Consider the following 56572-nt stretch of genomic DNA (forward strand, 5'->3'; position numbering starts at 1 on the left):
AAGAACCGAACTATACGCTTGAAGACGTATACGGTCAATACTTCATCTTATCTTTTTTTAATTATTTTCTCCATCTCGCTGTCTGATAAGGTTTTTTATTTCGCTACAAACCTCCTCCGGTTCGGAACTCACCCACCTCTCTCTTAATCTGCTTCCCTTTTTCTGTCATGTGGCTTGAAAATAACCAAAAGACAAATTTAGTCAGCAAACTGTTTTTTCATTCTCTCCCGACGCTCTTGCGCCTCTACGGATAAAGTGGCCGTCGGTCGCGCCATCAGCCGTTTCAGACCGATAGGCTCTCCTGTATCAGCACAGAACCCATAATCACCCTCATCTATATTGCGGATGGTTGCCTGTATTTTACTAAGGAGTTTACGCTCCCTATCCCGTGTACGAAGTTCCAATGCATACTCTTCCTCCTGCGTAGCACGGTCGGCAGGATCGGGGGCTGATTCATGTTCCTGGAGGTGTCCTGTCGTAACAGATGCATTCTCTATGAGTTCATCTTGCATTTTAACCAGCAATTCGCGAAAAAAAGCCAAATGATCGTCATTCATGTAATCATCTTCAGGCCCGTTCCAATTTAAAATATCTTGTTCTGTCAACTTTGCCATAATGTATCTCTTCTCGATCCATAGCAAAACAAAGCATAAAATAGCTTTATTTTATTGATTTTTATAAAAGTTATTGCATAATGTGTTTTTAAAGAACGCGCATGATAACATGTTTTGAATTTAAGTTTTTATTTTCTTTCCATTATTGATATTGCTGTTCCATTTCCTGTGAACGGCGCACACAGGCACAAACGCCTTCTTCTATCGCTTCGACAACGTGATGGAGGTTGAATGTTTCTATTGCTTCGTGCGTTGTTCCGCCTTTCGAGGTTACCTTTTGGCGGAGTTGCCCAAACTCTTCCCCCGTCTGTTCCGCAAGAGAAACTGCGCCTTTGAATGTTGCCAAACTGAGTGCGCGAGCCTCTTCTGCATTAAAACCCTGACCGATGGCGGCATTCTGCAAAGCATCCAGCAAATAAAACACATAAGCCGGCCCGCTGCCGCTGATGCCGGTAATGCTGTGCATTTGCGCTTCCTCTTCCAACCAAACGGTCAAACCGACTGATTTCATCATTTGATCGGCAATTTTGCGGTCTATTTCGGATACCTCCGTACCGGCATACATACCGGATACGCCCAGTCCTATTTTCCCTGGCGTATTCGGCATAACCCGGACAATGCGGCGTGTTCCCCCGAGGTAACGGCTGAGCGTATCAACCGACAATCCGGCTGCAACAGAAAGCACCAATACACCATTGGTGCGGATATTTTTGCACGCGGCTTCCATATCCTGCGGCTTGACGGCAAGAATCAAAACATCCCCCGAATGCAATTCCGGCAAGGTTGCCGAAGTTTCGACCCCCAACTCTTTTTCCAAACGTTTGCGTTTTTCCGCACCCCGATTGGCTATATGGATGCGGTATCCCCCTTGTTTAACCAATCCGCCTGCGATGGCCGCCGCCATATTGCCGCCGCCGAGAAAATAAACATTCATTATTTCTACCCTATTCAAAATTACCTTACTAAATTCATTCCCAATTTTTTTACCATCGGACGCGCTCGGACAGGCTGTTTCGCCGCAACCCCTGCTTTTCCAAACAGTCGAATCCTTCTTGCCTGAAGGTTTCGATTAAAGGCTGTTTGTCGCGTGTACGCCAATCCAACCCGCAGGCTTCAAACTTCCCTATTTTCCTGTAAAAGTAAGATCGTCGTGCGGATTCATATTCGTTTGCCCTGACAGAACGATTGCCGTCTGAAAGCGGTATCTCGTAGTCCTCTAAAGACGGCGGACTCTCGCCGCCAATATCCCAAAAATCGATGGCGGCAGGTTTTCTCGGCTTACACCAGCCGGACAGGGATGAACACTTATACCAACCCGCCAACTGACAGCCGGCTACCGTAAACATAAGCAATAACGCCATTGCCGTATATTTTATTGCCCGAATTTCCATCATCCCCTTTTCCCGAAAATCGCGCTGCCGATACGGACGTGTGTCGCACCGCACTCAATGGCGGCAGGCATATCGTCCGACATCCCCATAGATAGCACGTCCGCCTTAACGCCAGCCGTATTGAGATCAGAAAGCAGTTTCCGCATCGTTTGAAATTGCGCCTTCAATTCCGCTTCGCTGCCGCCGGCTTTGGCGACGCACATCAAGCCGCGTACGACGATATTCGGCAACTTCGCCACTTCGACCGCAAGCGCGACCGCTTCTTCAGGCGCAACACCGTGCTTTGCCGCCTCGCCCGCAATATTCACCTCGATACACACCTGCAAAGGTGGCATTGAGGAAGGGCGCTGTTCGCTCAAACGGCAGGCGGTTTTCAGACGGCATACGGTATGCACCCAATGCGCGCGTTCGGCGACAAATTTAGTTTTATTGGACTGCACATCGCCGATAACATGCCACACAATGTCAGGCAAATCCGCCAATTCTTCCGTTTTACCGTACCACTCCTGAATATAGTTCTCGCCGAAATCACGCTGTCCGGCAGCGTAAACTTCGCGGATGCCGTCTGAAGGGAAAGTCTTACTGACGGCAATCAGGCTGACAGAATGCGGCTTCCTGCCCGCCTGCAGAACCAATTTCCCGATACGGTCGGACACCTCCCGATAACGCTGTTGCAACACCGTCATAGATTATCCCCTATTAAAAATGATTAAACGGTTGAAACCCCTCCATTCAGGACGGTAGAATCAGGGTTGTTAGAACCATTCCAACCAATCGAAACATTATACTAAACAGAGCCGCATTATGCAGATTACCGACTTACTCGCCTTCGGCGTTAAAAACAAAGCATCCGACCTCCACCTGAGTGCGGATATGTCCCCCATGATCCGTGTCCACGGCGACATCCGCCGCATCAACCTTCCCGAAATGAGCGCAGAAGAAGTCGGCAACATGATCACCTCCGTCATGAACGATTACCAGCGCAAAGTTTACCAGCAAGATTTAGAGGTCGACTTTTCATTCGAACTGCCCAATGTCGCCCGTTTCCGCGTCAACGCCTTCAACACCGGACGCGGGCCTGCCGCCGTATTCCGCACCATTCCCAGCACCGTCCTTTCTCTGGAAGAACTAAGGGCTCCGCGCATTTTCCAAAAAATTGCCGAATCTCCGCGCGGCATCGTTTTAGTAACCGGTCCGACCGGTTCGGGCAAATCGACCACGCTTGCCGCGATGATTAACTACATCAACGAAACCCAACCGGCACACATCCTGACCATCGAAGATCCGATTGAATTCGTCCACCAAAGCAAAAGATCACTGATTAACCAGCGCGAACTGCACCAACACACCCACAGCTTTGCGAATGCCTTGCGTTCCGCACTGCGTGAAGACCCCGACGTTATCCTTGTCGGCGAGATGCGCGACCCCGAAACTATCGGTCTGGCACTGACCGCCGCCGAAACAGGGCACTTGGTTTTCGGTACGCTGCATACAACCGGTGCGGCAAAAACCGTCGACCGTATCGTAGACGTATTCCCCGCCGGAGAGAAAGAAATGGTGCGCTCCATGCTGTCAGAATCGCTGACCGCGGTCATCTCCCAAACCCTGCTGAAAACGCGCGACGGCAACGGCCGTGTCGCCGCACACGAAATCCTCATTTCCAATCCCGCCGTCCGCAACCTCATCCGCGAAAACAAAATCGCGCAAATCAATTCCGTCCTGCAGACTGGACAGGCAATCGGTATGCAGACCCTGGACCAATCGCTGCAATCACTCGTCCGCCAAGGCATGATTACCCCCGAAGTTGCGCGCAAACGCGCTCAAAACAGCGAAAGCCTGGGCATCTGACAAACACTGCCTTCAGACGGCAACATACCCTAAAACACCTTCCACGAGGGAAAACACAATGAGCGAAAACCAACTGCACGACATCTTAAGCGAAATGGTGCAGGTTTATTCACAAAAAAACCAAACCTGCATCGAAACCCCTGCAAAAATCGGCACGCACCTCCATCCCCTGCTCGACCGTATGTGTGAAGAAGCCGAAGCGCGCGGCGCATCCGACATCATTATCAGCAAAGGCTTTCCCCCATCCTTAAAAATCAACGGCACCCTGACCATACACCCCCACAAGGCGCTGACTGAGGAAGAGACTGCCGCTATTGCAGAATCGACCATGAATGCCGACCAACTGGAGACCTTTATCCGCGAACGCGAAATCAACTACTCCGTCCAATCGCGCAGCAACACGCGTTACCGCGTCAACGCACACTACCACCAAGGCTGCGTAGGCATCGTATTGCGCCGCATCAACCAACGCATTCCCGAAATGCAGGCACTGGGCTTGCCGGAAAAACTTAAAGAACTCTCTTTAGCCCCGCGGGGGTTGCTGATTATTGCCGGCCCGACCGGTTCGGGCAAATCGACCACCATGGCAACCATGCTCGAACACCGCAACCAGCAAACGCCCGGCCACATCATTACCATCGAAGACCCGATAGAGTTTATCTACAAACCGCGCCGTTGCATTTTCACACAACGCGAAATCGGCATCGATACTACCAACTGGCAGACCGCCGTACAAAACTCCATGCGCCAGTCGCCCGACGTCATCTGTATCGGCGAAGTCCGCAACAGGGAAAGCATGGAATATGCCATGCAGCTTGCCCAAACCGGCCACCTGTGCGTCTTCACCCTGCATGCCAACACCGCATCGCAGGCATTTGAGCGCATCCTCAACTTTTATCCCGAAGAGGCCCACAAACAAGTATTGACCGACCTCTCGCTCAACCTGACCGGCATCATCTGCCAACGCCTTGCAATCAAGAAAAACAAAGACGGGCGCACAGCCGTCGTCGACCTCTTGATCAACACGCCGGCAGTACAGGACCTTATCCTCAAAGGAGACATCATAGGTCTGCGCTCCCTCATGGAAAGCGCCCAAACCGACGGCATGCAGACCATGGACCAAAACCTCTTCAAACTCTACAACCAAAACATTATCGACTACGAAGAAGCACTGCGGCAGTCGGTATCCGCCAACGACCTGAGGCTGCGCATCCAGCTTTACGAAGAAGGCAGACACCCCGACCGCCTTTACGACAGGATTAACGACCTCAACCTCGTTTCCTGATTGGCGAAACACCCGATGCCGTCTGAAAACCCCTGCCGTTTTCAGACGGCATCGCTTCATCATCCGCATCCGTGTGCTACACTTCATTTACCTCATAACAATAAATCCGACAAACCCATGAAAGCCCTTCCGATCAAATCACTCCTCATCACCTCGCTGCCCGTTTTCGCCAGCGTCTTTACCGCCGCCGCCACCGTCCTGAAGATAGGCGAACCCAAGCTCGCCATGCCCTTCGTACTCGGCATTATTGCGGGCGGCCTTGTCGATTTGGACAACCGCCTGACCGGACGGCTGAAAAACATCATTGCCTCCGTCGCCCTGTTCACCCTCTCCTCGCTCACGGCGCAAAGCACCCTCGGCACAGGGCTGCCCTTCATCCTCGCCATGACCCTCATGACCTTCGGCTTCACCATTTTAGGCGCGGTCGGGCTCAAATACCGCACCTTCGCATTCGGCGCACTCGCCGTCGCCACCTACACCACCCTCACCTACACCCCCGATACCTACTGGCTGACCAACCCCTTTATGATTCTGTGCGGCACCGTACTGTACAGCACTGCCATCATCCTGTTCCAAATCATCCTGCCCCACCGCCCCGTTCAAGAAAACGTCGCCAACGCCTACGAAGCACTCGGCAACTACCTCGAAGCCAAAGCCGACTTTTTCGATCCCGACGAAGCCGAATGGATAGGCAACCGCCACATCGACCTCGCCATGAGCAACACCGGCGTCATCACCGCCTTCAACCAATGCCGTTCCGCCCTGTTTTACCGCCTTCGCGGCAAACACCGCCACCCGCGCACCGCCAAAATGCTGCGTTACTACTTTGCCGCCCAAGACATACACGAACGCATCAGCTCCGCCCACGTCGATTATCAGGAAATGTCCGAAAAATTCAAAAACACCGACATCATCTTCCGCATCCACCGCCTGCTCGAAATGCAGGGGCAGGCATGCCGCAATGCCGCCCAAGCACTCAGGGCGGGCAAAGACTACACATACAGCAAACGCCTCGGCCGCGCCATCGAAGGCTGCCGCCAGTCGCTGCGCCTCCTTTCAGACGGCAACGACAATCCCGACATCCGCCACCTCGGCCGCCTGCTCGACAACCTCGGCAGCGTCGACCAACAATTCCGCCAACTCCAGCACAACAGCCTGCAGGCGGAAAACGACCGCATGGGCGACACCCGCATCGCCGCCATAGAGACCGGCAGCCTCAAAAACACCTGGCAGGCAATCCGTCCGCAGCTGAACCTCGAATCAGGCGTATTCCGCCATGCCGTCCGCCTGTCCCTCGTCGTTGCCGCCGCCTGCACCATAGTCGAAGCCCTCAACCTCAACCTCGGCTACTGGATACTGCTGACCGCCCTTTTCGTCTGCCAGCCAAACTACACCGCCACCAAAAGCCGCGTCCGCCAGCGCATCGCCGGTACCGTACTCGGCGTAATCGTCGGCTCGCTCGTCCCCTACTTCACCCCGTCTGTCGAAACCAAGCTTTGGATCGTCATCGTCAGCACCACCCTATTCTTCATGACCCGCACCTACAAATACAGCTTCTCGACATTTTTCATCACCATTCAGGCACTGACCAGCCTGTCGCTTGCAGGGTTGGACGTATATGCCGCCATGCCCGTGCGCATCATCGACACCATTATCGGCGCATCCCTTGCCTGGGCGGCGGTCAGCTACCTGTGGCCCGACTGGAAATACCTCACGCTCGAACGCACCGCCGCCCTTGCCGTACGCAGCAACGGCGCCTATCTCGAAAAAATCACCGAACGCCTCAAAAGCGGTGAAACAGGCGACGACGTCGAATACCGCGCCACCCGCCGCCGCGCCCACGAACACACCGCCGCCCTCAGCAGCACCCTCTCCGACATGAGCAGCGAACCCGAAAAATTCGCCGGCAGCCTGCAACCCGGATTCACTCTTCTCAAAACCGGCTACGCCCTGACCGGCTATATTTCCGCCCTCGGCGCATACCGCAGCGAAATGCACGAAGGATGCAGCCCCGACTTTACAGGCAGGTTTTACCGTGCCGCGGAACATGCCGCACACATCTTCCAAAACCTGCCCGACATGGAACCCGACCGCTTCGACGCCGAATTAGACAGCCTGCGCGGAGAGCTTGACAGCCTGCGCGCACAAAGCGTCGGCGCGCAAAGCCACATTTTCCTCCAACAGCTCCAGCTCATCGCCCGACAGCTCGAACCCTACTACCGCGCCTACCGCCAAATTCCGCACAGGCAGCCCCAAAACGCCGCCTGAAGGGAAAATCAGCCGCCTGATGCGCCACCCATGCCGCATCAGGGCGGTTTTCCGCCCGTTCGGAACGAAAAAATGCCGTCTGAAACAGGTTCAGACGGCATTTTGCCGCAGGAGGCAGACCGTGGATTACGGACGGGCTTAACGGCGGCAGACGGCAGGCAGCGACCTCGGCTCTATCGTCCCGCCGCACACCCAGGTAATGATGCCGCTTTCGCTATCGCGCGTGGGCGACAGCGTCAGCATTTTGCCCTTGTGATACCCTTTATCGAAGGGTACGGAAATTTTCGCAGTATCCGCCTCGACGGTAACGCCGCCATGCCGGATATACGTCCCGCCCATCCTGGCGGCCGCGCTGCCGATGCCGCCCGACGGGGAAACTTCCGCCGCGTCGGGCAGATGGTTGTAAATAGAGGCATAAATTCCGATTTCGGTTTTCAGCTCATCCAACAGATAGTAGGTTTCGGCAACCTGCGCCCTAGCCGCATAGTCTTGATAGGCAGGCAGGGCGAGCATGGTCAGTATCCCCAAGATTGCCGTTACGATCATCAGCTCGATCAGCGTAAACCCGTAAGGTTTGTTCTTCATATTTATATTTTTTATGGTTAGTTTATCCGCATGATTATAATCGATATTCCCGCCGCCCCCCAACTTTTCCGCCATCATTCGGCAATAGGCGGCCATACGGGGAAGGCGAACGGAAACCCAAAACGCGCTCCAAAATAAAAAATGCCGTCTGAAACAGCCTCAGACGGCATCTTTTATTTCTGACAAGGTATTACCCCTGCCTTATCCAATCGCCAATCCTATTATTTAGGGTTTAGGCTCAGGTCGGCAGTTTGCAGGAACGTGTTTTTGATCACCGGCAGTAGCCAAACAAGTCCAGTTGATAGGAGCCTCTAAGTCAGCTTGTGCAGGGGTCAAAGTAAATACAGGTTGTACTTTAGCACCGGTATCTTTAGTGGTTACAGTGATTACACCATTATTACCAACAGCGATAGATGCTACATATTTAGTACCGTTTGCAGGGAAAGTATAACCGCTATTAGCAGCTTTAACTTTTGCCAAACCACCCAAAGAAGCGGCAGTTTCCGCTACTGCCAATTTAGCAGGCGCAGCCAGGTTCAGGCCTTCGGATACTTTGGCGCGGATGGTGTAGTCTTGGTATGCAGGGAATGCGATAATGGCCAGAATACCCAGGATGGCGATAACGATCATCAGCTCGATCAGGGTGAAACCTTTTTGGATTGCTTTCATGGGATAACTCCTAAGTTTAAAGTTTAAGTGAAAAATAAAATGTTTTTCGGCATCTGCCAAAAAATTGTCAAACCCGTAATGTATTTGACCCGAGGTCTTTTTTACTTTGCCTTTCGGCTTGTCTTTCTTCCAGCAAACGGCGTGCCAAAATCTTACCAAACGCTGCATTTTTTAAATTTTTTTATTATTTTATTGTTTTTAAAATATATTTTTATTATTTTGATTTTCTTTTCGCAATTTTTTGAAAGGGCGTGTACGGCGGAGGACTGACGTTTTTGGTCACTTCTGACATTTTTAGTCAGTTTTAGGCTGACGTTTTTTGTCATGTGCCGTTTTTTGTCAGTTTGGGATGACGTTTTTTGTTATGTGCCGTTTTTTTGTCGGTTGGGCGCGGCGTTTCGGTCGGGCTGTTTCCCTGATGCAAAAAAATCCGCCGTTTCCGATGGGGCGGAAAGGGTGGCGGTTTGCCCCGTTACCGTTGCGGCCGCCGTGTTCGGCAGGCAGGTGTAAGGCGGGCACAGGCGGGAAAAGGGGAATCAGGCGGTTTTGTTTTTAAGGGGGAGCTTGATGTGGGGTTTAGCGGGTTTCGGGGCTTCTTTCAAGCCCAGCTCGATTTGCTGCTCCTCGCTCAAAAGGTTGCTCCAGTCGCCTTTTTTATACCAGTCGCGCCCGTCCAGCTCGATGGGGTGTTGAATGCGCTCGCAGCCGTTGCCGCACTGCAAATCGTCTTCGCGGCAATATTTGTCGCACCCCCAGCAGATGCGCTCGGGGTTTTTAGGGAATATGGGGAATTTTTTCGCCATGATATGTGCCTCGTTTTTTTTATTGGATGAAATTATAGGGGATGCGGCGGCAACGGTTTCAGGTTTATACGTTTTTTACGCGCAGGGGTTAAGGTTTGTGAAATACTGTATGAGGCGGTTTCGGTATTTTATACGGTAAATGTGTCAGGCACGGGGGAGTTTTTGGGGATAAGGTGGGGGAGTTGGTATGGATTGGTATGAATTGGTGGGCTAAAGCCCACCGACTCCGCCAATTTTCACCAATTTCCACTACCGATTCCGCCACCTCCCTCAAACACCAACCTGCCGTTTTCAGACGGCATTTAGGCTCAATCCAGCAGTGCGTCGATAAACGCGCGCGCGTCAAACGGACGCAAATCGTCTATGCCTTCGCCCACGCCGATGTAGCGGACAGGAACTGGGCGGTCGGAGGCAAGCGCGGCGAGGATACCGCCTTTTGCCGTGCCGTCTAGCTTGGTAACGATTAAACCAGTCAGCCCCAATGCGTCGTCAAAGGCTTTGACTTGGTTGACGGCGTTTTGCCCGATGTTGGCATCAAGCACGACGATGATCTCGTGCGGCGCATCAGGCATGGCTTTTTGCAGCACGCGTTTCACTTTTTTGATTTCTTCCATCAAGTGAAGCTGCGTGGGCAGGCGGCCGGCGGTGTCGGCAAGCACGATGTCGATGCCGCGCGCTTTCGCGGCTTGGACGGCATCGAAACAAACTGCAGCGGAATCGCCTGTGGTTTGCGAAATCACGGTTACGTTGTTGCGCTCGCCCCAAGCTTGAAGCTGCTCGCGCGCGGCGGCACGGAAAGTATCGCCTGCCGCCAGCAATACGGATTTACCCTGCGCTTGGAAATATTTGGCGAGTTTGCCGATGGAGGTAGTTTTGCCCGCGCCGTTGATGCCCGCAAGCATGATGACGAACGGCTCTTTGGTTTCGGGCAAGACCAGCGGTTTTTCCAGAGGCTTAATCAGGTCGTACAAGGCTTCTTTCAACGCGCCGCGCAATTCGTTGCCGTCTTTGAGCCCTTTGAGGCTGACGCGGTCGCGCACGTCTTTCATCAGGTATTCGGTGGCTTCCATACCCATATCGCTGGTAATCAGCACGGTTTCCAGCTCTTCGTACAAATCTTCGTCGATTTGCCCGCCGCCGAACACGCCGGCCAGCGATTTCGCCATTTTGTCGCGCGATTTGGTCAGGCCTTGTTTCAAACGTGCAGCCCAACTGAGCTTGTGTTCTTCAGTTGTCGCAACAGCTTCCGCAACGGCTTCTTGAACTTGCTCGACAGCTTCGCTGACGGTTTCGGTCACAGCTTCTTTCGCCGCTTCGACTTGTTCCGCTGCTTTTTCCGCAACCTCAGCCGCTTCAGATGGCATCTCGGCAACGACTTCCTTTACTTGTTCAACCGCACCGCTGACGGTTTCGGCAACGGCTTCTTTTACCGCCTCTGCCTGTTCTGCCACTTCTTCAGCAACCTCAGCCGCTTCAGACGGCATCTCGGCAACGGCTTTCTTTACTTGTTCAACCGCACCGCTGACGGTTTCAACAGCCGATTCGACCTGCCCTTTGACGCTTACTGTTAAAGATTTAGCATCTTCTTTAATATTTTCAACTATTTGAGCAACTTCGGATTCTACTTTTGCTGCGATTTCCTGAATTTGAGCCTCCTCAGGAGCCGGAGTTTCCTGTTTTTTCTTGCGACGGAAGAAGCTGAACATTGAATTTTCCTTTTAATTTTAGAAACTTGAAATAGGGAGTATTGTAGCGTATTTTACGCGGCAAGGTTGTCTGAAAATCCGGGCTGTAAGGTTTCGGCATCTCAAACGTCTAATCATACAAACCGTCCACACAGGAAACATCAAAATGAAACCCCGTACTTTCTTTTCCCTTTGCGCCAAGTTCGGCTGCCTGTTTGCGCTGGGTGCTTGTTCGCCCAAAATCGCCGATGCCGAAGCCGCGACCGTGCCGCACACTTTATCCACTTTGAAAACCGCGGACAACCGCCCCGCCGATGTTTATTTGAAAAAAGACAAACCGACGCTGATTAAATTTTGGGCAAGTTGGTGTCCTTTGTGTTTGTCCGAATTGGGACAAACCGAAAAATGGGCGCAAGATACAAAATTCGGCTCTGCCAACCTGATTACCGTTGCCTCGCCCGGCTTTCTGCACGAGAAAAAAGACGGCGACTTCCAGAAATGGTATGCCGGTTTGAACTATCCCAAGCTGCCCGTCGTCACCGACAACGGCGGCACCATCGCCCAAAGCCTGAACATCAGCGTTTATCCTTCTTGGGCGTTAATCGGTAAAGACGGCGACGTACAGCGCATCGTCAAAGGCAGCATCAACGAAGCGCAGGCATTGGCGTTAATCCGCGACCCGAATGCCGATTTAGGTCGTCTGAAAAACGCGTTCTACAAACCCGACACACAGAAAAAGGATTCAAAAATCATGAACACGCGCACCATCTATCTCGCCGGCGGCTGCTTCTGGGGCTTGGAAGCCTATTTCCAACGCATAGACGGCGTGGTTGACGCAGTATCAGGCTACGCCAACGGCAAAACGAAAAATCCGAGCTACGAAGACGTGTCCTACCGCGACACGGGCCATGCCGAGACAGTCAAAGTCACCTACGATGCTGACAAACTCAGCCTCGACGACATCCTGCAATATTTCTTCCGCGTCGTTGACCCGACCAGCCTTAACAAACAAGGCAACGACACCGGCACGCAATACCGCAGCGGCGTGTACTACACCGACCCCGCCGAAAAAGCCGTCATCGCCGCCGCCCTCAAACGCGAGCAGCAAAAATACCAACAGCCCCTCGTCGTCGAAAACGAGCCGCTGAAAAACTTCTACGACGCCGAGGAATACCATCAGGACTACCTGATTAAAAACCCCAACGGCTATTGCCACATCGACATCCGCAAAGCCGACGAACCGCTGCCGGGCAAAACCAAAACCGCTCCGCAAGGCAAAGGCTTCGACGCGGCGACGTATAAAAAACCCAATGATGCCGAACTCAAACGCATCCTGACCGAAGAGCAATACCAAGTTACCCAACACAGCGCAACTGAATACGCTTTCAGCCACGAATACGACCATCTGTTCAAACCCGGCATTTATGTGGACGTTGTCAGCGGCGAACCCCTGTTCAGCTCCGCCGACAAATTCAATTCCGGCTGCGGCTGGCCGAGCTTCACCCGCCCGATTAACGCCGCCGCCGTTACCGAACACGACGATTTCAGCTACAACATGCGCCGCACCGAAGTGCGCAGCCATGCTGCCGATTCGCACTTGGGACACGTCTTCGCCGACGGCCCGCAAGACAAAGGCGGACTGCGCTACTGCATCAACGGCGCGAGCCTGAAATTCATCCCACTGGAACAAATGGACGCGGCAGGCTACGGCGCATTGAAAGGCAAAGTGAAATAAGCCTCATCGCCGCCTAACCCGACAAAATGCCGTCTGAAACCCGAAACGTTTCAGACGGCATTTTTTATCCGATGGGGATTTTGTTCAGACGGCATCGCCGCCGTTTTCAATCAGCCCAGCCAACCTTTCCAAAGCAAAGGCGACAGCCTGCGCGCGGACGGATTCGCGATTGCCGTCAAAACAGCGTATTTCTTCACAACTTCCGCTCGGAAAGACAAACCCGAACCAAACCGTACCGACTGGTTTGCTTTCACTGCCGCCGCCCGGGCCGGCAATGCCGGAAATACTGACGGCGTAATCCGCCTGCGCCACGGCTTTCGCGCCGCGCGCCATCTCATAGACGGTTTGGCGGCTGACCGCTCCGTGTTCGAGCAGGGTTTCGGGCAACACGCCCAAGCGGTCTTCTTTGGCTCGGTTGCTGTATGTTACAAAACTTTGTTCAAACCATTGCGAACTGCCTGCCACACTGGTAAATGCGGCGGCAAGCAGCCCTCCCGTGCAGGATTCGGCACAGGTTACGGTTTCGCGCTTTATGGTCAGGTTTCGGGCGATGGTGTTTAACGCTTCCATTCCTACTGCTCCTTTTTCAGACGGCATTTTTTACTTCAATACCGTTTTAATCCAGCGTCCGACCCAGCCTCGCTGTTTGGCGTTGATGTCGGCACGGGAAGGGGAATCCGTGTGCGTCGGAGCTTGTGCAAAACGGAATACTTCGGGCAGCGGCGTGTTTTTGACGGCCGGGTAAACCCACATCTCGGACGAAACGGCACGTTGCACTTCACCGCTTTGCAGCCACTGAACGAGTTTTGCCGCCAATTCCGGCTGCTTCGCCCCCTTCAATACCGCCGCGCCTTCAACCTGACGGAATACGCCGCCTTTTAAAAACAGGTTGCCCGTCGGCGGCTCGCTGTATTTACCTTTGGAAAAATACACTTCCGCCGCAGGGCTGGCTGCATAACCGACTACCAGCGGATAAGCTCCGCCGTTGTGCGAAAAGTCGGTGTAATACGCCTCGCTCCAGCCTTTAGCGACCTTCACGCCGTTCTGACGCATCTGCGCCCACCATTTGAACGCACCCGCCTCGCCCATGCTGCCAATGTTCGCCATCAGGAAGGACAATCCGGGCGACGAGGTAGCGGGCGACGGCGTAACCAGCAGGTTTTTATATTCAGGACGGGTTAAGTCCTGCAAGGTTTTGGGCAGCGGCAGCTTTTTCTCGGCAAACCATTTTTTGTCGTAATTGAGTGTTACATAACCGTAATCAACCGCCAAAACCGAAGGCAGGCCGACCGAAACCGGCAGGGATTTTGGCTGCTCATCCGCCAAAACGCCCATTTCCCGCGCCTTACCGATATTGGCATTGTCCAAACCGTACACCGCGTCGGCAATCGGATTGGCGCGGCTTAAAATCAGTTTGTTGAGCATTTCGTTTGCATTGCCAGCCTGAATAACGGACACTTTCGCATTGTTTTCCCGTTCGAAACGCGCAATCACCCCTTTGGGCAGGCTGAACGACTTGTGCGCCGCAAGCCTGACCTCCGTCTGAGCCTGCATATATGCCGAAACCGACAGCAGCGGCAGCAGCCAGATTTTCCGTTTCATCCTTCATCCTCCTTAATTCGCTGTAAAATGCCATCATAACAAATTTTCACGGTTCAACATGCAAGAAAATCCGACCGTGTGGCTGTTCGACCTCGACAACACGCTGCACGATGCCGACGCAGGCATCTTCACACTCATCAACCGCGCCATGACCGGCTACATCGCGCAACGCCTCCGACTCTCCGACCAGGCCGCGTCCGACCTGCGTCAGGAATATTGGCACCGTTACGGCGCAACGCTTGCCGGCCTGCAAATCCACCACCCCGAAATCGACATTGCGGAGTTTTTACGCGAAAGTCATCCGATTGACGAGATCTTGCCCCGGCTGCACGGTATGCCGGAAACACAAAACACCCTGAGCCGCCTAAAAGGGCGTAAGGCGGTTTTTTCCAACGGGCCTTCTTTTTATGTCCGCGCCGTTTCAGACGCACTCGGTTTGACGGAAAGCTTCAACGCACTTTTCGGCACAGACGATTTCGGGCTGCTCTACAAACCCAATCCGCAAGCCTACCTCAACGTCTGCCGCCTGCTGGACGTACCGCCCGAACGCTGCGTGATGGTGGACGACAGCGCCGACAACCTGCATCAGGCAAAGGCGCTGGGCATGAAAACCGTCTGGTTCGGTGCAAAATCACACGCGCTGCCCTTTATCGACGCCTCCGTAAGCGATATGGCGCAACTGGCACAGTATGCAGAAACTTTGTCAGAACACCGCCAAACTCATTACAATACCCCCTAAACCCCGAAAATACGAAAGAAAAGCCATGCGTAAAACCTTCCTTATCCTGATGACTGCCGCCTCCGTACTGTCGGGCTGCTCATGGGAAACCTACCGGAACGAAAACGGCAAAACCGCCGTCCGTCAAAAATATCCTGCCGGTACACCCGTTTATTACCAAGACGGCAGCTACTCGAAAAATATGAACTACAACCAATACCGCCCCGAACGCCATGCCGTGTTGCCCAACCAAACTGACGGTTCCGAACAAGGCGTACGCGGACAGAACTGGCAAAAGCCCAAATTTCAAAACCGATAAATCCCCTCCATGCCGTCTGAAGCCGCTTCAGACGGCATGGCACAGGAAACCGTCATGCCGCAAAACACTTTAAACATCGTCATCCTCGCCGCCGGCAAAGGCACGCGCATGTATTCCAAAATGCCCAAAGTGCTGCACCGCATCGGCGGCAAGCCCATGGTCGGGCGCGTTATCGACACCGCCGCCGCGCTGAATCCGCAAAACATCTGCGTCGTCATCGGCCACGGCAAAGACCAAGTTTTAGACACCGTCAAACGCGACGTCGTCTGGGTCGAACAAACCGAACAGCTCGGCACCGGCCACGCCGTCAAAACCGCCCTGCCGCACCTGTCTGCCGAAGGCCGCACGCTGGTGCTGTACGGCGACGTCCCCCTGATTGACGTTGAAACCCTCGAAACCCTGCTCGAAGCCGCAGGCAACGAAGTCGGCCTGTTGACCGACGTGCCCGCCGACCCAACAGGATTGGGCCGCATCATCCGCAACAGCAACGGCAGTGTAACCGCCATCGTCGAAGAAAAAGACGCCGACGCCGCCCAAAAAGCCGTGAAAGAAATCAATACCGGCATTTTGGTTCTGCCCAACGCCAAACTGGAAAACTGGCTGAACAGCCTCTCCAGCAACAATGCCCAAGGCGAATACTATCTGACCGACCTCATCGCCAAAGCCGTTGCCGACGGCATCAAAGTTCATCCCGTCCAAGTCCGCTCCTCCTACCTCGCCGCCGGAGTGAACAACAAACTCCAGCTCGCCGAACTCGAACGCATCTTCCAAACCGAACAGGCTCAAGAATTGCTCAAAGCAGGCGTTACCCTGCGCGACCCGGCGCGTTTCGATTTACGAGGCCGTCTGAAACACGGGCAAGATGTCGTGATTGATGTGAACTGTATCTTTGAAGGCGAAGTCGAACTCGGCGACAACGTCGAAATCGGTGCTAACTGCGTCATCAAAAACGCCAAAATCGGTGCCAACAGCAAAATCGCTCCCTTCTCCCACCTCGAAGACTGCGAAGTCGGCGAAAACAACCAAATCGGCCCCTATGCCCGCCTGCGTCCGCAAGCCCGCCTTTCAGACGACGTACACATCGGCAACTTCGTCGAAATCAAAAACGCCGCCATCGGCAAAGGCACCAAAGCCAACCACCTCACCTACATAGGCGATGCCGAAGTCGGCAGCAAAACCAACTTCGGCGCAGGTACGATTATTGCCAACTACGACGGCGTGCACAAACACAAAACCGTCATCGGCGACGAAGTACGCATCGGTTCAAACTGCGTACTGGTTGCCCCTGTCACACTGGGCAACAAAGTAACCACAGGCGCAGGCAGCGCGATTACCCGCAATGTCGAAGACAACAAACTCGCCCTCGCCCGCGCCCGCCAAACCGTCATCGAAGGCTGGGTGAGGCCGGAAAAAGACAAACAATAAAGCCATGCCGTCTGAAGCCGGTTTCAGGTTTCAGACGGCATCACCCCCCTCCGATATCAGATAAGGACTGCAAACCATGTCATTACCCCCATGCCCGCAATGCGCCTCCGAATACACCTATGAAGACGGCGGACAATACATCTGCCCCGAATGCGCCTACGAATGGAATGAAACCGAATCCGCCGCCGACCTTGCGGCGGAAGTGCTCGATGCCAACGGCGCGGCGCTGCAAAACGGCGATACCGTCATCCTCATCAAAGACCTCAAGGTAAAAGGCAGCTCGATGGTGATCAAACAAGGTACAAAGGTCAAAGGCATACGCCTGCAGGAAGGCGATCACAACATCGGCTGCAAAATCGACGGCAGCGCGATGAATTTAAAATCCGAATTCGTCAAAAAAGCCTGACCGTCCAAAACAAGAAACGCCGTCCGAACCCGTTTGGCAAGGTTCGGACGGCGTTTTTTATATGGCGGATTTATACGCCCAGCAGCCCTTGTCCCAAGAATCCGCCTTTTTCCACGCCGGGCAGCACGAAGAAATAGCCGCCGCCGAAGGGGCTGATGTATTCTTCCAGCGGTTCGCCGTTGAGGAGGTTTTGCACGAAGATGAATCCGTCGGCAAGGTTTGCCTGATAGCAGACGAACACCAGCCCGACATCAAGCTGTCCGCTTGAGGCGAGTCCGCGCGAATAGTTGTAGGCGCGGCGGAAGAGGCGGTGTTTTTTGAGGAATTCGGGATCGCGCGGATTCGCTAGGCGTATATGGCTGTCTTTGGGCGTGATATCACCCTCGGGGTCTTTGGCAAAATCCGGTTGGTCGGCTTCTTTTTTGCCGTCCATCGGCGTGCCGCTGTATTTTCGCCGCCCGAAAATGTCGGTTTGCTCTTGAAGCGGAGTCCTGTCCCAAAACTCGACAAAGTGGCGGATAAGGCGGACTGCCTGATAGCTGCCGTTTTTCGCCCACTCCGGTTCGTCTAGGCTGTTGGCGGCCACACCCGTCCACAAAACCTCGTCGGCAGTTTTGGGGTCGGAAACTTTGGGGTTGCCCGTACCGTCACGGAAGCCCAACAGGTTGCGCGCCGCCATCGCGCCGGGTTCGGATTTGGGCTGCCACCCGTCGATACTCCAGCGGATAACGGCGGTTTGGGCGGTGTGTTTGATGATGTCGCGCAGGGCGGCTTGGCAGGTTTCAGGGGTAAAGGCGCATATTTGCAGGCTCAAATCGCCGTCACACCAGCTTTTTTGCAGCTTATCGTTGGGGAAGTCGCGCATTTCCTGCAAATGAACCGGTTTTTTGTCTTTGAGTCCGAATCGTCCGTCAAACAGGCTGCTGCCCACCCCCACGGTAACGGTCAATCCGTCGGGGTTGAAGGCTTTGCCCAAAATGCCGCTGCCGGCGGGCGGAAGTTTGTCGTCGCCGTCTTGGTATTCGCCGCCTTGGGTAAGAAACTCGATACGGGCGGTCAGCGTGCGGAACAGGTTTTCCAGCTGCTTGGCGTTTTGCGCGGTAACGTCGAAGGCGCACATGATGGAAAATGCCTGCTGCGGCGTAACAATGCCTGCCTGGTGTTCTCCGTAGCAGGGATAGGCTTGGGGCGAGTGTTGAATTTCGGCGGTGCGTTCGGCGGTTTCGCCCTGTTTTTTGCCGCCGAGATAACCTCCGATTGCGCCGACTGCTCCGGCGGCAAGGGCGGTTTTAAAGAGGGTGCGCCTGGTCGGTTGTGTCGGGTTGTTCGTACTCATGTTTTATCCTTTGTTTAAACTCTGTATCCGATACGGCGGAACGCAGGGAACGGAAACCTCCGCCTTTTTCAATACCTTTCCGCTTTTACAGATAAAATTTCAGACGGCATCTGTCGCCAAATGCCGTCTGAACGCTTAAGGCTTATTTCAAACCAAGTATGCCGCGAAGTTGGGCAAGGTCTTCGGCAAGCGCGTTAACGGGGGCTTGCAGCGCTTTGCGGTCGGCTTCGCTCAGCTTGTCGTAGGTTTCAAAACCGTCTTTGGTCCGGTATTTCGCCAGAATTTCGTTGACCTGTTTGAAGTTGGTATCGGTTTTTTCCAACAAGGCTTTGTTTTTGGCCTCAATCAGCGGACGGAACAAATCGACGATTTTTTTCGAACCGTCCACATTGGCTTGGAAGTCGCTCAAATCGGTATGGCTGTACCGGTCTTCTTCGCCGCTGATTTTACTGCCCGCCACTTCTTCAATCAGTTCGGATGCACCGCCGACCACATTGCCCGGAGGAAACGCTAATGCGTCGATTTCTTTTTGCAAGGCTTCGACATCAGCCATCAGTTTCGCTGCAATTTCCTTCACGCCGGATACGTCTTTTTCTACCCAAAGGGCGTGTTCGATACGGTGGAAGCCGGTAAACCCGGCATCTTTCGCGCCGTCTTTGAAGTCGTCTTCACGCGCATCGATGACGGGGTCGAGTTCGCTGAAAAGCTCGGCAATCGGTTCGATGCGTTCGTAATGGACGCGGGTGGCGGCAAACAGGGATTTCGCCTTTTCAATGTCGCCTGCTTTGACGGCTTCGGTAAAGGTTTTGGTTTTCGCCACCAGCTCTTTAACTTCGCCTTGAACGTAGGCTTTATAGTCGGCGAGCGGTTGGGACAGTTTTTCCAAATCCGCTTCGTTGGCAGTGCCTTTAAAGCCGCTGTCGGTTACCACCAGCTTGCCGCGCGGATTGGTCAAAAGGCCACAAGTCATTTCGTATTCGCCCGGCAGCAGGGTGACGGTCATTTTGTCGGAAAGTCCGGGGGCGATATTTTCGCGCTCGTCCACCACCATCACGCCCTTCAGGATTTCCCATTCGAGCTTGCGTCCGCTGTTGTTTTTAATATTGAACACAACCTGTCCGCTCGGTACGGTCAGCTCCATCGGTTCGCAAGCGTTGTCGTTTACGGCGATACTGACCGAACCGCCCTCGTTGGCGGCTTGCGCCTCACCGGACGCTGCCGGCGCAGCTTTCTCCGCCTCCGGCGGCTGGCACGCGGTCAAACCTAAGGCAAGCATAACGGACAATGCAGTCAAATTGAATTTTCTCATTTCAGTTCCTCTTTACGGGTTAAAGTTTCAGACGGCCTGCTGCCGCGCAAAAACCAAGTCATGACAGGAATAAGGTACAGCAGCCAAACCAAGGCCTCGCCCTGCGTCGGATGGTCGGTATAGCCGAAAAATCCGCCGAGCAGCACACCTAACGGACTGTCTTCGTGTAAATATTTTGATGAGTCGAACACAATGTCCTGAAGCGAGTTCCAAACGCCCGCCTCATGCAGCGCGCGCAGCGAACCGGCAAGCAGTCCGGCGGCAACAACAATCAGAAACGCCCCCGTCCAACGGAAAAACTTCGCCAGATTCAGGCGCATCCCGCCCTGATAAATCAACGCGCCGATAACGGCGGCAGCCAAAACCCCCGCTACCGCACCAGCCGGCATCTGCCACGTCGGGCTCTGTTTGAATACGGCAAGCAGGAAAAAAACGCTCTCCAGACCTTCGCGCGCCACGGCAAGAAACGCCATACCGACCAAGGCCCATCCTTGGCCGCTGCCACGGTTCAAAGCCGCCTGCACAGAATCCTGAAGCTGCTGCTTCATCGAACGCGCCGCCTTTTTCATCCATAAAATCATATAAGTCAGCATGGCAACGGCAACCAAACCGATGATGCCGACGACAAACTCCTGCTGCTTCTGGGGAATCTCGCCCGTTGCCGAATGGATTCCGTACCCCAGCCCCAAACACATCAAAGAAGCAAGAACAACCCCGAACCAGACCTTAGGCATCAGTTTCGAATGACCGGACTGCTTCAGAAAACCTGCAACGATACCGACGATGAGCGCAGCTTCGATACCCTCGCGCAACATAATTAAAAAAGCAACCAGCATAAGTATCAGTTTATAAGTAAATGGACGGCATATTATCAGAACATTTATATGACTTGTAAATAAGAATACAAACTATTTTCCTTTATTTTTAGACCACCCCGAACCGGAAAACTTCAGGGCTGTGTTAAAATCCCCTTTTTTTAAACCTTTAAGAAATCAGTCTCTTGAAAATCCGACTCAAGGGTTTCAACGGCATTGCTCCATTATGAAAAAATACCTGTTTCAAACGGCGCTGTTCGGCATGGTTGCCGCCATTCTTGCCGCCTGTCAAAGCAAAAGCATCCAAACCCTCCCGATTCCCGATACATCCGTTATTCAAGGCCCCGACCGCCCTGCGGGTACCCCTTTTCCCGCCGGTACGGCAATTTCGGGCGGAGGGGCGGTTTACACGGCGGTTCCTCACGACAGCCTGCCGCACTGGAGCGCGCAAAACTTTACCCAGAGCCTGCAGTCTTTCAGGCTCGGCTGCTCAAGTTTGAAAAATCGCCAAGGCTGGCAGGATGTGTGTGCCCAAGCCTTTCAAACCCCCGTGCAACATTTGCCGGCAAAATACTTTTTTGAACGCTATTTCACCCCTTGGCAGGTTGCAGGCAACGGAAGCCTTGCCGGCACGGTTACCGGCTATTACGAACCGGTACTGCAAGGGGATGACAGACGGACAGCCCAAGCCCGCTTCCCTATTTACGGCATTCCCAATGATTTTATTTCCGTCCCGCTGCCTGCAGGTTTGAGGAGCGGAAAAAACCTTGTCCGCATCAGGCAGACGGGAAAAAACAGCGGCACAATCGACAATGCCGGCGGCACACATACCGCCGACCTCTCCCAATTCCCCATCACCGCGCGCACAACGGCAATCAAAGGCAGGTTTGAAGGAAGCCGCTTCCTCCCTTACCACACGCGAAACCAAATCAACGGCGGTGCACTTGACGGCAAAGCCCCCATCCTCGGCTATGCCGAAGACCCCGTCGAACTTTTTTTCATGCACATACAAGGCTCGGGCCGTCTGAAAACTCCGTCCGGCAAATACATCCGCATCGGCTATGCCGACAAAAACGAGCATCCGTATGTTTCCATCGGAAAATACATGGCGGATAAGGGCTACCTCAAACTCGGACAAACCTCCATGCAGGGCATTAAGTCTTATATGCAGCAAAATCCGCAACGCCTCGCCGAAGTTTTGGGGCAAAACCCTAGCTATGTCTTTTTCCGCGAGCTTGCCGGAAGCAGTAATGACGGTCCCGTCGGCGCACTGGGCACTCCGCTGATGGGGGAATATGCCGGCGCAGTCGACCGGCACTACATTACCTTGGGCGCACCCTTATTTGTCGCCACCGCCCACCCGGTTACCCACAAAGCACTCAACCGCCTGATTATGGCGCAGGATACCGGCAGCGCGATTAAAGGCGCGGTGCGCGTGGATTATTTCTGGGGTTACGGCGACGAAGCAGGGGAAACGGCAGGTAAAATGAAAGAACCGGGTTACGTCTGGCAGCTTCTGCCCAACGGCATGAAACCCGAATACCGGCCGTAAACCGGCAAAACAATGCCGTCTGAAACCTTCAGACGGCATTTTGCTGTTTTCCGACACGGAAGGCGGTTTATAATCCGAAGCGGAAGGTGCGGCACGGGAGCCGTCCGCGCCTGTTTTTTCAACCTGATACTAAGGAACAGTCATGTGCGGTATCGTCGGCGCCATCCGCGCCCATCACAACGTCGTCGATTTTCTGACCGACGGCCTCAAACGCCTCGAATACCGGGGGTATGATTCATCAGGCATTGCCGTCAATACCGACGGCAACATCAAGCGCGTGCGCCGTGTCGGCCGGGTTCAGTTGATGGAAGACGCGGCCCGTGAAAAAGGAATAGCGGGCAGCATCGGCATCGGACATACGCGCTGGGCGACACACGGCGGCGTTACCGAGCCGAACGCCCACCCGCACATCAGCGGCGGTATGATTGCCGTCGTACACAACGGCATTATCGAAAACTTTGAAAGCGAACGCGAACGTTTGGAAGGTTTAGGATACCGTTTTGAATCTCAAACAGATACCGAGGTCATCGCACACAGCATCAATCACGAATACGCGCAAAACGGCGGCAGGCTGTTTGAAGCCGTGCAATCCGCATCCGCCCGTTTCCACGGCGCATATGCGATTGCCGTCATGGCTCAGGACAACCCGGACGAGATGGTCGTGGCGCGTATGGGCTGCCCGCTTTTAGTCGCTTTGGGCGACGATGAAACCTTTATCGCTTCGGACGTGTCCGCCGTCATCGCCTTTACGCGCCGCGTGGCGTACCTCGAAGATGGCGACATCGCACTGCTGGCTTCAGACGGCATCAAAAGGCTGACCGATAAAAGCGGCCTGCCCGCCGAACGCAAAGTCAAGGTATCCGAACTCTCACTTGCCTCTTTGGAGCTGGGGCCGTACAGCCACTTTATGCAAAAGGAAATCCACGAGCAACCGCGCGCGATTGCGGACACGGCGGAAGTTTTCCTCGACGGCGGCTTCATCCCCGAAAACTTCGGTAAAGACGCCAAAAGCGTATTTGAAAGCATCCGCAGCGTCAAAATCCTTGCCTGCGGCACTTCCTATTATGCCGCGCTGACCGCCAAATACTGGCTCGAATCCATCGCCAAAATTCCGACCGATGTCGAAATTGCCAGCGAATACCGATACCGCAGCGTGATTGCCGATCCGGACCAACTGGTCATTACCATTTCCCAATCCGGTGAAACGCTGGATACGATGGAGGCTTTGAAATACGCCAAATCCTTGGGACACCGCCACAGCCTCTCCATCTGCAACGTGATGGAATCCGCCCTGCCGCGCGAAAGCAGCCTCGTGCTTTATACCCGTGCCGGTGCGGAAATCGGCGTCGCCTCGACCAAAGCATTTACCACGCAGCTGGTCGCGCTGTTCGGTTTGGCGGTAACGCTGGCGAAAGTGCGCGGTTTGGTTTCCGAAGAAGACGAAGCGCGTTACACCGAAGAACTCCGCCAACTTCCCGGCAGCGTGCAGCACGCTTTGAACCTCGAACCTCAAATTGCCGCTTGGGCGCAACAGTTTGCCAAGAAAACCAGCGCGCTGTTTTTGGGGCGCGGCATCCATTACCCGATTGCCCTCGAAGGCGCGTTGAAGCTGAAGGAAATCACCTACATTCACGCCGAAGCCTATCCTGCCGGCGAGCTGAAACACGGGCCGCTCGCCTTAGTAGACGAAAACATGCCCGTCGTCGTCATCGCGCCCAACGACAGCCTGTTGGACAAAGTCAAAGCCAATATGCAGGAAGTCGGCGCGCGCGGCGGCGAACTTTTCGTCTTTGCCGACCTCGACAGCAATTTTAATGCCACCGAAGGCGTGCACGTTATCCGCGCACCGCGCCACGTCGGCGAATTATCCCCCGTCGTGCATACCGTCCCCGTGCAGCTCCTCGCCTACCACACCGCCCTCGCACGCGGCACGGATGTGGACAAACCGCGTAACCTAGCGAAATCCGTAACCGTCGAATAACTCCCGCCGTTTTGCAAAAATGCCGTCTGAAGCCCGATTTTTCAGGCTTCAGACGGCATTTCCCAGTTTGATTTGCGGTATAATCCGCCTTTACCCATTGTTTGCAAAGCACAATATGACACGCAAAATCCTCGTTACCTCTGCCCTGCCCTATGCCAACGGCAGCATCCACCTCGGCCACATGGTCGAACACATCCAAACCGACGTTTGGGTACGCTTCCAAAAACTGTGCGGCCACGAATGCTACTACTGCTGCGCCGACGACACCCACGGCACGCCCGTGATGCTTGCCGCGCAAAAACAAGGCATCGCGCCTGAGGACATGATTGCCAAAGTGCGCGAAGAGCACCTCGCCGACTTTACTGGTTTCGGCATCGGCTACGACAATTATTACAGCACCCATTCCCCTGAAAACAAACAGTTTTCCCAAGACATTTACCGCGCACTGAAAGCCAACGGCAAGATTGAGAGCCGCGTCATCGAGCAGCTTTTCGACCCTGAAAAACAAATGTTCCTGCCCGACCGTTTCGTCAAAGGTGAATGCCCCAAATGCCACGCCCACGACCAATACGGCGACAACTGCGAAGTCTGCGGCACGACCTATTCCCCAACCGAACTGATCAACCCGTATTCCGCTGTTTCCGGTGCCAAACCCGAATTGCGCGAATCCGAACACTTCTTCTTCAAACTGGGCGAATGCGCCGACTTCCTCAAAGCATGGACTTCCGGCAACAATCCGCACGACGGCAAGCCCCATCTGCAACCCGAAGCCCTCAACAAAATGAAAGAATGGCTGGGCGAAGGCGAAGAAACCACCCTGTCCGACTGGGACATTTCCCGCGACGCGCCGTATTTCGGTTTTGAAATCCCCGACGCGCCGGGCAAATACTTCTACGTCTGGCTGGACGCACCCGTCGGCTACATGGCGTCGTTTAAAAACCTGTGCGACCGCATCGGCATCGATTTTGACGAATACTTCAAAGCCGACAGCCAAACCGAGATGTACCACTTCATCGGCAAAGATATTCTCTATTTCCACGCCCTGTTCTGGCCCGCCATGCTGCATTTCTCCGGCCACCGCGCCCCGACCGGCGTGTACGCACACGGCTTTTTGACCGTGGACGGACAAAAAATGTCCAAATCGCGCGGCACCTTCATCACCGCCAAATCCTATCTGGAACAAGGCCTGAACCCCGAGTGGATGCGCTACTACATCGCCGCCAAGCTCAACAGCAAAATCGAAGACATCGATTTGAACCTGCAAGACTTTATCAGCCGCGTCAACAGCGACCTCGTCGGCAAATACGTCAACATCGCCGCCCGCGCGTCAGGTTTCATCGCCAAACGCTTTGAAGGCCGTCTGAAAGACGTTGCCGACAGCGCATTGCTGGCAAAACTGACTGCGCAAAGCGAAGCCATTGCCGAATGCTACGAAAGCCGCGAATACGCCAAAGCCCTGCGCGACATCATGGCCTTGGCAGACATTGTCAACGAATACGTTGATGCCAACAAACCTTGGGAACTGGCGAAACAAGAAGGTCAAGACGCACGCCTGCACGAAGTATGCAGCGAGCTCATCAACGCCTTTACCATGTTAACCGCCTACCTCGCCCCTGTATTGCCGAAAGTGGCCGAAAATGCCGCCAAATTCCTGAATTTGGAAGCCATCACTTGGGCAAATACACGCGAAACCTTAGGCGAACACGCCATCAACAAATACGAACATTTAATGCAACGAGTGGAGCAAAAACAAGTGAACGATTTGATCGAAGCCAACAAACAAAGCATCGCCGCCGCAGCCGCGCCTGCCGCCGAAGAGAGCAAATATGAAAAAGTCGCCGAACAGGCGAGCTTCGACGACTTTATGAAAATCGACATGCGCGTCGCCAAAGTATTGAACTGCGAAGCCGTCGAAGGCAGCACCAAACTCCTAAAATTCGACCTCGATTTCGGTTTTGAAAAACGCATCATCTTCTCCGGCATCGCCGCGTCTTATCCCAACCCAGCCGAATTAAACGGCCGCATGGTTATCGCCGTCGCCAACTTCGCCCCGCGCAAAATGGCAAAATTCGGCGTATCCGAAGGCATGATCCTCTCCGCCGCCACCGACGAGGGCAAACTGAGACTCTTGGATGTGGATGCAGGCGCGCAACCGGGCGACAAAGTCGGTTAAGTAGAAATATCAAAAACAATGCCGTCTGAACCCTTGAGGCCTTCAGACGGCATTGTTTTTCGTCATCTCGACAAGCTCAAACCACCCGGTTTTGCGCCTCGCCTTTCACAAAGGCGTTAATGTTCGCCAACAATATATCGAACAGCCTGTCCAACGCTTCACGGCTTGCCCACGCGGTATGCGGCGTAACAATCAGATTGGGAAGGCGGGTCTTCAACAGGGGATTGCCGCTCCTCGGCGGTTCCTCCGTCAAAACATCGACACCTGCCCCGCCAATCTGCCCGTATTTGAGTGCGGCAAGCAGCGCGTTTTCATCCACAAGCCCGCCGCGCCCGCAATTGATTAAAACCGCGCCGGGCTTCATCTGCCGCAATTCGTTTTCGCCTATCATATTTTCAGTTTGGGCGTTCAGCGGACAGTGCAGCGACAACACATCAGCAGCCTGTACCGCATCTTCAAAGGAAACATAGCCTTCACGCACAGCGGGCGCGTGTTTGTGTTCGGCAAACACCACCCTCATACCGAACGCCTGCGCGTATCCGGCAAGCGTCTGTCCTATATTGCCGCGTCCGAAAACCGCCAGCGTTTTACCGTTCAAATCCCGAATAGGCGCGCCGTAATGACAAAAAACCGGCGACTTCTCCCATAATCCGGCCGCAACATCACGCTGATAGGCAGGCAAATTCCGCATTAACGCAACCATTAGCATAAAGGCATGTTCCGCAACCGATTCGTTTCCGTAGGCGCGGACATTGCATACGGCAATACCAGCCGCCTTCGCAGCCTCAATATCGACATTGTTCACACCGGTCGCACTGACGGCAATCAGCTCAAGCTGAGGATTATCCGCAATAATATCGGCAGAAATGACAACCTTATTGGTGATGACGATGTGCGCACCGCATACGCGTACCGCCGTTTCCGAGGCATCTGTCGTACCGTAAACCGCAAGCTCGTGCGGAAAATCAAAATGAAAAACCCGACCGGGCAAAGTATCCGCATCCAAAACAACAATCTTTTTATGATTCATAATTTCTATCCATATTTGGAAAATGATTTATTTACACTAACGTTAAATAGCAAATTTAAACCACGCAGCCTTATGCTAATCTTTATCATCCCTCCGTAAATTTTCAATTAATTTTTCAATCAAGGAGATGATGATGCTTAAAACCTTGACTTTTGCCGCACTGCATTTCAGCGTCGCCTTCAGTGTAACCTATGTACTGACGGGCAGTATAGGCGTATCGGGGGCGGTCGCGCTGGTCGAACCCCTAATCAACGCCGTCGTTTTCTATTTCCATGAAAAAGCATGGAACCTTTACGAAAAAAATAAAACAGTCCAACAAACACAGCCGTTTCAGCTGCCCCGGTGTAGCTGACGTTTGAGTGGCATTTGACTTCGACGGACGGTATGTTACCCTTGCCGTTTTGACAAACAAGCAACGAAAGGACAGATATGGGCAGCCTGATTATTGAAGATTTGCAAGAAGGCTTCGGCAAAGAGGCGGTAAAGGGTAAAGAAATCACCGTCCACTACACCGGCTGGCTGGAAAACGGAACCAAATTCGACTCCAGCCTCGACCGACGCCAACCGCTGACCATCACGCTCGGCGTCGGACAAGTTATCAAAGGTTGGGACGAAGGCTTCGGCGGCATGAAGGAAGGCGGCAAACGCAAGCTGACCATCCCTTCGGAAATGGGTTACGGCGCACACGGTGCCGGCGGTGTGATTCCCCCGCACGCCACTTTGATATTTGAAGTCGAGCTGTTGAAAGTGTACGAATAAAGCTGCCTGACCCATGCCGTCTGAAACACAAACAAATCGTTTCAGACGGCATTTTGTTTTAAATAAAACATCCGTATTGGCAAATACTATTGAAAAACATAGCCTGTTTTTCCGGTTTTATCGTATCATTCCCCAACTTACCCCATTGATAAGGAAGCGGTTTATGCTGCAAAGAACTTTGGCGAAATCCATCAGCGTTACCGGAGTCGGCCTGCATTCCGGCGAACGGGTCGCTCTGACCCTGCACCCCGCGCCTGAAAACAGCGGGATTTCCTTCCGCCGCACCGATTTGGACGGCGAGATGGGCGAACAAATCAAACTGACCCCTTATTTGATCAACGATACCCGCCTTTCATCCACCATCGTTACCGACAAAGGCGTGCGCGTCGGCACCATCGAACACATCATGTCCGCACTGTCCGCCTACGGTATCGACAATGCGCTGATTGAGTTGAACGCGCCCGAAATCCCGATTATGGACGGCTCCAGCCTGCCGTTTATTTACCTCCTGCAAGATGCGGGCGTTGTCGACCAAAAGGCGCAAAAGCGTTTTTTAAAAATCCTCAAACCCGTCGAAGTCAAAGAAGCGGGAAAATGGGTGCGCTTTACACCGTATGACGGATTTAAAGTTACCCTGACCATCGAATTCGACCATCCGGTTTTCAACCGCAGTTCGCCCACTTTTGAAATCGATTTCGCTGGCAAATCCTACATCGATGAAATCGCACGCGCGCGCACTTTCGGCTTTATGCACGAAGTTGAAATGATGCGTGCCCACAATCTCGGCTTAGGCGGCAATTTGAACAACGCCATCGTGATTGACGACACGGATGTCCTGAATCCTGAAGGCTTGCGCTATCCCGACGAGTTTGTGCGCCATAAAATCCTTGATGCCATCGGCGATTTGTATATCGTCGGGCATCCGCTCATCGGCGCATTCGAAGGCTACAAATCAGGACATGCCATTAACAATGCGCTCTTACGCGCAGTTCTGGCGGACGAGACCGCCTATAAATGGGTCGAATTTTCCAACAGCGAAGACTTGCCGCCTGCATTTCACGACTTAAACCTCAAGAAGTGTGGATAACTTCCAACTTACCTCCCAATGCCGTCTGAACAAGGAAAACCAATGTTTCAGACGGCATTTTATACATCATCATACTTCTATTTTTTATTTATGCACACTAAAATTAAAAATAACACCTTGATTTAATTAAATAACCTCATTTCTCCATAAATTTTCCACCACTTATACACAAGATGGATTTTTTGTTATTTCCGTTTTGAACGTCCTGCATAAATCACCCCGCCACATCCTTTACGAAAGATACAAACACCAGCCAGAGGAACAAAACCGAAAATATCGCTGCATAACAGTAAAGTTATTCACAGGCCTTAAATTCCAAGCAAATCTATCCACAGAAATGCACAAAACCCCTGCTAACTTGCCGACACACAAAATAAAACAACATCCTCTTGAAAATAAATACAAAAAAAAGTTATTCACAGAATGTTTTCAGACTCAATATCATCAGCTTTTTATTATTTAAATTTATATTTAAATTAAATTCCGCAACGCAAGTCTGGCAAAAGCGTAAAGAACCTTTTTCAAAACTTTAAACGTTAAATATTGTTAAATGGATGTAAATCAGGTAGAGTTGAAGTTGATAAATTAAATCAATGATGGAGCTTCCAGGAATGAAAGGCAATCTGGGTTTAATCGGTTTGGCCGTTATGGGACAAAACTTGATTCTGAATATGAACGATCATGGTTTTAAGGTTGTTGCCTATAACCGGACTGTTTCTAAAGTTGACGAATTTTTAAAAGGTGCTGCACAAGGTACGGATGTTATCGGCGCATATTCGTTGCAGGACTTGGTTGATAAACTGGAAAAACCAAGAAAAATTATGCTGATGGTTAAGGCAGGTTCGGTGGTTGACGACTTTATCGAACAGCTGTTGCCGCTTTTGGATAAGGGCGATATCATCATTGACGGAGGAAATGCCAATTATCCGGATACAAACAGACGCACCCGTTACCTTTCCGGAAAAGGTATTTTGTTTGTCGGCATGGGGGTCTCCGGCGGAGAGGAAGGCGCGCGGCACGGCCCGTCTATCATGCCGGGCGGAGATGAGCGTGCATGGGAAGCTGTTAAACCGATTTTCCAGGCGATTGCCGCGAAAACCCCTCAAGGTGAGCCGTGTTGCGATTGGGTCGGCAGGGATGGGGCGGGACATTTCGTCAAAATGGTACACAACGGTATCGAATACGGCGATATGCAGTTGATTTGCGAGGCATACCAATTTATGAAAGACGGCTTGGGTATGTCCCACGAAGAGATGCATCAAGTATTCGCCGAATGGAATCAAACCGAGCTTAACTCGTATCTTATTGAAATTACGGCATCCATTTTGGCGTACAAAGACGAGGGAGGCGAACCGCTGGTTGAAAAAATCCTCGATACGGCAGGACAAAAGGGAACGGGGAAATGGACGGGTATCAATGCGCTGGATTTAGGTATTCCGCTGACGCTGATTTCAGAAGCTGTGTTTGCCCGTTGTGTTTCTTCGCTGAAAGAACAGCGTACTCAAAACAGTAAATTGTTCAGACAAAAAGTTTTCCCTGTGGATGGGGATAAAAAACAATGGGTCGACAATTTGCGCCAAGCATTGCTTGCATCAAAAATAATTTCGTATGCGCAAGGATTTATGCTGATTCGGGAAGCGGGAGAAACCTATAACTGGAATTTAAACTACGGCAAAACGGCCTTGCTCTGGCGCGAGGGGTGCATCATTCGCAGCGCATTCTTAAGCAATATCCGCGATGCCTATGAAAACAATCCGGATTTGGTGTTTTTAGGTACTGATCCCTACTTTAAAAATATTTTGGAAACATGCCTTCCGGCATGGCGAAAAGTGGTTGCCAAGGCAATCGAATGCGGTATCCCCATGCCGTGCATGGCTTCCGCCGTTACGTTTTTAGACGGCTATACGTCTGAACGGCTGCCTGCCAACCTGCTGCAGGCGCAACGCGACTATTTCGGTGCGCATACGTATGAGCGGACCGATAAACCGAGAGGCGAGTTTTTCCATACGAATTGGACGGGCAAAGGCGGAGATACCGCTTCGACGACGTACGATATTTAAAACTGTTTCAGGATATGCCGTCTGAACCGTTCAGACGGCATTTGTTTTACGGAAAATTTTAATGTTTCAATGGCTTTATGATGTGTTGTGGCGATTTGTGCCGGTATTGATACGGCACCGGCTTCGCAAACGGGCGGAGAAATCGCCGGCGTATGGGGAAAATTGGGGGGAACGCTTCGGCAAACCGCATCCGCATCCGGTTAGCGGTGCGATTTGGATACATGCGGTGTCTGTCGGTGAAACGCGTGCCGCCTTACCGCTGGTGAATGAGTTAAGGCTGCGTTTTCCCGGCGTGCCGCTGCTGATTACCCAGATGACACCGACAGGGCGGGAAACGGCTCAGGCGGTGTTTCCTGATGCGCAATGCCGTTACCTGCCTTATGACAGGAAGGCATGGGTGAGGCAGTTTTTGCGCGAACACCGCCCTTTGTTCGGCGTGTTGATGGAAACAGAAATCTGGCCCAACCTGATGACGGCGTGTCGGGAGGAAGGGATTCCGCTGTTTTTGGCAAATGCAAGGCTGTCGGAAAAATCTCTGGAAGGATATTTAAAAATACTCAGCCTGATCCGTCCTGTAGCAGCTTCATTGTCCGGCTGCCTGGCTCAGACGGAGGCGGATGCCGCCCGCTTGATGCGGATAGGCGTACGGGAAAGCAGTGTGTGCGGCAATACCAAATACGACATGATGCCGTCTGAATGTATGAATATACTGGCGGATAAATTTAAAAAACGAATCGGAAGCCGTCCGGTTGCCGTGTGCGGCAGCACGCGCGTATACAAAGGGGAGGACGAGGTGGAGAAACTGTTGGCGGCATGGCGGAAATATCGCGGAAATGCACTTTTGGTTATTGTCCCACGGCATCCCGAGCATTTTCAGACGGCATTTGAAACGGCAGAACGCTTCGGGTTTAAGGTTCAACGGCGCAGCGACGGTTTGCCGGTGGCGGCCGATACGCAGGTCTGGATAGGGGACAGTATGGGGGAGTTGCATGCGTATTATTTAAGTGCCGATGTCGCCTTTGTCGGAGGAAGCTTGGTGGATTCCGGCTGTCAAAACATCATCGAACCGCTTTCTTGTCATGTTCCTACGATATTCGGCTTTTCTACTTACAACTTTGCCCAGGCATGCAGCCATGCACTGGAGGCCGGTGCGGCAATCCAGGTAGATTCTGCAGACGGATGGCGTGAGGCGGTCGAATTGGTATTGGAACAAGGAGGAAGCGGCGCACCGATGAGTGAGCGTATCGAAAAATTCATTTCCCAACATCGCGGGGCCAGTGGGAGAATGGCGGAAGTGATTTGCCAGTCAGTGCGAAATGCGGATTCCGTATGCGAGTGATACAATCGGCATTCACAGATTTAGGTAGGGGTATCGTATGAGCATTTATGCCGTTGCGCACATTGTCCACCTGTATTGCGCCATTGCCTTTGTCGGAGGCGTATTTTTTGAAATGCTGGTGTTGTCCGTCCTGCATACAGGCAGGGTGTCCAGGGAGTCGCGGCGGGAAGTGGAAAAAGCCATGTCTTACCGCGCCGTTAGGGTGATGCCGGCAGTGGTCGGACTCTTGTTTGCCAGCGGCATCGTGATGGCGGCAAACCGTTATCTTCCTGTATTGGGTGAACCGTTTGCCACATCCTTCGGTACGATGCTGGCCTTGAAAATCCTGCTTGCGTGCAGCGTGTTGGTGCACTTTGCCATAGCTGTCGTCAAAATGGCGCGCTCCACGTTAACTGTGAGGTGGTCGAAATACATACACGCCGTTGTCTTTACCCATATGCTGCTGATTGTGTTTTTGGCGAAGGCCATGTTTTATCTCAGCTGGTGAATAAAATCCTCAAAATAGGAGATTGAATAATGTCTGAATTCCCCGAAGTCGGGACGCCGTTGTTTTACGGCGTTTTTTTTACCGCCGTATTGCTTATGGTTGCTGTCGATATGTTTTCACTGAGGAAAAACGGCAGCCATAAAGTCAGCATCAAGGAAGCGTTGGCGTGGAGCGGATTGTGGGTTGCCGTATCCTGCCTGTTTGCCGGATGGCTGTATATCGAGCTTGCCGGCAATCCCATGTATGGAGCCGCAGTAGCTAAAGAAAAAGTTTTAGAGTTTTTTACCGGATATATTTTGGAAAAGTCGCTGGCGGTGGACAATATATTCGTATTCCTGATGATTTTCGGCTATTTTAAAGTTGCTCCGAAGTATCAGCACCGTGTTTTGCTGTACGGCGTATTAGGGGCATTGGTTTTGCGTGCCGTAATGATTTTTATCGGTGCGGCACTGGTTCGGCAGTTTGAATGGATACTTTACCTTTTTGGCGCGTTCCTGCTGTACACGGGCATACGCATGATGAAGTCAGAGGATGATGAAGAAGACTTGTCCGGCAACCGGCTGTTGGGTGTTGTGAAGAAAATTATTCCCGTCGGCTCTGAATTTCACGGAGATAAATTTTTCACCATCGAAAACGGCAAAAAAATAGCCACTCCGCTGTTTTTAGTTTTAATCATGACTGAGTTGAGCGATGTTATATTTGCGGTGGACAGCATACCGGCGGTTTTTGCGGTAACCACAGACCCGTTCATCGTGTTGACATCCAATATTTTTGCCGTTTTGGGTTTGAGGGCGATGTATTTCCTTCTGGCAGATGTCGCGGAACGTTTTGTATTCCTGAAATATGGATTGGCATTTGTTTTGAGTTTCATCGGTCTGAAAATGCTGATGATGCATTGGGTACACATCCCGATTTCCATTTCTTTGTCGGTGGTGTTCGGCGCATTGGGCGCGTCGATATTGACATCATTAATTTATACGAAAAAACAGGTTGATAAATAAAAATGCCGTCTGAATTCCTGAGAGGGGTTGACAACAACTAAGCTGATATATAAAATTCAAAAATTACTGGGTCGTTAGCTCAGTCGGTAGAGCAGCGGACTTTTAATCCGTTGGTCGAGCGTTCGAATCGCTCACGACCCACCAGATAAAATAAAAAAGCCGGGCTTTAAAGCTCGGCTTTTTTATTTGTTTCTTTAATGTAATGCTAAAAATAGCCGGTATTTCACCAAATTCTTTTCAGTACAACGTATCGGCGGTAAAAATCCTTTATAATTCTGCCATTCGGAAAATATACCTTATTCAGGGAGATACCTCCCGAGATTATCATGGAAGAACAAACGTGGATAAACTGAAAATCTCCGCAAACGGGCCGCTCAACGGCGAAATTACAGTTTCCGGTGCAAAAAATGCAGCTTTACCGCTGATGTGTGCCGGCTTGCTGACATCAGGTACGCTCCGCCTGAAAAACGTCCCCATGCTGGCTGATGTCAAAACCACGCAAAAACTGCTTCAAGGGATGGGCGCACGCGTTCTGACCGACAATATCAGCGAATTTGAAATCAACGGAGGTACGGTAAACAATACCTGCGCCCCTTACGAATTGGTCAGAACCATGCGCGCCTCAATTTTGGTACTCGGCCCTACGCTGGCGCGTTTCGGTGAGGCGCAAGTCAGTCTGCCAGGCGGTTGTGCCATCGGTTCCCGTCCTGTCGACCAGCATTTGAAAGGTTTGGAAGCGATGGGTGCTGAGATTGTTATCGAACACGGTTACGTCAAAGCCAAGGGTAAGCTTAAAGGCACGCGTGTGGCAATGGATGTGGTAACGGTCGGCGGTACGGAAAACCTGCTGATGGCGGCTACTCTGGCCGAGGGTACGACGGTTTTGGAAAATTGCGCCATTGAGCCCGAGGTGGTTGATTTGGCTGAATGCCTGATAAAGATGGGAGCGAAAATCAGCGGTATAGGAACCTCAACCATGATTGTGGAAGGGGTGGATGAGTTGCACGGCTGCGAACACAGCGTTGTCCCCGACCGGATTGAAGCGGGTACGTTCCTGTGCGCGGTGGCAATGACCGGCGGCAAGGTGGTTTTGCGAAATGCCGCACCGAAAACCATGGAAGTGGTTTTGGACAAATTGGTCGAGGCCGGGGCGTTAATCGAAGTCGGAGACGATTGGATTGCCATCGATATGCGTCAACGTCCGAGGGCGGTGGACATCCGTACGGTCGTCCATCCCGGCTTTCCTACCGATATGCAGGCGCAGTTCATGGCGTTGAATGCCGTGTCTGAGGGAAGCTGCCGTGTGGTGGAGACAATTTTTGAAAACCGCTTTATGCACGTTCCGGAGTTAAACCGGATGGGGGCAAAAATAACGACCGAGGGTAATACGGCATTTGTCCAAGGGGTGGAGCAGCTTTCCGGTGCGGTCGTCAAGGCGACGGACTTGCGCGCTTCCGCCAGCCTTGTTATCGCCGGTTTGGTGGCACGGGGGGAAACTGTGGTCGAACAGATTTACCACTTGGATCGCGGTTATGAAAATATTGAGAAAAAGCTCGGTAAAGTCGGTGCGACAATCGAGCGCATCTCCGGATAAATGTTTCGTCATGCCGTCTGAAACAATTCAGACGGCATGATTCGTTCCCCTACAATAAAACCTATTTGGAAAAAAGGACTTATGATGGCATTTCTGAAGCTGACCGAACAAAATGTTCAAGGCAAAACCGTCCTCATCCGCGCCGATATGAACGTGCCGTTCAAAGACGGCAAAATCAGCGACGACACCCGTATCCGCGCCTCACTCGCGTCCATCAAATACTGCTTGGACAACGGCGCGTCCGTTATCGTGATGACCCACTTGGGCCGTCCGACCGAAGGCGAGTTCCATCCTGAAGACGATGTCGCGCCCGTTGCCGCGCATTTGGGCGGTCTGTTGGGCAAAGAAGTGAAAGTATTGAATGACTGGCGTGAAAACAAACCCAGCCTGAACGCTGGCGATGTCGTCATGCTGCAAAACGTGCGCATCAACAAAGGCGAGAAGAAAAACGATTTGGAACTGGGCAAAGCCTATGCCGCCTTGTGCGACGTGTTCGTCAATGACGCGTTCGGCACCGCCCACCGCGCCCAAGCTTCGACTGAAGCCGTCGCCCAAGCCGCGCCCGTTGCCTGCGCCGGCGTATTGATGGCGGGCGAACTCGACGCTTTGGGCAAAGCCCTGAAAGAGCCTGCGCGCCCTATGGTGGCGATTGTTGCCGGCAGCAAAGTGTCCACCAAACTGACCATCCTTGAATCGCTGGCGGACAAAGTCGACCAACTCATCGTCGGCGGTGGCATCGCCAATACCTTCCTGTTGGCGGAAGGCAAAGCCATCGGCAAATCGCTGGCGGAACATGATTTGGTGGAAGAATCCAAAAAAATCATGGCGAAAATGGCGGCCAAAGGCGGCTCCGTACCGCTGCCGACTGATGTCGTCGTTGCCAAAGCCTTTGCCGCCGATGCGGAAGCTGTGGTGAAAGACATTGCCGATGTTGCCGAAGACGATATGATTTTGGACATCGGCCCGAAATCCGCCGCCTCGCTTGCCGAGTTGCTCAAAGCCGCAGGCACGGTGGTGTGGAACGGTCCAGTCGGCGTGTTTGAGTTTGACCAGTTCGCAGGCGGCACGAAAGCCCTTGCCGAAGCCATCGCCCAAAGTAAAGCGTTCTCGATTGCGGGCGGCGGCGATACGCTGGCGGCGATTGCCAAGTTTGGCGTTACCGACCAAATCGGCTACATCTCCACCGGCGGCGGAGCGTTCCTTGAGTTCTTGGAAGGTAAAGAGCTGCCAGCCGTAGCCGCTTTGGAAAAACGCGGCGAGTAAACGGTTTGATATAAAAAAATGCCGTCTGAAACCATTTCGTTTCAGACGGCATTTTGTATGGCGGTTATTGTGCTTTGGCATTCCATTCTGCCGGTGTGGCGGCAACCGAAATGGAAAGTGCGTGCAGTTCATTGCTTTCCAGTTGGGCTTTAAGCCCGTCTTTAATCAGGCGGTGGCGTGCAAGGCGTGCTTTGCCTTCAAATTCTGATGAAACGATGACAGCGAAAAAATGGTGTCCGTCGCCTTCTACTTCGATATGTTCGCATTTTGCCACGCCTTCAATCATGGCTTTTACTTGTTCCGGGGTCAGCATGGTAGGTTCCTTGTTGGAAAAATGCGCCATTATACTGGCAAATTGAAATGCCGTCTGAAAACGGCTTCAGACGGCATTTTATCGGGATTATTTTCTGGCTTTAAAACCGAGCAGGTGTTGGGTGGTGGCAAGCCATGCCCCTAATATCCCCAGTGCGACGACGAAGCCGAACACCAGCGCGATTTCTCCCGGGTAGAAGAAACGCCAGCCGATATTAAGCCCATAGGGTTTGAAGATGGCATCGACCAACGGGCGCACGGCGGAGAGCAGCCAGCCGCAAAGCCCCAGGCTGACGGCGGCGGAAAGAATGCTCTGCCACATGGCTTGATAAAGGAATGGGCGGCGGATAAACGATGCGGGCGCGCCGAGCAGCTTGGTAATTTCAATTTCTTCTTTGCGGCTGAGGATTTGCAGGCGGATGGTGTTGTGTGCGACAAGGACGAACGCCATCCCCAGCGTCAGTGAAAGAAACCATAAAATTTTACGGATGAATTCGTTGATTTGGTACAGTGTCTGTACCCATTCCGTATCCATGTTGGCGGATTCGACCATAGGCAGTTTGGTAATGTCCCGGTAGATTGCCTGCATTTGGTCGGGAGTAGTTGCCGGGTCGGGGGTAACGATAAAGACATCCGGCAGGGGGTTGCCGTCAAGCATGGAAATCAGATTTTGGTCGAGATTGGACTGTAATTCTTCCAAACCGTCTTCTTTGCTGATAAAGCGGATGTTGTCGAGCCGTTTGTCGCGCGTCAGCAGGCTGCGCACGGTCTCGCTGTCGCTTTGTGCGGCGGCGGTTTCCATATAGATTGTGATTTGCGGTGACTCGTTGAGTTTGCCTAAAACGCTTTGTCCGCTTTGGATGCCCAAATACATAAACAGCGGCAGCGTCATGGCGACGGCGAGCATCAGGAGGGTCAGTATCGTGCCGACAGGTTGGCGCATGAGTTGTTTGAGTGCGGTGCGTGCGGATTCGACGTGCAGCGAGACGTAGTGAATGATGCTCATGCGAGACGTCCTTTCGAGAGGCGCAGGATGCGGTGTCCGTAGTCCGCCATAAGGGTTTCGTCATGGGCGGCAACAATGACGGTGGTTCCTGCTTCGTGGAAGGTTTTGAACAATTCCATGATGTCGAGCGCGTAGGCGCGGTCGAGGTTGGCCGAGGGTTCGTCGGCAATCAGCAGGCTGGGCTGGTGAACGACGGCTCGGGCAATGCACAGACGTTGTTGTTCACCGCCCGAGAGGGTTACGGGATCGTCCAATTCCCGCCCTTTCAAGCCGACTTTTTCAATGGCGATGCGGGCGCGTTCTTCTGCTTTGCGCGGTTGATAACCAATAATCCGCAGCGGGAGGATGACGTTTTGCAGGACGTTGCGGTCGTAGAGGATTTTGTGGTCTTGGAACACGATGCCGATATGTTGGCGCATAAAGCCGATTTGGTTGTCGGTCAGGGTGCCGAGGTCTTGTTTGTTGAAGTGGACTTTGCCCCTGCTTGGTTTGGTAATGCCCGAAATTAGCTTGAGGACGGTGGATTTGCCTGAACCGGAGTGTCCTGCAATAAAAATCATCTCGCCTTTGTTGATTTGGAAGCTGACATTTTTCAGGGCTTCAAAACCGCCGGGATAGGTTTTGGAAACTTGTTCGAAACGGATCATGAGAGTTCCTATAGAGGGGCATACCGTATCAGGTTATTTGCCTGAAAATGGGGGGGGGGAGCGGTATGCTGTCTGAACAATAAGTAAGTAACGGAGATTATAAAGATTCCGTTTGTTTTTAGATAGTGGATAAGTTTGGCGGATACCGAAGGCTGGGAGGGAAAAATGCCGTCTGAAGTCATTTCAGACGGCATAAGAGATTTAACGGCATTTTGAATAGGCTAGTTTGACAGCTTCCGTCAGGCTTTTTTCGTTTACTTCCCCGGTAATGGTCTGCTTGTATCCGCATTTCGGGGCTTCGACGACGGTAAAGGGCAATACACCGATATTGTTTCCGTGGGATTTCATAAAGTTTCGGCTGCTTGCTCCGGTATAGCGCCAAATCGGGTAGCTGACCGGGGTCTGCTTGAGGAAGTTGCCGATATTGTCGGATGTATCGAGCGCGATACCGACCATATCGACGCTGCCTTTTTTCTGGGCTTTGTACCATTTGGACATAACCGGCATCTCTTTGCGGCACGGGCCGCACCAGGTTGCCCAAAGATTGACTATGCGGACAGGGGCTTTGAGTGATTGCAGGGTTTGTGCGGCATTGTCTTTCCAGTCGGCAAGCTCGTCTGCCGATGCAGTATGGGAAACCAGTACGCCGGCAAGTGCGATTGCGGCAAGCGGTAAGTGTTTCATTTTTTGTCCTCCGTATATGGATTGGGGTATTGTAAACCGTTTGGTGCGGCTGTCTATGGTTTGAAGGAGGATATTGAGTAAAATTCTACAGAAGCCGATAATGAGGCTGTTGCCGACAAATAAGGAAATACCATGTCTGAAATTAAAATTTTCCACAATCCACGTTGCAGTAAGTCACGAGCCGCCTTATCCCTTTTGGAGGAACGCGGGATATCGGCCGATGTGGTCGGGTATTTGGATAACCCGCCTGATTTGCCTGCATTACGGGATATTTTTAACAAATTGGGTTTGGATTCGGTTCGGGGCATGATGCGCGTCAAGGATGATTTGTATCGGGATTTGGGTTTGGATAATCCGGATTTGGATAACGATGCGCTGCTGCAGGCGATTGTCGAACACCCCGCTTTACTGGAACGCCCGATTGTTTTGGCGAACGGTAAGGCTGCCATCGGAAGGCCTTTGGAAAATATTGAAGCAATATTGTGAAAAAACGGCTGTTTCGCAGCCGTGAAGGGTTGCGCTATTACCTGCTTGGCGGTTTTTGCTTTTGGTTTTTTTTGTTTGCCTCGTTGTTTGCCTCATCCGTTTGGACGGTGTATCGGCTGAATGAAGGGGTTTTACCCGCAGGTACCCGTGCGGATGCCGCATTGGTTTTGGGAGCTGCTGCATGGGACAAACGCCCGTCCCCTGTTTTTCGGGAACGCATCAACCATGCCATCGCGCTTTATCAGGGGCACAGGGTCGGTAAAATTATTTTTACCGGCGGCAGAAGTAAAAAGGGTTACATGACGGAGGCCGAAGTCGGGCGGCGGTATGCGCTCAAGCAAGGTGTTCCGGCGCACAATATCTTATTTGAAAACACGTCGCGCAATACCTATGAAAATCTGAACAACATCCGTCCGATTTTACAGGCCAACGGTATTTCCAGCGTAGTAATCGTCAGCGATCCCTATCACTTGGCCCGTGCTGCGGAAATGGCCGGGGATTTAGGGGTTCGGGTTTATGTTTCCGCTACTCCGACGACACGTTTTGATACCGCGAGCGGAAAGAAAAATTTTATCCTTCATGAAGGATATGCCCTCACCCTTTACCGTTTGGAAAAATGGGGGAGGCGTTTTTTCAATTGGATGTTTGGTTGAAAACAACGGAATGCCGTCTGAAACTTATCCGCAAGTAAGCTTCAGACGGCATTTTTAATGCTTAAGCACGGTAAAAACAGTAAAATAAGCCGTTTTAAAGATTCTGGAGCCATCATGACCGTCAAAACCCGTTTCGCCCCCAGCCCAACCGGCTACCTGCACATCGGCGGCGTGCGCACCGCCTTGTTTTCATGGGCGTTTGCCCGCCATCACAAAGGCGAGTTCCTATTGCGTATCGAAGACACAGACTTGGCGCGTTCCACCGCCGAATCCGTCAACATCATCCTCGACGGCATGAAATGGGTCGGTCTCGATTACGATAACGCCGACAACGTCGTGTACCAAACCCGCCGTTTCGACCGCTATAAAGAAGTCATCGCCGAACTCTTGGAAAAAGGTGCCGCCTACTACTGCTATTGCAGCAAAGAAGAGCTGGAAGCCATGCGCGAGAAAGCAGAAAAAGAAGGCACGGCGACGTACGACCGCCGCTGGCGTCCCGAAGAGGGCAAAACCCTGCCCGAAATACCTGTCGACGTACAACCCGTCGTCCGCTTCAAAACGCCTTTGGACGGCGTTACGAAATGGACAGACTTGGTCAAAGGCGAAATCTCCATTCCCAACGAAGCGCTCGACGACCTGATTATCGCCCGCGCCGACGGTACGCCGACCTACAACTTCTGCGTCGTGGTGGACGACTACGACATGGGCGTTACCCACGTTATCCGCGGCGACGACCATGTGAACAACACACCGAAACAAATCAACATCTTAAAAGCCATCGGCGCGAACCTGCCCGAATACGGACACCTGCCCATGATTCTCAACGAACAAGGCAAAAAAATCTCCAAACGCAGCGGCGATACCGTTGCCATCACCGATTTCGGCGCGATGGGCATCCTACCCGAAGCCATGCTCAACTATCTGGCGCGTTTGGGCTGGGCACACGGCGACGACGAGTTCTTCACGATGGAACAATTCATCGAATGGTTTGATTTGAAAGACGTTTCCCCGTCTCCAAGCCGCATGGACTTGAAGAAACTCTACTGGATCAACGGCGAACACATCAAAATCACCGCCAACGAAAAACTGGCCGAAATGGTGAAACCGCGCCTCTCCCTGCGCGATATCCATGAAACAAGCAAGCCTGCTTTGGAAGATGTGTTGGCATTGGTCAAAGACCGCGCCCAAGACCTGAACACCCTCGCCGACGAGTGCCTCTACTTCTACGTCAAACAAACGCCTGCCGAAGCAGACGTGCAGAAACACTGGGACGACGAAGCCGCCGCCCGTATGCTGCGCTTTGCCGAACGCCTTGAAGGGCTGGAAGACTGGAATGCTGAAGCCATCCACGACTTGTTCAAACCTTTCTGTGACGAAGAAGGTATTAAAATGGGCAAACTCGGCATGCCCCTGCGCCTCGCCGTCTGCGGCACGGCGAAAACCCCCAGTGTCGATGCCGTGTTGGCATTAATCGGCAAAGAAGAAGTGTTGAAACGTATCCGCGCTTAAGTTATCCACAGGTGTGGGTGATGCCGTCTGATGTCGGAATACGGTTTCAGACGGCATTTAAACGAAAGTTAAAAATGAAAAAAATATTTTATTTTCTGATGGTTGTTTTTTCTACCAGTGTATGGGCGGGGGATGCTGAAGACAATTTGCTCAGTATCCAATCCGGTTACCGCGCCTTATTGCAAAAACAAAACAATCTTGATGGAAAAATTATCGGGATGCAGTCAGATTTGGAAGATGCGCGCAGGCGGTTGCAGGCGGCACAGGCGGATATTACCCGTTTGGAAGCGGAAATTCCCAATGCGATGGCGATGAAAGCGCAGCAGGAGGAGGAATTAAGACAGGCGGGGCTGCGCTTGGACAATGCTTGGAATGCGGTTTATGGTGCAGGAGGGACGAAGGCGGCGGGAAATTAACCGATGCATTCTGATTTTGAGAAAAGAAAATATGGCGGCCTGAGCAAGAATGATGTTGTTTCCATTGTGCGTTTGGAGGTGCGGCATATTGACAATCTGGCTCAGGCTTTGTTTGAAGAGTGGCATGACTTTGCCCCTTGGTCTTCTGTGGATAAAATCCGCAGCTATTATCAAGAGTGCTTGAGGGACGATAATTTGCCACTGGCTTTTGCCGCTATCGGTCATTCTCATGTACTGCTGGGTTCGGCTGCGCTCAAACGACATGACATTGCTGCGTTCCCTCAATATGAATATTGGTTGGGCGATGTCTTTGTGCTTTCCGAGCATCGTGGAAAAGGCGTGGGCAGATACTTGGTTGCGCATTGCATAGAGGCGGCGCGCTCGTTGGGTATACGGCAGTTGTATCTTTACACGCCTGATGCGCAAGCCTTTTATCGGTCATTCGGCTGGATAGCCGTCGGACGGCATTTTTACAATGGGGAATGGGTAACGCTTATGATGTTGGATGTGGAGGAGATATAGGAAAAGTTGTCAAATGCCGTCTGAAAGGTTCAGACGGCATTTTTATGTGCTTTGAATCGGGTAAAAGGAGACAAGGCCTGTCAAAACAAATTTTAGGATGACTGTCGGGATAACTCCTTTAAACGGTACAGTTCGGACAGGGCTTCCAATGGGGTCAGGCTGTCGGGATTGAGGAGGTTTAGGGCTTTCGTCAAAACTCCTTCGGGGGCTGCGTCCTCATATTTTTCTGACGGTCGGTTGCTGTCTGATTCATCTTGTTCGGATGATATGAGGTTGAAAATATCGAGCTGCGGTTGTGCGTTGGCAGCTTGGGCTTCGAGCTCGTCCAGATGTTTTTGGGCGGCTTTGAGGGCGCGGTTGGGCAGGCCGGCGAGTTTGGCAACGGCGATACCGTAGCTTTTGCTGGCGGGGCCGGGTTCGATGTGGTGGAGGAAGACGATGTCTTGTCCTTGTTCGAGCGCGGAGAGGTGCATGTTGACCGCCGTCGCGTGTGCTTCGGGCAGTTTGGTCAGCTCGAAATAGTGGGTGGCGAAGAGGCTGAAGGATTTGTTTTTTTGCAGCAAATGTTCGGCGATGGCTTGGGCAAGGGCGAGTCCGTCAAAAGTCGAAGTGCCGCGTCCGACTTCGTCCATGAGAACGAGGGATTGGTCGGTGGCGTGATGCAGGATGTAGGCGGTTTCGCTCATTTCGACCATGAAGGTAGAGCGGTTGGAGGCTAAATCATCCGATGCGCCGATGCGGGTGAAGATTTGGTCAATGGGGCCGATTTGGGCAGAGTCGGCAGGCACGAAGCTGCCGGTGTGTGCCAATAAAACAATCAGCGCGACTTGGCGCATGTAGGTGGATTTTCCGCCCATATTGGGGCCGGTCAGGAGCATGAGGCGGTGTTTGTGGTCAAGGTTGGTGTGGTTGGCGGTGAAGTGGCGCACTTGTTGCTCGACGACGGGATGGCGGCCGTTTTCGATATGGATGATCGGATAGTCGGCGAACTCGGGACAGACGAAGTCGCGTTCGGCCGCAATCGCAGCAAACGTAGAAAGTACGTCGAGGGCGGAGGCGGCTTTGGCGGCTTTTTGAAGCTGCGGCAAGGCCGTCTGAACTTCTTTCAGTAGGGCTTCAAACAGGCGTTTTTCCAATGCCAATGCTTGCTCTTGCGCGGTCAGGACTTTGTCTTCGAAGGTTTTGAGTTCAGGAGTGATGAAGCGTTCGGCGTTTTTCAGGGTCTGGCGGCGTTGGTAGTTGGCAGGCGCTTGTTCGGCTTGGACTTTGGATAGCTCGATGTAGAAGCCGTGGACGCGGTTGAACTCGACTTTGAGGGTGGAGAGGCCGGTGCGTTCGCGTTCGCGCGCTTCGAGGTCGAGCAGGAATTCGTCGCCGTGGTTTTGGATGTGGCGCAACTCGTCGAGTTCTGCCGAATAGCCTTGGTTGATGACGCCGCCGTCTTTGAGCCAGACAGCGGGTTCGGGCATCACGGCGGCTTTGAGGGTTTCGGCGACGGGCAGGGTTTCGGGGAAAACGGCTTTGAGGGTTTCCAACAGGCTGCTGCCTGAAGCGGACAATTCGATTTCATTCAGGGCAAACAGGCTGTCGCGCAGGGCGGCGAGGTCGCGCGGGCGGGCGTTGCCAACGGCGATGCGGGCGGCGATGCGTTCGATGTCTGCGATGTTTTTCAGACGATCTTGCAGGGCTTCGTATTGCGAACCCAGCGCGGCAACGGCTTCTTGGCGGGCGCGGATGTGGGCGCGGCTGCGTAAGGGGTGGTGCAGCCAGAGTGCCAGAAGGCGGCTACCCATGTGGGTGGCGCAGCCGTCGAGTATGGAAAACAGGGTTGGCGATTTTTTGCCGGAGAGGGTTTGCGTGATTTCGAGATTGCGGCGCGTGGCGGCGTCCATGCCGATATATTGGCTGTCGGTTTCGAGCGAAATGCCGTCTAAGTGTTGCGGCATCAGGTTTTGCGTCAGGCGGATGTAGTTCAACAGCGCGCCCGCCACGCCGACGGCGGCTTCATGTTCCTTGCCATCCAAACCGAAGCCGTGTAGGTCTTGGCAGCCGAAGTATTCGGTCAACAATTTCGCACCCGCATCGGCGGCAAACTGCCATGAGTTCAGGCGCGTGATGTTGGCAGAGGCCGTCTGAAAACCATCAGGCAGGCTTTTGCCTTCGGGTAACAGGATTTCCGCCGCCTGCAAACGCGCCAGTTCGTCGGCGAGTTTGTCCGCCGTCGTCAGCTTGGTTTTGAATTCGCCGCTTTGCAAAGATGCCCACGCGATGGCAACGTGTTTTTTATCCGCATTCACCGCCGCGATGCGGTTGGTTTCCTTGTCTTCCAAAAACGCCGCGTCGGTCAGTGTGCCGGGCGTAACGATGCGCACGACTTTGCGTTCCACCGGCCCTTTGCCCGCACCGACTTCGCCCACCTGCTCGCACACTGCCACACTTTTGCCCATCTTCACCAGCCGCGCCAGATACTGCTCCGCCGCGTGAAACGGCACACCCGCCATCTTAATCGGCACGCCGTCCATCTGCCCGCGCGTGGTCAGAGTGATGTCCAACAGCTTCGCCGCTTCCACCGCGTCATCCAAAAACAGCTCGTAAAAGTCGCCCATACGGTAAAACACCAGCTTGTCGGCGTGCTGCGATTTGATGGCGAGATACTGCTGCATCATCGGGGAAACGGTGGGTTTGGACATAATGAGGCTTATAAATTTAGAAAACAGCATTATTGTAGCAAAAGGAGATGCTTCAGACGGCATGTGAATAACAGAAATTTTGTTGATAAATTTGTGGAAATAAAGAGGGAAATATTAAGGTTATCCACAAAAAAAGAAATTATATAAAATTTATCCACTTATATTCTATTGGGACGATAGGTGTTAAGCCCAATATTATTTTTTTAGAAGATTATGAAAAATTTGAAGATTTATGACTTATACCCGCTTCTGACAGCAATCATCAAAATCATCATTAAAAAATTTAAATTTGTTTTAGAAGTTTATTTAAACAAAGAATCAGTAAATTTGAATAAAACTAATTAGAAATGCGAAACTCAATATGCAAATATCGCAATACCTTAATTATTAACTGCTGTTTTAGTTGTGTTTTCATCAACATTTACATTGATTGAAAAGTTGAAATTGCTCAAAAACTGCAATGAAATGTCTTGTATCTGGAAAATCGTCCTTGTTTTTGAATATTTATCCTGAATTAGGATTGGAAAAACAGTCTATAGGTAAAGAAAACATGCAGTCTAAAATTTTCAGACTGCATGTTTTTTAATAGAATCAAATAATAAAATAATTAAATTTAAACAACGCTTATCTCAATAACCGTCGCGCGGTTTCCCTCTATCTGAAACCTGACTTCATAATTCTCAATATTCATGACGTAAATCCGTTCGGGAATATTCTGATAGGCGGGGCGCGGGTCTTGAGCAATGCTTTGGCTGATGAGGTTTTGGGTGCTTTCAGATAAATTTTCCGTGCCGATGTTTTCCAACCATACAACTTCAAGCTCTTCGGGTTTGCCGCTGACGAAGCCGGATGATGCATCGGGTTTGGATTCGACAAAGGGGATGTAGGGCTTGATGTCGATAATCGGCGTGCCGTCGAGTAGGTCTGCGCCGCTGCAATGGAGGCGGACGGGTTTGCCGGTTTCGATGCGTTCGAGCTTTAAGAGTGACAGTCCGAGGTGATTGGGACGGTGGGGGCTGCGCGTGGCGAATATACCCATTTTTTGTTTGCCGCCGAGCCTTGGCGGGCGCACCATTTGTGCCCAGCCTTCATCCAAAACTCCATGAAAAATAAAACTTATCCACACATAATCGAAGTGTTCCAATCCGCGTACGCTGTCTGCAGTAAATTCGGGATTCAGCTCGATGCAGACTTCTGCGGCAGGAACTAAACCGGGCTGACGGGCGACGCCGAATTTCTGTTTGTAGGGCGAGCGGGCGGCGGCAATGGGGGTGATGGTGTAAGTCATGGGGATTGTGGATAAGTTTTTCGGAAAAACGCTATCTTATCACAGTCGGTTTTACCGCTTTGGGGCAGTAATTTGTTATAATACAGGGCATTTTAATTGTGTTGAAATGATGAGATGATTGTTTCCATTGATGTTGATGCACAAAAAACTTTTACGCCTTTATGTTCTAAAGAGCTGCCTGTGAACGAGGGGCATTTGATTGTAGAAGAGTTGAATGCCCAAGCCGCTTTGGCGGATTTGCGTGTGATGACGAAAGATGCGCATCATGCAGCGGCGAAATGGCTTGTGGATAACCCTGTTGATATGTTGAAGCCGACAGGTTTGCCTGATGCGGATTTGACTTGGGTGGCTCATGCAATGGTCGGTACGCGCGGCTATGAATTGTTGGACGGGCTGCCTTCTGCCAAAGAATACGATTATTGCGTTTGGAAAGGTGTTGATCCTGAATTGCATCCTTACGGCGCGTGTTTTCACGATATTGAGGAAAAACTCAGCACAGGGTTGATTGAATGGCTGCGTTGTCAAAATACGGATACAGTCATTGTCGGCGGGTTGGCTACTGATTATTGTGTTAAAACAACGGTTTTGCAGTTACTCAAAGGCGGCAATTGGCAGGTTATCGTTAATGAAGCGGCTTGTCGGGGCATTGCGCCGGATACCATCGAAACGGCATGGCAGGAAATACGTTCTGCCGGTGCAATCATCTTAAAAAACGCTGAAGAAATTAAAAAATACATTAATAATCAATAAGTTAAAATTGTTTCACGTGAAACACCCTTCCTAAATATGAAAATTTTGCTTGTTCGCTTGTCCAGTATGGGCGATTTAATTCACACTTTGCCCGCAATCGAAGATTTGGCACGACAATGTCCCGATGTAAAACTGCATTGGCTATGTGAGACTGGATTTGCAGATATTGCGCGCCTGCATCCGTTTGTGAAAAAAATCCATGTGATGAAATGGCGACAATGGCGCAAACATCTTTTTCAAGCAGAAACTTGGCGGGAAATCGGTCATCTGAAACAGACTTTGAGACAGGAAGCATTTGATTTTGTATTGGACAGTCAAGGTCTGATTAAAAGCGCGTGTTTCGCCAAAATGGCAAAATCCCCTATTTATGGTTTGGATAAAAACAGCGCGCGCGAGGGATTGGCTGCGCTGGCGTATGCGAAAACATACGCTGTACCTAAAGGTAAAAATGCCGTTTGGCGCAACCGCGAGCTGTTTGCCCAAGTATTTGAGTATGCGATGCCTGAAACGCAGGTATTTGGTTTAACCGTTCCTGAGGCAGGTCGTCTGAAAAATTTAGATCAGCCGTATTATGCGGCTTTGCACGCGACCAGCCGGGACAGTAAATTATGGCCTGTGGAAAACTGGCGAGCATTGCTGCAAAAATTAAATGATGAACAACAATGTAATATTTATCTGCCATGGGGAAATGAAGCTGAAAAAGCGCGTGCTGAACAGATTGCAGACGGATTGCCTTTTGCCATCGTGTGCGACAAAATGAATTTATTGCAGGCGGCGTATCTACTGAAACACGCGGTCGGAATTGTTGGTGTGGATACCGGTTTGCTGCATTTGGCAAATGCCTTGGAAAAACCTGTGGTCGGCATTTATACCGATACCGATCCTATTAAAACAGGCGTTCAGGTTTCGCTAATTGCCAAAAATTTGGGTAATATCGGGCAGATTCCGACCGCAGATTTGGTTTATCAAATGCTGATGGATTGTGTTGCAGCAGATAAAGGCTAAAGGGTTGTTTGAAACTGATATGGCGGCATGATATTTTCCAGTTTGTTAAGCATAAGAATGTATATCTATCAGTCTGAGTAAATGCTTTAAAAATGGTATAATAGGTAAGCATTATCTGAAAGATTTCTGAATGAATTCGTTTTTAAGAAAAACGGATTTGATTTTATAGAGAAGAAGGTTTGGTTTCGCTGGATGGTGAAGGCAACGTTCTTTTTAGGAGAATTCAATGAAAGCACTGGTCGCAGTAAAGCGCGTAGTGGACTACAACGTTAAAGTTCGTGTAAAAGCCGATGGTTCGGATGTAGATATCGGCAATGTCAAAATGTCGATGAACCCGTTTGACGAGATTGCCGTAGAAGAAGCTGTCCGTTTGAAAGAATCCGGAAAAGTAAGCGAAATCGTAGCGGTTTCTTTGGGCGAGAAGAAATGCGAAGAAACGTTGCGTACCGCTTTGGCGATGGGTGCCGACCGTGCCATTCATGTTGAAACCGATGCGAAATTGGAGCCGCTGGCAGTTGCCAAGCTGCTGAAAGCCGTTGCGGACAAAGAAAATCCGCAAATTTTCTTTTTGGGCAAACAAGCGATTGATGATGATGCCAACCAAGTGGCGCAAATGCTGGCAGCTTTGCTGAATGCGGCGCAAGGTACATTTGCTTCAAAAGTACAAATAGAAGGCGACGAAGTGCAGATTGTGCGCGAAATCGATGGCGGCGAAGAAACCATAGCATTGAAATTGCCTGCGGTTATTAGTGCAGATTTGCGTTTGAACGAGCCGCGCTTTGTCAAACTCCCCAATATTATGGCGGCAAAGAAAAAACCTTTGGAAAAACTGGCGCCTGCTGATTTGGTTGCTGATATTTCCCCTCGTCTGAAAACGGTGAAATTCGCAGAGCCTAAAGTGCGTCAGGCAGGCGTAAAAGTAGCAAGCGTTACTGAATTGGTTGAAAAATTGAAAAACGAAGCCAAAGTGATTTGAGGAGACTGAAATGAGCGTATTGATTATTGCTGAACACGACAACAAACAGTTGAATCCTGCCACTTTGCATGCTGTTACCGCTGCCGCCAAACTGGGTAAAGTCGATTTATTGGTTGCCGGAAACGGCGCATCTGCCGTAGTGGAATTCGCGAAGCAAGTAGCGGGGGTAGAAAAAGTTTTGGTTGCAGATGCTGCCCATTATGCCGAAGGTTTGGCTGAAGAACTGGCTCCGTTGGTTGTCAAATTGACAGCGGATTACCGCTATGTTGCAGCAACGGCAACCACATTCGGTAAAAACCTTTTGCCTCGCGTAGCGGCCTTATTAAACGTCCCGCAAATTTCTGATTTGACCGAGATTGTGGATAACACGACTTTTGTGCGCCCGATTTATGCGGGTAATGCATTTGAAACCGTGCAAGCCGATTCAGAAAAATTGGTGCTGACCTTCCGAGCAACGGCTTTTGATGCAGCTCCTGCACAAGGTGGTCATGCAGAGGCAGTTAATGTTGAAGTAATCCCTGCTCAAAACCTGAGCCGTTTTGTGAACTGCAAGCTTTCTCATTCCGATCGTCCTGAGTTGACTCAGGCAAAAGTGATTGTTTCCGGTGGTCGTGCGTTGGGTAGTGCTGAAAAATTCAATGAAGTGTTAACTCCTTTGGCGGATGTGTTGGGTGCAGCAATCGGTGCATCCCGTGCGGCAGTAGATGCTGAGTATGCGCCAAACGATGCTCAAGTTGGACAAACCGGTAAGGTGGTTGCGCCGCAGTTGTATTTTGCAATCGGTATTTCAGGCGCGATTCAACACGTTGCTGGTATGCAAGACAGTAAAGTGATTGTCGCAATTAACAAAGATGCCGATGCGCCGATTTTCAATGTGGCAGATTATGGATTGGTTGGCGATTTATTTGAAATTGTCCCGCAATTAACAGAAGCATTGAAAATTTGATGTTTCACGTGAAACGTTCAGACGACCTTGTTATTAATAAGGTCGTCTGAAAACATTTCAGCATGATTACGACTTATAACACCATTACTTCCCCGACACAGGCTGAGTTTAAAGATAAAGGCAGCCGTTTTATTGCATTTGCATATCCGATTCGGACATTGGCTGATGTGAAAAAATACCTTGATCCGTTAAAGGAAGAACATCATAAAGCACGACACTGGTGCTATGCCTATCGTTTGGGTGTGGATGGTATGCAATTTCGTGCCAATGATGATGGAGAGCCATCAGGAAGCGCGGGCCGGCCGATTTTGGGGCAGATTGATTCGGTGGGCGTAACCGATGTTTTGGTCGTGGTCGTCCGCTATTTCGGTGGTACTTTATTGGGCGTTCCTGGTCTGATTCACGCATACAAAGAGGCAACGGTTCAGGCGTTGGTGATTGCGGAAGTGGTTGAAAAGAATATTGAAAAAACCGTTTGGCTAAAATGTGAGTATCCGTTTTTGAACGAAGCAATACGCATCGCTAAACAATATCAGGCAGATATATTGGAGCAGGATTTACAGTTGGATTGCCGATTGACGGTAAGTTTGTCGTTGGCAAATTATGAGGCTTGTGTTGCGGCTTGGAAGAATACACGGCAGATTGAAGTAGATACGGAAAAGCCTTTTGAATGAAAAAGGTCGTCTGAAAATCCATATCTTAGGGTTTTTAGACGACATCTTTGCTTATTAATCTTCTTGCGTATATCTATCCAAGGCATCGACGCTGGAGCGTAAATATAGCCAAGCCAATTGATGGAATTCGCCAAGCGCGTTCCATAATGCATCTTCACTCATAATGCTGTATTCGCCTTCCATACGCAAATCCAGTTCTACTCCATCTTCAATGGCCTGATGGCACACCTGATACTCATGGGTATAGAAATTGTCCATATCGCGCATCAAAGCTACGGCATGTTTCCAACGCCGGATGTCTTCTTCTAATTGCGGTAGTAAATGACACCATTCGCGGTATTTTTTTTGGATTTCATCAATACGTTTTTGCATGGTTGTTTGTCCTTTTTAATTTGTGGATAAGTTGAATAGGTTATAGAGTGGAATGAAGCGGTTTTTTGTTTGATTTCACTAAAATTTCTTCAAATGGGACAAAAGTCCCCTTGTGTTGAGTTTTCGTTAAAAGTACATATTTGTCAAGGAGATGATATGAAACTGCTGGTTATCGGTAATGGTGGTCGCGAACACGCGTTGGCTTGGAAATTGGCACAGTCGCCCAAAGTGGAAACAGTATTTGTTGCGCCCGGTAATGCCGGTACGGCGATTGAACCTAAGCTCCAAAACGTTGCCTTGACTGCACATCAGGATTTGATCGAATTCTGTCATAAAGAAAATATTACTTTTACCGTCGTTGGCCCTGAAGCGCCTTTGGCGGCAGGTATTGTGGATGATTTTCGTGCCACAGGGCTGAAAATATTTGGTCCGACACAATATGCGGCGCAGTTGGAAAGTTCTAAAGATTTTGCCAAAGCATTTATGGCGAAATACAACATTCCGACCGCGCAATATCAAACCTTTGAAAATGCCGATGCTGCACACGATTACGTCAATCAGAAAGGTGCGCCCATCGTCATCAAAGCCGATGGTTTGGCGGCAGGTAAAGGCGTAATTGTGGCGATGACTTTGGATGAAGCGCATGCTGCGATTGACGATATGCTGCTGGGCAACAAAATGGGCAATGCCGGCGCGCGTGTTGTGATTGAAGATTTTCTGCAAGGCGAAGAAGCGAGCTTTATCGTCATGGTTGATGGTAATCATGTATTGCCTATGGCGACCAGCCAAGATCACAAGCGTCTTTTAGACGGCGACAAAGGCCCGAATACAGGCGGTATGGGTGCGTACAGTCCCGCGCCTGTAGTAACGCCAGCCGTGTACGAGCGCGCGATGAACGAGATTATTTTGCCGACTGTAGCGGGTATGAAAGCGGAAGGACATGAGTTTACCGGCTTCCTGTACGCAGGTTTGATGATTGATCAAAGCGGCGCACCCTATACGATTGAGTTTAACTGCCGTTTCGGCGATCCCGAAACTCAGCCGATTATGAGTCGTCTGAACAGCGACTTGGCGGATTTGGTTGAAGCAGCAATAGACGGCAAACTCGATAGCGTAACCGCGGAATGGAACCAGCAAACTGCCGTAGGTGTAGTGCTGGCGGCGCAAAACTATCCTGAAACGCCTAAAAAAGGCGATGTTATTTCCGGTATGGATGCTGCCAACCAAATCGGCAAAGTTTTCCACGCAGGTACAACGGCAAACGAGAAAGGCGACGTATTGACCAACGGCGGACGCGTATTGTGTGTTGTAGGATTGGGCGACGATGTGGCTCAAGCCAAAGCCAAGGCGTATAGCGCATTGGAAAAAATCAGCTTCGACGGCATGCAATACCGTAAAGATATTGCTGATAAAGCCATTAATCGTTAATTAGAAAGAGGATGATGCCGTCTGAAGCTAAGTATGAATTATATGCTTCAGACGGCATTTATATTATGTTATTTCCGAGAATTATCGCTGCATCAGCGCAACGTAAGTTAAGAGTTTATTTGAAAAAAGGCGGTTTGGTAGCTTATCCGACGGAATCATGTTATGGATTGGGGTGTCTTCCAACATTAGCTAATGCACTTAGCAAGTTAACACATTTGAAAAAAAGACCGCAACATAAGGGGATGATTGTCATCGGGAATCAATTTGAACAATTACGGCCTTTGCTTAAAATGCCATCTGAAAATTTACAGAATATACTTATAAAAGAATGGCCTGCTCCTAAGACTTTCCTATTGTTGGCTAAATCTGGCGTATTACCTAAGTTGCGTGGTAAGAGGCGCAATAAGTTGGCAGTCAGGGTTCCCGATCATGATGGAGCAAGACGTTTGTGTCAGGTATTGGGTATGCCTTTAGTTTCTACCTCATGCAATAGGGCGGGTAAACGTGCATGTAGGACAGAAAGGGAAGTTAAAAGACAATTTGGACGGAATGTATGGGTTATAGGTGGAAGGATAGGTAGGCAAAAATTACCGAGTCAGATTATTGATGGAGAAACAGGTAAGCGTTTGCGTTAGGAAACTTAATGGGGAAAGATAAAGGGCTATCCTAGGTATCTAGGACAGCCCTTCATTTTTTATAAACCAGTTAATTATTTATAGTTAAGGTTATTGAATTAAACTGTGATATCTATATGGAAAAGCGTTAGTCAAATAGGAATAAAAATGCAAAATGTTATATAAAAGCTACAGTTGGATAGTGGATGGATGTTAAATGTTTTATATTAAAGCAGTAAGTTTATTAATCCGAAATGCTGTGGATAAGTTTGAATATAACTTATCCGAATAGTTTCTAGTATTCGGTGAGTATTGATATTACGGCGTTTTAGAAAGTATTTAAATTTAAATACCTGTGGATAAATTTGTGGATAAATATCAATCATAGTTTTCTTTTGCATACGATTTCATATTGTTTTTCAGTTAATGTTCCAGATAAGATACTCATTGGGCGAAGCGAAGAGGCTGTATAGGATTGTCTGGAAATTTCTACGTTTTTTGTATCAAACAACTGTAGTGAACTTAAGCGGTATGTTTTATTGTTGCAGTGGATTTCCCATTCGGCAATGGCTGTCTTATATGCGGGAGTGTTGGCGAAACGTTCTTGTTTTAGATCGATAACAACTTTTTTATCTTGAAAAATTATAATATTTCCGTTCTTTTTGAAATTGTCTTTATTGATATATACATGAATATTGCCGTTTGAGATAGTGCCGATATTTTCCCATTGAGAAGAACTGTTTAATGTACTGCAGGAGATCAGTAAAATGGGAAGTAAAATAAGGGGTAAGGTAGAACGCATTAGAATTTCCTTGATGTTTGTAAATTTGTTATTTAGAAATATGGGGTTAAGCGAGGGGGATAATATTATCTATTAAATGAGATAAACACATGGCAACACTCATGTAACTTTGCATGTTTGGAGTATTTGTATTTCTTATTATAGAAAATATGCTGCTTTTGAAGTGTATATTATGGATGAACTGTCTACAACAGTAAATTAGTTTGATTTATTTCCAGCTATGCCGTCTGAAGGTTGATATTTCAGACGGCATTTATTTTGAAGTTCGGGTTGTTTTTGCTAGTGATATTTTGATGGTTTGAAGCTGTCTTTTATATTCCCGGCAATGCGGGCAGAATAGCAGATGTATGTATATTGAAATCTTCTCGCTTGGGGTGGTTTCCCGTTCCTGATGTTTGGAAAGAAGTAGGGTAATATCGCGGCATTTTTTCATAACGTTTACTTCGGGTTTTCTTGGTTGAACCATTTAATTTGCAAGCATTGGCGCAATGATTCTCGGGCGCGGTGCATAATGGTGTGGTAGTTGGCTGTACTGATACCGCACATTTGTTGTATTTCGTTGGATGAAAAACCGAGTATTTCTTTCAGGGTGAATACCCGTGCGGTGTTTTCAGGAAGGTTGTATAGGCAGCTTTGCAGAATTTTTTGAAATTCGTTGTTATTTAATGATTTTTCCGGATTGTTCCAATGTTGAGGCTGCCCTTCCGGTGTCCAATGCCCGTTTGGGAAAAAATGGCTTTCAAATGTTTCATCCAGCAGTTCGTCATCCAGTGCGGTAAAGACTTTCCTTTGCCTCCCGATTTGACGTAATGCGTCAATAATTTTGTTTTTCAATATGGCAAAAAGCCAGCTGTTGACAAGCGCCCTGCCTTGAAAACTGTCGCCTGCGCTGTATGCAGACAGTAATGTTTCCTGCACTAAATCTTCAGCCAAATCAGGATAGTCAGGCAATTGGAGCCGCGTAAAATGCAGAAGCAGTTTGCGCGACTCCATTAATTCGGCATCGGTCAGGTCGGGTAGCGGCATAGTATCGGGAACAGGGTAGTTTTATGCGGATATGTGCTTTTGAAATGCAGAGCTGTTTTCTATATTTTGGGATGCAGCGGGTAAAGCAGGGATTATAATTCTTTGATCAATCCAGTTTAACCATTTGTCTATCAACATTTTTTTCCAATTATCGGCTTCAGGCATAAATTCGATAAGAGTATGGGTTAGCATATCAAGTGAAATTGTAGATGAGTTCATCATTTCCAGCAGCATAGCTTCGAAATCATCCAGTGTTTGGTACATTACATTATCTTCACTGTCTCTCCAGATTAATAAGACCCAATCTATTTCCTGCAGGCTATCAATAACATCATAGCGATATCGCCGTATAAAAGCCGTAGGGGATAGAGTGTATTTAATGTCATTTGAATAGCGAATATTTGGAATATCTGAAATTTGAGCAACTTCTGCAAGCAATTGTGTATATTCAAAATCCATCAGTGCCAAAATGCCGTCTGAAAGCGGCAGGCTTTGGCAATATCGGAGGAACTCACCGGGGATTTCTTGAAAATAGGGTGTTTGGGCGCGCGCGTCGCGAATGAAACCTTCTTTCAGACGTCCCCATTCTTCGCTGTCAAAGTATTGCAGTGTTTCGGTATAACAGCG

The 56572-nt window shown here is 51.0% G+C and carries 57 protein-coding genes and 1 tRNA gene (1 of these 58 cut by a window edge); 33 read left to right on the plus strand and 25 right to left on the minus strand.

What is annotated here, in order from left to right; translation table 11 throughout:
- Nucleotides 1-197 precede the first annotated feature (197 nt).
- The 4 genes from dksA to BBW69_RS08775 form a co-directional block, all read right to left on the minus strand.
- Nucleotides 198-614 (minus strand): RNA polymerase-binding protein DksA, encoded by a 417-nt coding sequence (gene dksA, locus BBW69_RS08760; RefSeq protein WP_111727515.1) that lies wholly within the window; start codon nt 612-614, stop codon nt 198-200.
- A gap of 142 nt (nt 615-756) precedes the next feature.
- Nucleotides 757-1566, minus strand: coding sequence for a pyrroline-5-carboxylate reductase (gene proC / locus BBW69_RS08765; RefSeq protein WP_223169991.1), 810 nt, complete (start codon nt 1564-1566; stop codon nt 757-759).
- Between the two features lie 31 nt (nt 1567-1597).
- Entirely contained in the window at nt 1598-2005 is a 408-nt protein-coding gene (locus BBW69_RS08770) for an RNA-binding protein (protein ID WP_107997323.1), read from the minus strand.
- The gene (locus tag BBW69_RS08775; RefSeq protein ID WP_107860306.1) at nt 2005-2691 is read right to left on the minus strand and encodes a YggS family pyridoxal phosphate-dependent enzyme; all 687 of its coding nucleotides are present in this window, start codon (nt 2689-2691) and stop codon (nt 2005-2007) included. Before BBW69_RS08775 ends, BBW69_RS08770 begins: the two co-directional genes overlap by 1 nt.
- A gap of 118 nt (nt 2692-2809) precedes the next feature.
- Between BBW69_RS08775 and BBW69_RS08780 the strand changes: the two genes are divergently transcribed.
- From BBW69_RS08780 to yccS, 3 genes are all read left to right on the plus strand, one after another.
- Nucleotides 2810-3853, plus strand: a complete 1044-nt coding sequence (locus BBW69_RS08780) for a type IV pilus twitching motility protein PilT (protein WP_188211053.1) — start codon at nt 2810-2812, stop codon at nt 3851-3853.
- A 58-nt stretch (nt 3854-3911) separates the two neighbouring features.
- Nucleotides 3912-5138: a PilT/PilU family type 4a pilus ATPase gene (locus BBW69_RS08785; RefSeq protein ID WP_188211054.1), complete on the plus strand. Its 1227-nt coding sequence runs from the start codon at nt 3912-3914 to the stop codon at nt 5136-5138.
- 117 nt (nt 5139-5255) lie between these two features.
- Nucleotides 5256-7406, plus strand: coding sequence for a YccS family putative transporter (gene yccS, locus BBW69_RS08790; protein WP_188211131.1), 2151 nt, complete (start codon nt 5256-5258; stop codon nt 7404-7406).
- Nucleotides 7407-7544: 138 nt separating this feature from the next.
- On the opposite strand, the gene BBW69_RS08795 is transcribed toward yccS, so the two are convergent.
- From BBW69_RS08795 to ftsY, 4 genes are all read right to left on the minus strand, one after another.
- A complete protein-coding gene (locus BBW69_RS08795; protein ID WP_188211055.1) occupies nt 7545-7991 on the minus strand; it encodes a pilin in 447 nt (148 codons plus the stop codon).
- Nucleotides 7992-8216: 225 nt separating this feature from the next.
- A complete protein-coding gene (locus tag BBW69_RS08800) occupies nt 8217-8660 on the minus strand; it encodes a pilin (RefSeq protein ID WP_107961033.1) in 444 nt (147 codons plus the stop codon).
- 536 nt (nt 8661-9196) lie between these two features.
- A complete protein-coding gene (locus BBW69_RS08805) occupies nt 9197-9463 on the minus strand; it encodes a DUF3079 domain-containing protein (RefSeq protein ID WP_019271767.1) in 267 nt (88 codons plus the stop codon).
- A gap of 308 nt (nt 9464-9771) precedes the next feature.
- Nucleotides 9772-11169, minus strand: coding sequence for a signal recognition particle-docking protein FtsY (gene ftsY, locus BBW69_RS08810; protein WP_188211056.1), 1398 nt, complete (start codon nt 11167-11169; stop codon nt 9772-9774).
- Nucleotides 11170-11314: 145 nt separating this feature from the next.
- On the opposite strand from ftsY, the gene msrAB reads away from it, so the two are divergent.
- Nucleotides 11315-12883, plus strand: a complete 1569-nt coding sequence (gene msrAB, locus BBW69_RS08815) for a bifunctional peptide-methionine (S)-S-oxide reductase MsrA/peptide-methionine (R)-S-oxide reductase MsrB (protein WP_188211057.1) — start codon at nt 11315-11317, stop codon at nt 12881-12883.
- An 84-nt stretch (nt 12884-12967) separates the two neighbouring features.
- Here msrAB and BBW69_RS08820 read toward each other — a convergent pair whose 3' ends face one another.
- Nucleotides 12968-13453 (minus strand): CinA family protein, encoded by a 486-nt coding sequence (locus BBW69_RS08820; RefSeq protein WP_188211132.1) that lies wholly within the window; start codon nt 13451-13453, stop codon nt 12968-12970.
- A gap of 30 nt (nt 13454-13483) precedes the next feature.
- Entirely contained in the window at nt 13484-14485 is a 1002-nt protein-coding gene (locus BBW69_RS08825; protein ID WP_188211058.1) for a thiamine ABC transporter substrate-binding protein, read from the minus strand.
- Between the two features lie 58 nt (nt 14486-14543).
- Here BBW69_RS08825 and BBW69_RS08830 point away from each other — a divergent pair, with 58 nt between their 5' ends.
- The 4 genes from BBW69_RS08830 to BBW69_RS08845 all read left to right on the plus strand — a co-directional run bounded on the left by BBW69_RS08830 (nt 14544) and on the right by BBW69_RS08845 (nt 17353).
- Nucleotides 14544-15224, plus strand: coding sequence for a pyrimidine 5'-nucleotidase (locus BBW69_RS08830; protein WP_188211059.1), 681 nt, complete (start codon nt 14544-14546; stop codon nt 15222-15224).
- Nucleotides 15225-15249: 25 nt separating this feature from the next.
- Nucleotides 15250-15522: a spore cortex protein gene (locus BBW69_RS08835; protein ID WP_188211060.1), complete on the plus strand. Its 273-nt coding sequence runs from the start codon at nt 15250-15252 to the stop codon at nt 15520-15522.
- A 54-nt stretch (nt 15523-15576) separates the two neighbouring features.
- Nucleotides 15577-16947, plus strand: a complete 1371-nt coding sequence (glmU, locus tag BBW69_RS08840; protein WP_188211133.1) for a bifunctional UDP-N-acetylglucosamine diphosphorylase/glucosamine-1-phosphate N-acetyltransferase GlmU — start codon at nt 15577-15579, stop codon at nt 16945-16947.
- Nucleotides 16948-17023: 76 nt separating this feature from the next.
- Entirely contained in the window at nt 17024-17353 is a 330-nt protein-coding gene (locus tag BBW69_RS08845) for a zinc ribbon domain-containing protein YjdM (RefSeq protein ID WP_188211061.1), read from the plus strand.
- Between the two features lie 70 nt (nt 17354-17423).
- On the opposite strand, the gene efeB is transcribed toward BBW69_RS08845, so the two are convergent.
- The 3 genes from efeB to efeU form a co-directional block, all read right to left on the minus strand.
- The gene (efeB, locus tag BBW69_RS08850; protein ID WP_188211062.1) at nt 17424-18689 is read right to left on the minus strand and encodes an iron uptake transporter deferrochelatase/peroxidase subunit; all 1266 of its coding nucleotides are present in this window, start codon (nt 18687-18689) and stop codon (nt 17424-17426) included.
- A gap of 142 nt (nt 18690-18831) precedes the next feature.
- Nucleotides 18832-19998, minus strand: a complete 1167-nt coding sequence (gene efeO, locus BBW69_RS08855; protein ID WP_188211063.1) for an iron uptake system protein EfeO — start codon at nt 19996-19998, stop codon at nt 18832-18834.
- On the minus strand, nt 19995-20834 hold the full coding sequence (gene efeU / locus BBW69_RS08860; RefSeq protein ID WP_188211064.1) for an iron uptake transporter permease EfeU: 840 nt from the start codon (nt 20832-20834) through the stop codon (nt 19995-19997). The genes efeO and efeU overlap by 4 nt, the downstream gene beginning before the upstream one ends.
- A gap of 205 nt (nt 20835-21039) precedes the next feature.
- Between efeU and BBW69_RS08865 the strand changes: the two genes are divergently transcribed.
- The 3 genes from BBW69_RS08865 to metG all read left to right on the plus strand — a co-directional run bounded on the left by BBW69_RS08865 (nt 21040) and on the right by metG (nt 26519).
- Entirely contained in the window at nt 21040-22365 is a 1326-nt protein-coding gene (locus BBW69_RS08865) for a murein transglycosylase A (protein ID WP_188211065.1), read from the plus strand.
- Between the two features lie 142 nt (nt 22366-22507).
- The gene (gene glmS, locus BBW69_RS08870; RefSeq protein ID WP_188211066.1) at nt 22508-24346 is read left to right on the plus strand and encodes a glutamine--fructose-6-phosphate transaminase (isomerizing); all 1839 of its coding nucleotides are present in this window, start codon (nt 22508-22510) and stop codon (nt 24344-24346) included.
- A gap of 115 nt (nt 24347-24461) precedes the next feature.
- Nucleotides 24462-26519: a methionine--tRNA ligase gene (gene metG / locus BBW69_RS08875; RefSeq protein ID WP_188211067.1), complete on the plus strand. Its 2058-nt coding sequence runs from the start codon at nt 24462-24464 to the stop codon at nt 26517-26519.
- 76 nt (nt 26520-26595) lie between these two features.
- On the opposite strand, the gene BBW69_RS08880 is transcribed toward metG, so the two are convergent.
- The gene (locus tag BBW69_RS08880; RefSeq protein ID WP_188211068.1) at nt 26596-27549 is read right to left on the minus strand and encodes a D-2-hydroxyacid dehydrogenase; all 954 of its coding nucleotides are present in this window, start codon (nt 27547-27549) and stop codon (nt 26596-26598) included.
- Nucleotides 27550-27682: 133 nt separating this feature from the next.
- Between BBW69_RS08880 and BBW69_RS08885 the strand changes: the two genes are divergently transcribed.
- The 10 genes from BBW69_RS08885 (at nt 27683) to BBW69_RS08930 (ending at nt 37139) form a co-directional block, all read left to right on the plus strand.
- Nucleotides 27683-27901 carry a DUF2061 domain-containing protein gene (locus BBW69_RS08885; protein ID WP_188211069.1) on the plus strand — a complete coding sequence of 73 codons (219 nt, stop codon included), beginning with the start codon at nt 27683-27685 and terminating at the stop codon, nt 27899-27901.
- 77 nt (nt 27902-27978) lie between these two features.
- Nucleotides 27979-28308: an FKBP-type peptidyl-prolyl cis-trans isomerase gene (locus BBW69_RS08890; protein WP_002240914.1), complete on the plus strand. Its 330-nt coding sequence runs from the start codon at nt 27979-27981 to the stop codon at nt 28306-28308.
- Between the two features lie 163 nt (nt 28309-28471).
- Complete coding sequence (lpxC, locus tag BBW69_RS08895) at nt 28472-29395, plus strand: UDP-3-O-acyl-N-acetylglucosamine deacetylase (protein ID WP_188211070.1); 924 nt, start codon at nt 28472-28474, stop codon at nt 29393-29395.
- Nucleotides 29396-30006: 611 nt separating this feature from the next.
- Complete coding sequence (gene gnd / locus BBW69_RS08900) at nt 30007-31455, plus strand: decarboxylating NADP(+)-dependent phosphogluconate dehydrogenase (RefSeq protein WP_188211071.1); 1449 nt, start codon at nt 30007-30009, stop codon at nt 31453-31455.
- 61 nt (nt 31456-31516) lie between these two features.
- On the plus strand, nt 31517-32794 hold the full coding sequence (waaA, locus tag BBW69_RS08905) for a lipid IV(A) 3-deoxy-D-manno-octulosonic acid transferase (protein ID WP_188211072.1): 1278 nt from the start codon (nt 31517-31519) through the stop codon (nt 32792-32794).
- A 37-nt stretch (nt 32795-32831) separates the two neighbouring features.
- The gene (locus BBW69_RS08910; RefSeq protein ID WP_003678456.1) at nt 32832-33281 is read left to right on the plus strand and encodes a CopD family copper resistance protein; all 450 of its coding nucleotides are present in this window, start codon (nt 32832-32834) and stop codon (nt 33279-33281) included.
- A 29-nt stretch (nt 33282-33310) separates the two neighbouring features.
- Complete coding sequence (locus tag BBW69_RS08915; protein ID WP_188211073.1) at nt 33311-34282, plus strand: TerC family protein; 972 nt, start codon at nt 33311-33313, stop codon at nt 34280-34282.
- A gap of 68 nt (nt 34283-34350) precedes the next feature.
- Nucleotides 34351-34426: transfer RNA gene (locus BBW69_RS08920), tRNA-Lys, on the plus strand.
- A gap of 196 nt (nt 34427-34622) precedes the next feature.
- Nucleotides 34623-35876: a UDP-N-acetylglucosamine 1-carboxyvinyltransferase gene (murA, locus tag BBW69_RS08925; RefSeq protein WP_188211074.1), complete on the plus strand. Its 1254-nt coding sequence runs from the start codon at nt 34623-34625 to the stop codon at nt 35874-35876.
- Nucleotides 35877-35960: 84 nt separating this feature from the next.
- Nucleotides 35961-37139: a phosphoglycerate kinase gene (locus BBW69_RS08930; RefSeq protein WP_188211134.1), complete on the plus strand. Its 1179-nt coding sequence runs from the start codon at nt 35961-35963 to the stop codon at nt 37137-37139.
- Nucleotides 37140-37203: 64 nt separating this feature from the next.
- On the opposite strand, the gene BBW69_RS08935 is transcribed toward BBW69_RS08930, so the two are convergent.
- From BBW69_RS08935 to BBW69_RS08950, 4 genes are all read right to left on the minus strand, one after another.
- A complete protein-coding gene (locus tag BBW69_RS08935; RefSeq protein WP_002218280.1) occupies nt 37204-37452 on the minus strand; it encodes a BolA family protein in 249 nt (82 codons plus the stop codon).
- Nucleotides 37453-37539: 87 nt separating this feature from the next.
- Nucleotides 37540-38457 carry a permease-like cell division protein FtsX gene (ftsX, locus tag BBW69_RS08940; RefSeq protein ID WP_107960999.1) on the minus strand — a complete coding sequence of 306 codons (918 nt, stop codon included), beginning with the start codon at nt 38455-38457 and terminating at the stop codon, nt 37540-37542.
- The gene (gene ftsE, locus BBW69_RS08945) at nt 38454-39104 is read right to left on the minus strand and encodes a cell division ATP-binding protein FtsE (protein ID WP_111727491.1); all 651 of its coding nucleotides are present in this window, start codon (nt 39102-39104) and stop codon (nt 38454-38456) included. The genes ftsX and ftsE overlap by 4 nt, the downstream gene beginning before the upstream one ends.
- A gap of 201 nt (nt 39105-39305) precedes the next feature.
- Nucleotides 39306-39788 carry a TlpA disulfide reductase family protein gene (locus tag BBW69_RS08950; RefSeq protein ID WP_107860335.1) on the minus strand — a complete coding sequence of 161 codons (483 nt, stop codon included), beginning with the start codon at nt 39786-39788 and terminating at the stop codon, nt 39306-39308.
- A gap of 132 nt (nt 39789-39920) precedes the next feature.
- Here BBW69_RS08950 and arsC point away from each other — a divergent pair, with 132 nt between their 5' ends.
- From arsC to BBW69_RS08975, 5 genes are all read left to right on the plus strand, one after another.
- Nucleotides 39921-40274 (plus strand): arsenate reductase (glutaredoxin), encoded by a 354-nt coding sequence (gene arsC / locus BBW69_RS08955; RefSeq protein WP_107860336.1) that lies wholly within the window; start codon nt 39921-39923, stop codon nt 40272-40274.
- Nucleotides 40271-40927, plus strand: coding sequence for a YdcF family protein (locus tag BBW69_RS08960; protein WP_188211075.1), 657 nt, complete (start codon nt 40271-40273; stop codon nt 40925-40927). Before arsC ends, BBW69_RS08960 begins: the two co-directional genes overlap by 4 nt.
- A gap of 114 nt (nt 40928-41041) precedes the next feature.
- On the plus strand, nt 41042-42436 hold the full coding sequence (gene gltX / locus BBW69_RS08965) for a glutamate--tRNA ligase (RefSeq protein ID WP_188211076.1): 1395 nt from the start codon (nt 41042-41044) through the stop codon (nt 42434-42436).
- Nucleotides 42437-42456: 20 nt separating this feature from the next.
- On the plus strand, nt 42457-42852 hold the full coding sequence (locus BBW69_RS08970) for a hypothetical protein (RefSeq protein WP_188211077.1): 396 nt from the start codon (nt 42457-42459) through the stop codon (nt 42850-42852).
- 3 nt (nt 42853-42855) lie between these two features.
- Nucleotides 42856-43374, plus strand: coding sequence for a GNAT family N-acetyltransferase (locus tag BBW69_RS08975; protein WP_188211078.1), 519 nt, complete (start codon nt 42856-42858; stop codon nt 43372-43374).
- 92 nt (nt 43375-43466) lie between these two features.
- Here the strand turns inward: BBW69_RS08975 and mutS are convergent, their stop codons facing one another.
- On the minus strand, nt 43467-46064 hold the full coding sequence (gene mutS, locus BBW69_RS08980) for a DNA mismatch repair protein MutS (protein ID WP_188211079.1): 2598 nt from the start codon (nt 46062-46064) through the stop codon (nt 43467-43469).
- 613 nt (nt 46065-46677) lie between these two features.
- Nucleotides 46678-47352: a tRNA (N6-threonylcarbamoyladenosine(37)-N6)-methyltransferase TrmO gene (tsaA, locus tag BBW69_RS08985; protein WP_188211080.1), complete on the minus strand. Its 675-nt coding sequence runs from the start codon at nt 47350-47352 to the stop codon at nt 46678-46680.
- A 114-nt stretch (nt 47353-47466) separates the two neighbouring features.
- On the opposite strand from tsaA, the gene BBW69_RS08990 reads away from it, so the two are divergent.
- The 5 genes from BBW69_RS08990 to BBW69_RS09010 all read left to right on the plus strand — a co-directional run bounded on the left by BBW69_RS08990 (nt 47467) and on the right by BBW69_RS09010 (nt 51703).
- Nucleotides 47467-48102 carry a nicotinamidase gene (locus BBW69_RS08990; RefSeq protein ID WP_188211081.1) on the plus strand — a complete coding sequence of 212 codons (636 nt, stop codon included), beginning with the start codon at nt 47467-47469 and terminating at the stop codon, nt 48100-48102.
- Between the two features lie 36 nt (nt 48103-48138).
- Entirely contained in the window at nt 48139-49107 is a 969-nt protein-coding gene (gene waaC, locus BBW69_RS08995) for a lipopolysaccharide heptosyltransferase I (protein WP_188211082.1), read from the plus strand.
- A gap of 226 nt (nt 49108-49333) precedes the next feature.
- Nucleotides 49334-50083 (plus strand): electron transfer flavoprotein subunit beta/FixA family protein, encoded by a 750-nt coding sequence (locus BBW69_RS09000; RefSeq protein ID WP_188211083.1) that lies wholly within the window; start codon nt 49334-49336, stop codon nt 50081-50083.
- A 10-nt stretch (nt 50084-50093) separates the two neighbouring features.
- Complete coding sequence (locus BBW69_RS09005; protein ID WP_188211084.1) at nt 50094-51029, plus strand: electron transfer flavoprotein subunit alpha/FixB family protein; 936 nt, start codon at nt 50094-50096, stop codon at nt 51027-51029.
- Nucleotides 51030-51091: 62 nt separating this feature from the next.
- A complete protein-coding gene (locus BBW69_RS09010) occupies nt 51092-51703 on the plus strand; it encodes a YigZ family protein (RefSeq protein WP_188211085.1) in 612 nt (203 codons plus the stop codon).
- Between the two features lie 54 nt (nt 51704-51757).
- On the opposite strand, the gene BBW69_RS09015 is transcribed toward BBW69_RS09010, so the two are convergent.
- Nucleotides 51758-52075: a DUF4298 domain-containing protein gene (locus tag BBW69_RS09015; protein WP_107860347.1), complete on the minus strand. Its 318-nt coding sequence runs from the start codon at nt 52073-52075 to the stop codon at nt 51758-51760.
- Between the two features lie 156 nt (nt 52076-52231).
- On the opposite strand from BBW69_RS09015, the gene purD reads away from it, so the two are divergent.
- Both purD and BBW69_RS09025 read left to right on the plus strand, forming a co-directional pair.
- The gene (gene purD, locus BBW69_RS09020; protein WP_107860348.1) at nt 52232-53503 is read left to right on the plus strand and encodes a phosphoribosylamine--glycine ligase; all 1272 of its coding nucleotides are present in this window, start codon (nt 52232-52234) and stop codon (nt 53501-53503) included.
- Between the two features lie 65 nt (nt 53504-53568).
- Complete coding sequence (locus BBW69_RS09025) at nt 53569-54138, plus strand: L-threonylcarbamoyladenylate synthase (RefSeq protein ID WP_107860349.1); 570 nt, start codon at nt 53569-53571, stop codon at nt 54136-54138.
- 361 nt (nt 54139-54499) lie between these two features.
- Here BBW69_RS09025 and BBW69_RS09030 read toward each other — a convergent pair whose 3' ends face one another.
- From BBW69_RS09030 to BBW69_RS09045, 4 genes are all read right to left on the minus strand, one after another.
- Nucleotides 54500-54919 carry a surface-adhesin E family protein gene (locus tag BBW69_RS09030; protein WP_107860350.1) on the minus strand — a complete coding sequence of 140 codons (420 nt, stop codon included), beginning with the start codon at nt 54917-54919 and terminating at the stop codon, nt 54500-54502.
- 253 nt (nt 54920-55172) lie between these two features.
- Nucleotides 55173-55352, minus strand: a complete 180-nt coding sequence (locus tag BBW69_RS09035; RefSeq protein ID WP_107860351.1) for a zf-HC2 domain-containing protein — start codon at nt 55350-55352, stop codon at nt 55173-55175.
- A 5-nt stretch (nt 55353-55357) separates the two neighbouring features.
- Nucleotides 55358-55945, minus strand: a complete 588-nt coding sequence (locus tag BBW69_RS09040; RefSeq protein WP_107960990.1) for a sigma-70 family RNA polymerase sigma factor — start codon at nt 55943-55945, stop codon at nt 55358-55360.
- Between the two features lie 21 nt (nt 55946-55966).
- Nucleotides 55967-56572: the 3' portion of a DUF2063 domain-containing protein gene (locus BBW69_RS09045; RefSeq protein ID WP_188211086.1), read on the minus strand. Its footprint extends 141 nt past the window's final position; the window shows 606 of its 747 coding nt (coding positions 142-747); its start codon lies beyond the right edge, outside the window; it ends in the stop codon at nt 55967-55969.

It is taken from the genome of Neisseria sp. RH3002v2f (assembly GCF_014596375.1).
Lineage (GTDB): Bacteria > Pseudomonadota > Gammaproteobacteria > Burkholderiales > Neisseriaceae > Neisseria > Neisseria cinerea.

Bases quoted from the DNA above. Each gene is read 5' to 3' on its own strand.
- BBW69_RS08775 (WP_107860306.1), bottom strand. From the start codon at position 2,691: ATGACGGTGTTGCAACAGCGTTATCGGGAGGTGTCCGACCGTATCGGG.
- BBW69_RS09015 (WP_107860347.1), bottom strand. From the start codon at position 52,075: ATGCAAAAACGTATTGATGAAATCCAAAAAAAATACCGCGAATGGTGT.
- efeU (WP_188211064.1), bottom strand. From the start codon at position 20,834: ATGCTGGTTGCTTTTTTAATTATGTTGCGCGAGGGTATCGAAGCTGCG.
- BBW69_RS08915 (WP_188211073.1), top strand. From the start codon at position 33,311: ATGTCTGAATTCCCCGAAGTCGGGACGCCGTTGTTTTACGGCGTTTTT.
- BBW69_RS08820 (WP_188211132.1), bottom strand. From the start codon at position 13,453: ATGGAAGCGTTAAACACCATCGCCCGAAACCTGACCATAAAGCGCGAA.
- metG (WP_188211067.1), top strand. From the start codon at position 24,462: ATGACACGCAAAATCCTCGTTACCTCTGCCCTGCCCTATGCCAACGGC.
- BBW69_RS09000 (WP_188211083.1), top strand. From the start codon at position 49,334: ATGAAAGCACTGGTCGCAGTAAAGCGCGTAGTGGACTACAACGTTAAA.
- efeB (WP_188211062.1), bottom strand. From the start codon at position 18,689: ATGAGTACGAACAACCCGACACAACCGACCAGGCGCACCCTCTTTAAA.
- ftsY (WP_188211056.1), bottom strand. From the start codon at position 11,169: ATGTTCAGCTTCTTCCGTCGCAAGAAAAAACAGGAAACTCCGGCTCCT.
- gltX (WP_188211076.1), top strand. From the start codon at position 41,042: ATGACCGTCAAAACCCGTTTCGCCCCCAGCCCAACCGGCTACCTGCAC.
- BBW69_RS08770 (WP_107997323.1), bottom strand. From the start codon at position 2,005: ATGGAAATTCGGGCAATAAAATATACGGCAATGGCGTTATTGCTTATG.
- BBW69_RS08970 (WP_188211077.1), top strand. From the start codon at position 42,457: ATGCCGTCTGATGTCGGAATACGGTTTCAGACGGCATTTAAACGAAAG.
- BBW69_RS08935 (WP_002218280.1), bottom strand. From the start codon at position 37,452: ATGCTGACCCCGGAACAAGTAAAAGCCATGATTGAAGGCGTGGCAAAA.
- arsC (WP_107860336.1), top strand. From the start codon at position 39,921: ATGTCTGAAATTAAAATTTTCCACAATCCACGTTGCAGTAAGTCACGA.
- dksA (WP_111727515.1), bottom strand. From the start codon at position 614: ATGGCAAAGTTGACAGAACAAGATATTTTAAATTGGAACGGGCCTGAA.
- waaC (WP_188211082.1), top strand. From the start codon at position 48,139: ATGAAAATTTTGCTTGTTCGCTTGTCCAGTATGGGCGATTTAATTCAC.
- BBW69_RS09040 (WP_107960990.1), bottom strand. From the start codon at position 55,945: ATGCCGCTACCCGACCTGACCGATGCCGAATTAATGGAGTCGCGCAAA.
- mutS (WP_188211079.1), bottom strand. From the start codon at position 46,064: ATGTCCAAACCCACCGTTTCCCCGATGATGCAGCAGTATCTCGCCATC.
- BBW69_RS08780 (WP_188211053.1), top strand. From the start codon at position 2,810: ATGCAGATTACCGACTTACTCGCCTTCGGCGTTAAAAACAAAGCATCC.
- BBW69_RS08830 (WP_188211059.1), top strand. From the start codon at position 14,544: ATGCAAGAAAATCCGACCGTGTGGCTGTTCGACCTCGACAACACGCTG.
- efeO (WP_188211063.1), bottom strand. From the start codon at position 19,998: ATGAGAAAATTCAATTTGACTGCATTGTCCGTTATGCTTGCCTTAGGT.
- BBW69_RS09025 (WP_107860349.1), top strand. From the start codon at position 53,569: ATGTTATTTCCGAGAATTATCGCTGCATCAGCGCAACGTAAGTTAAGA.
- yccS (WP_188211131.1), top strand. From the start codon at position 5,256: ATGAAAGCCCTTCCGATCAAATCACTCCTCATCACCTCGCTGCCCGTT.
- glmU (WP_188211133.1), top strand. From the start codon at position 15,577: ATGCCGCAAAACACTTTAAACATCGTCATCCTCGCCGCCGGCAAAGGC.
- BBW69_RS08975 (WP_188211078.1), top strand. From the start codon at position 42,856: ATGCATTCTGATTTTGAGAAAAGAAAATATGGCGGCCTGAGCAAGAAT.
- purD (WP_107860348.1), top strand. From the start codon at position 52,232: ATGAAACTGCTGGTTATCGGTAATGGTGGTCGCGAACACGCGTTGGCT.
- BBW69_RS08805 (WP_019271767.1), bottom strand. From the start codon at position 9,463: ATGGCGAAAAAATTCCCCATATTCCCTAAAAACCCCGAGCGCATCTGC.
- msrAB (WP_188211057.1), top strand. From the start codon at position 11,315: ATGAAACCCCGTACTTTCTTTTCCCTTTGCGCCAAGTTCGGCTGCCTG.
- lpxC (WP_188211070.1), top strand. From the start codon at position 28,472: ATGCTGCAAAGAACTTTGGCGAAATCCATCAGCGTTACCGGAGTCGGC.
- BBW69_RS09030 (WP_107860350.1), bottom strand. From the start codon at position 54,919: ATGCGTTCTACCTTACCCCTTATTTTACTTCCCATTTTACTGATCTCC.
- BBW69_RS08835 (WP_188211060.1), top strand. From the start codon at position 15,250: ATGCGTAAAACCTTCCTTATCCTGATGACTGCCGCCTCCGTACTGTCG.
- ftsE (WP_111727491.1), bottom strand. From the start codon at position 39,104: ATGATCCGTTTCGAACAAGTTTCCAAAACCTATCCCGGCGGTTTTGAA.
- waaA (WP_188211072.1), top strand. From the start codon at position 31,517: ATGTTTCAATGGCTTTATGATGTGTTGTGGCGATTTGTGCCGGTATTG.
- BBW69_RS09005 (WP_188211084.1), top strand. From the start codon at position 50,094: ATGAGCGTATTGATTATTGCTGAACACGACAACAAACAGTTGAATCCT.
- tsaA (WP_188211080.1), bottom strand. From the start codon at position 47,352: ATGACTTACACCATCACCCCCATTGCCGCCGCCCGCTCGCCCTACAAA.
- BBW69_RS08785 (WP_188211054.1), top strand. From the start codon at position 3,912: ATGAGCGAAAACCAACTGCACGACATCTTAAGCGAAATGGTGCAGGTT.
- BBW69_RS08880 (WP_188211068.1), bottom strand. From the start codon at position 27,549: ATGAATCATAAAAAGATTGTTGTTTTGGATGCGGATACTTTGCCCGGT.
- BBW69_RS09035 (WP_107860351.1), bottom strand. From the start codon at position 55,352: ATGAAAAAATGCCGCGATATTACCCTACTTCTTTCCAAACATCAGGAA.
- BBW69_RS08910 (WP_003678456.1), top strand. From the start codon at position 32,832: ATGAGCATTTATGCCGTTGCGCACATTGTCCACCTGTATTGCGCCATT.
- BBW69_RS08890 (WP_002240914.1), top strand. From the start codon at position 27,979: ATGGGCAGCCTGATTATTGAAGATTTGCAAGAAGGCTTCGGCAAAGAG.
- BBW69_RS08990 (WP_188211081.1), top strand. From the start codon at position 47,467: ATGATTGTTTCCATTGATGTTGATGCACAAAAAACTTTTACGCCTTTA.
- glmS (WP_188211066.1), top strand. From the start codon at position 22,508: ATGTGCGGTATCGTCGGCGCCATCCGCGCCCATCACAACGTCGTCGAT.
- BBW69_RS08845 (WP_188211061.1), top strand. From the start codon at position 17,024: ATGTCATTACCCCCATGCCCGCAATGCGCCTCCGAATACACCTATGAA.
- gnd (WP_188211071.1), top strand. From the start codon at position 30,007: ATGAAAGGCAATCTGGGTTTAATCGGTTTGGCCGTTATGGGACAAAAC.
- BBW69_RS08950 (WP_107860335.1), bottom strand. From the start codon at position 39,788: ATGAAACACTTACCGCTTGCCGCAATCGCACTTGCCGGCGTACTGGTT.
- BBW69_RS08800 (WP_107961033.1), bottom strand. From the start codon at position 8,660: ATGAAAGCAATCCAAAAAGGTTTCACCCTGATCGAGCTGATGATCGTT.
- BBW69_RS08865 (WP_188211065.1), top strand. From the start codon at position 21,040: ATGAAAAAATACCTGTTTCAAACGGCGCTGTTCGGCATGGTTGCCGCC.
- BBW69_RS08885 (WP_188211069.1), top strand. From the start codon at position 27,683: ATGCTTAAAACCTTGACTTTTGCCGCACTGCATTTCAGCGTCGCCTTC.
- ftsX (WP_107960999.1), bottom strand. From the start codon at position 38,457: ATGAGCATCATTCACTACGTCTCGCTGCACGTCGAATCCGCACGCACC.
- BBW69_RS08930 (WP_188211134.1), top strand. From the start codon at position 35,961: ATGGCATTTCTGAAGCTGACCGAACAAAATGTTCAAGGCAAAACCGTC.
- BBW69_RS08795 (WP_188211055.1), bottom strand. From the start codon at position 7,991: ATGAAGAACAAACCTTACGGGTTTACGCTGATCGAGCTGATGATCGTA.
- BBW69_RS09010 (WP_188211085.1), top strand. From the start codon at position 51,092: ATGATTACGACTTATAACACCATTACTTCCCCGACACAGGCTGAGTTT.
- BBW69_RS08825 (WP_188211058.1), bottom strand. From the start codon at position 14,485: ATGAAACGGAAAATCTGGCTGCTGCCGCTGCTGTCGGTTTCGGCATAT.